Here is a 57,671-nt window from a genome sequence, read left to right on the forward strand (position 1 = left end):
AATAATAGATGCTTGAAAGAGATTTCAATGATCAACGACGTAAATCAATCATTGAAATGAACATACAAGGTTGGGAGGGGGTTTTAAAGGCTAACACCACGTCAAAGCAAACTTCAACTCATTGATTTCGCTTTAATACCCCACCCCGGCCCTCCCCTTCGCCGGGAAGGGCGCGGAACAAATCACGCTTCCGGCGCTATCTCCCCGCTCATCTGCGGAGGCTGCTTACGAAACGCATTGGTGATGAACGCCAGATATCCGAGGCCAATCGCGCCCCAGACTAAGCCCAGAGTCATCGAACTCGATTCCAGATTCAGCCACAACGCACCGACGGTCAGCGCACCAATCACCGGCAGGATCAGGTAGTTGATGTGATCTTTCAGCGTGCGGTTACGTTTTTCACGAATGTAGAACTGTGAAATCACCGACAGGTTCACGAAGGTGAACGCCACCAGCGCGCCGAAGTTAATCAGCGCCGTCGCGGTTACCAGATCAAAGGTCACCGCAGACATCGCCACCACACCGACCAGCAACACGTTGAAGGTCGGGGTACGCCATTTCGGATGCACATAACCGAACAGTTTTTCAGGGAATACGCCGTCGCGGCCCATCACGTACAGCAGACGGGAAACACCCGCATGTGCAGCCATGCCGGATGCCAGAACGGTTACACAGCTGAAGCACAGGATGACGGACTGGAAGAACTTACCGGCCACGTACAACATGATTTCAGGCTGAGAAGCGTCCGGATCTTTGAAACGCGAGATATCCGGGAAGTACAACTGCAGGAAGTAAGACACCACGACGAAGATGACGCCGCCAATCAGCGCGGTCAGGAAAATCGCTTTCGGGATAACTTTACCCGCATTTGGCGTTTCTTCTGACAACGAACTGATACCGTCGAAGCCCAGGAACGAGAAGCACAGAATGGTCGCCCCGGTGATCATCGGCACCACGTGCGCATTCTCACTGAAGAATGGCTTGGTGGTCGCCAGCGTGCCCATGCCCTCGCCCATGTAAACGCCACGGACTAACAGACCCAGGAACACCACCATGATCGCCACCTGCACGACAACAATAATGCTGTTCAGGTTAGCCACGATCTTGATGCCGCGCAGGTTGAAGGCGGTCATCATACCGACCAGCGCCACGACAAATATCCACGACGGCACGCCAGGGAAGATGGCTTCCAGATAGATTTTCGCCAGCAGGATGTTGATCATCGGCATGAACAGGTAGTCCAGCAGTGATGACCAGCCGACCATAAAGCCGACGTGCGGGCTGATGGCTTTTTGCGCGTAAGTATAAGCAGAACCGGCAGACGGGAAACGCTGCACCAGTTTGCCGTAGCTCACGGCGGTAAACAGAACGGCGATCAGCGCGAAGATGTACGCGGTTGCGACGTGACCATCGGTCAGGCCGGAGACAATGCCGAACGTATCGAAAATAGTCATCGGTTGCAGATAGGCAAGACCCATCATCACCACCTGAACCAGTGTCAGGGTTTTACGCAGTTGTACGCGCTGAGTGGCCGGAGCGGCAGATGCATTAGCAGACATGGTTCAGCCCTCCCTGAATTGCAGACACCGGGCGCTTAAACGCCTCTGAACGCAACGTACAGGGAAAACTTCGTGAGTTATTACCAGTAAACGGGGGATAGATCTTCACGTCGCTGAACGCGGAGGTGAAGGCTGTGCGAATTTGGCCGCAGCTGAAAGAAGCACCGGCGGGCACCGGTACAGGTTTGAAGTATTGCCCCATGTTACATTTCCTCATAGTGGCGACCGTTTTTGATTTGGGGTCGCACACGAACCTTGTTATCTATCCGGATCTGGGTCCGGCCTCTGTTAAATTAGTTTGGGTACTGCATATACAAAAAAAATAACCGGCGCCTTTAAGCGTCGGTTATCTGCAGTGCGGCGTATTTTGCACAAATCATGCATGAATGACAACATTCAGAGGCGTTGAGTTACAAATTCTTTTCCGGCATTGAACATGATGCGCGTATTCGTTAACCGTATTACGCGTTACGTAACATCCAGTCTATTTCTGTTTCCGTCACCCGTCGCTCGAACTGCAACAGTTCATCGGATTTACAGGTGTGATAAACCTGCGAGAAACGCTCGCCGAGGATTTTTTTCAGCGCAGGCTGGTCATCAAAATCATACAGCGCATCGCTCTGGCGGATTGGCAGCGGAATACCTTCCTGTTCCAGACCGTTACCGGTGACCGGTTCCGGCAACGGCAGGTCGTTATCCAGACCATACAACATGCCCGCCAGCACGGTGGCGACCACTAAATATGGGTTGGCATCGGCACCGGCCACGCGGTATTCCACACGGTGATCGGCAGTCCCGCCGCACGGCACACGCAGTGCAACGGTACGGTTATTGTGGCCCCACGACGCCTGCGTCGGCACATACATGCCCGGCTGGAAGCGGCGGAAGGCATTGACGTTTGGCGCCAGCACCGCCATCGAGGCAGGCATCAGCGCAATCATGCCGGCGAGAGAGCGTTTCATCAGCTCTGAATCTTCGCCATTGGCACCGGCAAACAGATTTTTGCCGTTGTCGTCGAGCACGCTGAGATGGATGTGCATCCCGCTGCCCGCGTATTCGTCGTAAGGTTTCGCCATAAAGGTGGCGTCCATCTCGTGATTTTCTGCCACCAGCCGCACCAGACGTTTGAGCATCAGGGCGTAATCGCAGGCACGCAGAATATTTTCACTGTGGTGCAGGTTAATTTCGAACTGGCCGGGCGAAGATTCCGCCACCGCGCCATCCGCCGGTAGCCCCTGAATGTGCGCCAGACGGTCAATGTCACTGAGCACATCGGCGAAATGATCGAGATTATCCACCGAGTAAACCTGAGTGTGCACGCTGCGTTCCTGGGTGCCCGGCGTACACGGCGGCTGGATATAGCCTTCCGCATCCCGCTGCCTGTCGAGCAGATAGAACTCCAGCTCTACCGCTACCACCGGGAATAAACCCCGCTGGCGCAATGTTTGCCAGATATGGTTCAGCACATTGCGTGGTTCAACGTTAAAGGGAGTGCCATCTTCGTCAAGCATGGTCAGTAACAACTGGCCGATGTGTTCGGGGTCGGCGGCAGAAGGCGTTAAGGTGCCGGGGACCGGTACGCAGGTGCGGTCGGGTTCGCCCAGTTCCTGGCCTAATCCGGCTTCTTCCACGACATTACCGAGAATGTCCATGGCGAAAACCGATGCCGGGAAATAACAGCCTTTTTCGAGTTTACGGAGTGCTGAGACGGGAATGCGTTTGCCGCGGAAGGAGCCATTGAGATCGGTGAGCAGGACGTCGACGTGAAGGGTTAGCGGGTGACGCTCCAGGTATTGAGACACTTCATCCTGGAACGCGCTACTTCGCTCTTCAGCGTGCTTAGCGAGGGGTTCGCTAATCTCTTTTTTGATTTCGTTCATCAGTTCAGTCGCTTGCATAGGTTATCCGCCATTTGCTGGTTTCCGGCATATCAGGCACCACCATGATGCCAGCCGGTCATGCTTTACCGGGTAATTACTCTGTTCAACGCAGTGCTCTCATGGTGATGGGATCCTCTCGCTTTATGCTCAAACTGCTTATGCCGAGCCGTTTATTGCTCAAAATAACGGCCATATCATTAACCCTAGCCTTAACATTAATTATTTGCAACACCCACATTCTCGCAACATATCCGTTTGAAAAGCGACCAGTGCGCTGCTAAATTGGTCAATGAAAGGTCAATATTCTGAGCAGTCACGTGCGGGGAGGCGCGGACTGTCAGTCAATTCATCTACTCAACGAGGCGGTATTATGGGCAATATATCTTCCACGGCATCCACGGGGAAAGAGACCCTTTACAGACCGGTCATTGGGGTAGTGATGTGTGAAAACACGGTTGATGAAAACCCTGCCCTCACGGTCCATGAAAAGTATCTGGACGCCATTTTTAACGCCGATGCCCTTCCCGTCTGTCTGCCGCACGAACTGGCAGCACGCGAAGGGGCGATAGACCAGATTCTGCGCGGTCTGGACGGCATCTTCCTCACCGGCAGTCCCAGCAATATTGAGCCACATCAGTACGGTGAAGAAGGTGTCGAGGCGCTGGCCGATCCCGGCCGCGACCGCCTGAGTTTGCAGCTTATCCGCGCGACGCTGGATAAGAAAATCCCGCTTTTCGCCGCCTGCCGTGGTTTGCAGGAGCTGGTGGTCGCCACCGGTGGCAGTTTGTACCGCAAAGTGCAGGAGGTGCCGGGCTATATGGATCACCGCGAAGACACCACCCTGCCGCATGACAATCAATATGACGTGGTGCATCCGGTGCATATCGAACCGGGCGGCTTACTTTCAGAATTATTACCCGATTATCAGCAGTTTCAGGTGAACTCCCTTCACGGTCAGGGAGCCAACCGTCTGGGGCCGGAACTGACCGTGGAAGCACGCGCACCGGACAATCTGGTGGAAGCCGTGAGTGTCCGCAATCATCCGTTTGCCCTTGGTGTGCAGTGGCATCCGGAATGGCACAGCCTGACAGACCCCGTGTCGCGTCAGCTGTTTAACGCTTTTATTGCTGCCTGTCGCAACGGCCATCAGGTCCGCAGCGCCGTAGAGGAATAAACGGATGAGCGAAGTCAGTCTGGCGCCTGGTCGCCGGCTTTCTGAAATTCGCCAGCAACTCGGGATGTCACAACGCAAAGCCGCCGAGTTGTCTGGCCTGACACATAGCGCCATCAGCACCATTGAACAGGATAAAGTCAGCCCCGCCGTCAGTACGCTACAAAAATTGTTGCGGGTGTACGGGCTGTCACTTTCGGAATTTTTCGCCGAAGAGAATAAGAGTAATGAGCCGCGGATCGTGATCAATGCGGCGGATTTGATTGAGATCGGCAGCCGTGGCGTGTCCATGCGGATGGTCCACAACGGCACGCCAAACCATACCGTCGCCATGCTGCTGGAAACGTATCAGCCCGGCAGCACCACCGGCGACAAAATCAAACATCAGGGCGAGGAAGTCGGCACCCTGTTAGAAGGAGAAATCATTTTAACCGTCAACGGTCAGAGTTACCCGCTGCGTGCGGGACAAAGCTATGCCATTAACACCGCGAACCCACACAGCTTCAGTAATATTTCGTCGCGGATTTGCAGGATTGTCAGCGCACATACCCCTAATACCTTCTAGTTGTCATCGGCTCCGGGCGTGGCAACGGGAACCCAAAGAAGGATGTCACCATGAGTGCTCAAACAGGAAGTCCCCGCGCTGCCGGTGTGCCGCACACCGACAGCTATTACGCCAGTTCCGTCAACGACCACGCGCCGTGGCCGGAGCTGACGGACAATATTGAGTGCGATGTCTGTATTGTCGGTGCCGGTTATACCGGCATCTCTTCTGCTTTATATCTCTGCGAAGCCGGGTATGACGTGGTGGTGCTCGAAGCCGCCCGCGTCGGCTGGGGCGCCAGCGGGCGCAACGGCGGACAAGTGGTCAATTCCTACAGCCGCGACATTGATGTGATTGAAGACCGCTACGGACGTCAGACCGCCGATATGCTCGGCAGCATGATGTTTGAAGGCGCGAACATTATCCGTCAGCGCATCGACCAGTACGCTATCGACTGCGATTACCGTCCCGGTTGCATCTTTGCCGCCCTCAGTGCGCGCCAGCTGGCGAAACTGCGGGATCAGCAAAAGCTGTGGAACCGGTACGGTCATACTGAACTGAAACTGCTGGATGAAAGCGCCATCCGCCGCGAAATCGCCACCGACCGTTATGTCGGCGGGCTGCTGGATAAAAACGGCGGTCACCTTCATCCGCTGAATCTGGTGCTGGGTGAGGCCGAAGCGGTACGCCGTCACGGCGGGCGGATTTATGAAGGCTCCGCCGCCACGCGCATCGAACACGGCGAACCGGCGCGGGTACATACCGCCAAAGGTCAGGTCAAAGCGAAGTATGTGATTCTGGCGGGTAACGCCTATCTGAGTCAGCAACTTGCGCCGCGCCTGACGCGCCTCAGCATGCCGTGTGGCTCGCAAATTGTCGCCACTGAACCGCTGTCGGATGACATGGCGCTCTCGCTGTTGCCGAACAATTACTGCGTCGAAGACTGCAATTACCTGCTCGATTATTTCCGTCTCACCGCCGATAACCGCATGTTGTATGGCGGCGGCGTGACGTACGGCGGCAAAAATCCGCCGAATATCGATTCGGTGATCCTGCCTAAACTCAACCGCACCTTCCCGCAGCTGAAAGGCGTGAAGATTGATTACCGCTGGGGCGGCAATTTCCTGCTGACGTTATCGCGCCTGCCGCAGTTTGGCCGGCTGGAAAATAACGTCTATTACATGCAGGGTGACAGCGGACACGGCGTGACGCTGACGCATCTGGCCGGCAAGCTGATCACTGAAATGCTGCGCGGCGACGCCGAACGTTTCGATGCCTTTGCCCGCCTGCCGCATATGCCGTTCTTCGGTGGCCGCAACTTCCAGGTGCCGTTTACCATGCTCGGCGCGGCGTATTATTCCCTGCGCGACCGGCTGGGCGTCTGAGGGTTGTTCCCCGCAGGTATGCTGCGGGGAACAACGATTTGTCAGGCTTTTCCCGCCACCGGAAATTCGCTGTCAGTGCCGACTTCGGGCAACTCATTCAGATCTGGCTCGATCCCTTGCGAAATGTAATCTTTTGCGGCAATCGACTGTTCATTGCCTGCCGCATCGCGGATCAGCACATGTTTGATCGCCCCGTCTTTCATCACCTCACGGTGTACACCGGTAAATTCACTCATTGTGGTTTCCTTTTTGATCAACTGCACAAAGACATTGTTCATCTCTAAGCATAGTTTTTAATTCTTAAGTGCAACTAATAAAAATCCTAAATGACCTCAACAACGCGCTCATTTTCCTGATAAATTAAAGGCATTGTCACTGATGACGACACCGCCCGCCCCCGCGCCATTCATGCTTTACAAGGAGAACACTCTTGGACGCCAGCACGATTAATACACTTTTCTTTATTGGCGCCCTGTTAGTTGCGGCGAGCATTTTGCTCAGTTCGTTCTCTTCTAAGCTTGGCATCCCTATTTTGGTCATTTTCCTGGCAATCGGCATGCTGGCCGGTGTCGACGGGATTGGCGGTATTGCATTCGATAATTACCCGGCCGCGTATCTGGTCAGTAACCTGGCGCTGGCGGTGATTTTGCTCGACGGCGGGATGCGGACCCGCGCTTCATCTTTCCGCGTTGCCCTGTGGCCTGCCCTGTCGCTGGCCACCGTCGGCGTGCTGATCACCGCCGGTCTGACCGGACTGGCCGCCGCATGGCTGTTTAATATCAACCTGATGCAGGGCTTACTGATTGGCGCAATTATCGGCTCGACCGATGCGGCGGCCGTCTTCTCCCTGATCGGCGGTAAGGGCCTGAACGAACGTGTCAGCGCCACGCTGGAAATTGAATCCGGCAGCAACGACCCGATGGCAGTGTTCCTGACCATCACCCTGATCGACATGATTTCCAAAGGCGAGCACGGCCTGAGCCTGATGTTTGTGGTGGATGTGGTCCGCCAGTTTGGTCTCGGCATTGTGTTTGGTGTCGGCGGCGGATGGCTGCTGCATAAACTTATCAACAAAATTACCCTGGCGGCCGGTCTATATCCGCTGCTGGCATTCAGCGGCGGTTTGCTGGTGTATGCGGCGACCATGTCACTGGAAGGCAGCGGCATTCTGGCGGTGTATCTGTGCGGTCTGATGCTCGGCAATATGCCGATCCGCAACCGCCACGGCATTTTGCAGACCTTCGACGGACTGGCGTGGCTGAGCCAGATCGGCATGTTCCTGGTGCTCGGTTTGCTGCTGACCCCCAGCGATCTGCTGCCGATTGCCATCGCGGCGCTGGCGCTGTCGTTGTGGATGATCCTGCTGGCGCGTCCGCTGTCGGTGTTCGTCAGCCTGATCCCGTTCAAAAACTTTACCCTGCGCGAGCGGTTCTTTATCTCGTGGGTCGGTCTGCGCGGCGCGGTGCCGATCATTCTGGCGGTGTTCCCGATGATGGCCGGTCTGCCTAACGCGACGCTGTATTTCAATGTCGCCTTCTTTATCGTGCTGGTTTCCCTGCTGCTTCAGGGCACGTCATTAGGCTTTGCGGCGAAAAAAGCCAAAGTGCTGGTGCCGCCGCAACCGACCCCCATTTCCCGCGTCGGGCTGGATATCGATGTGTACAACGACTGGGAACAGTTTGTGTATCAGCTGGGTTCCGACAAATGGTGCGTCGGTGCTGCACTGCGTGATCTGCAAATGCCGCAGGCAACACGCATCGCGGCGTTATTCCGGGGCAAAGAGATGCTGCATCCGACCGGCAGTACGCGGCTGAAGGAAGGCGATATTCTGTGTGTGATCGGCCAGGAAAAAGATTTACCGGAACTGGGCAAACTGTTCAGCGACAGCAATAAAGTGGTGCTGGATGACCGCTTCTTCGGTGACTTTATTTTGCAGGCCGATGCGCCGCTGGATGCGATTTCACAACTGTATGGTCTGAATCTGGAAGAGACGGTCGATCAGTCGCAAACCCTGGGGCATTTCGTGATCAAACTGCTCGGTGGCGAACCGGTTATCGGTGACCATATCGAATGGGACGGACTGACGTGGACAATTGCGGAAATGGACGGGAATCGGGTCAGTAAAGTCGGTGTGAGGATTGTGACGCAGAAGGCATAAAATTATAGCTCCCCACCCTTCGCAGGGGGAGGAGCTAAATCATTACGGTATTACTGACCGGCTTGCGGGTCTTTGTCGTAGTCTGAACAAGACTGATAGCCTTTATTCATGACATGACCGGTGTCGTTAAAGCTGACGAAGTAAGTCTGTGCTTTACCATCACGCGGCGCGACCGCATAAGTCTGACAAGTCCCTTTCGCATGAACCAGAGTCGCTTCCGTTGACGGCGGCCCTGCAATGGCACGAACCTGCGATTTCGTCATCCCGACTTTCACGTCGCTGACAACCGGCTCTTTCACGTAACTCGCTGCACGGTCGTAAGTCTGACACCCTGCCAGTACCGAAACTGCTGTAGCAACCACAAGTAACATTTTCTTATTCATAACTTCTCCTCCTGAGTATTTTTGTCTTGTTAAGCATAGAGGACATAAGGGATTTTGCCAGCCGATATGACTTCTATTTGTTGATTGCTACAGATTTTAAGTTTTTTCTGATAACCGGAAATGACCTCTTTAGCGCGGCCTGACGGACATTTTTTCTGTAAGTGAAAAGAGGATTTTCAGCGCTTTTTGATCTATACATGAAAGAGGTAAGCCATTGATTGCGCGACAAGGAGCCATTCCTGATGCATTTGGATCGACGCCGGTTCGTTACTTTGCTGGGTGTTTTTGCCCTGATGCCACTCCCCCGGAAAGGCTTCGCGACGCCCAGAGAGGTTGCTATGGATACAGTGTTGATTAACAAACCTGACGGCGGTGTGCCGAATAACACCCTGCCGGTACTGATTTATCACCGCGTCATTCCGCCTGATACCGCCGATAATGCCGGTTACCTCGAACACCTTTTCCGTTCAAACGGCTGGCCGCCACAGTGGCGCTATCCGGTGTATACCTTCACCCATTTCCACTCCAATACCCCGGAGGCGCTGGGCGTGTTTGCCGGTACGGCAAAACTGCAACTCGGCGGTGAACACGGCAAGATTATTGAGGTAAACGTCGGGGATGTATTGCTGCTGCCTGCCGGAATTGGCCATAAGCAGATTTCAGCGGATGAAGATTTTATGCTGGTCGGCGCGTATCCGCCGGGGATGAAAGCCGATTTATGCCACGACGAGCTGCCGCAACTGGCGGCACGGACCAAAGCGGTGAAGGACGTGCCGCTGCCTGCCACCGATCCGGTGACCGGACACAGTGAAGGCAGCATGCTGGTCTGGCATAAAAAGTAAAACCGGTCACAGCGGCAGCATCATCACCGTGACCTGCTCCCCAGCCAGCTCGCGTTGTTCAGCTTCCTGCCAGCCCAGACGGGCATACAATGCCTGCTGATCCGGCGTGTACAGCCACAGCGCGTCAATGCCTGCGGCGCGGGCTTTTTTCACACAGGCCCGCACCAGCGCGCTGCCGATGCCTTTTCCGCGCACAGGCGCACAGGTAAAGACTTCACCCAGCCAGTATTCCCGTTCCGCACGATCGGCCAGTTCATAACGGATCACACTGGCGGTGCCCGCAATCCCCTGTTCATCCGCCAGCGCCACCAGGGTGAACTCATGGTGACCGGCGCTGATACGCGTCTGTAAGCGCTGACTGATCCGCGCCGGTTCCGCCCAGTTTTCAAACGCCGACCATTCTTCATGAAGAAGTTGCGAAATTGCCGGGATATGTCCCGTATTTTCTGCCAGCGAACAAATTTCCAGCCCGTTGATGACCATTCAAAATCTTCCAGATGACTGAGGTGATGTCACAATTTGTCCGGCGGCAGCGTGCCTGTCAAGCCTCAGGCCGCTGTCAGGGCAAACCGCGCCACGGCTTTTTCCAGCCGCTGCGACTGATCCAGTAACTGCCGGGATGACGCCGCGGCATAATCGGCCAGTTTGCCATTTTGCAGGGTCACCTGGTTGAGCGCCGTGATGCGTTCGGAGACATCGTGAACACTTTGCCCCTGATACTGCGTCGCTTCTGAAATCTCCTTCACCAGCGCGCTGAGGCCGTTGAAAATATGAATGATCTCTTCCAGACTCTGGCTCAGCACATTGACCGATGCGGAGCCGCGACCGATTTGCTGCACCGATCCGTCAATCAGCTGATGGATACCGCGCGTCGAATGGCTGCTCTTTTGCGCCAGCAGTCCGATTTCTTTCGCCACCACCGCAAATCCGCGTCCGTGCTGCCCGGCATGTGCGGCTTCAATGGCCGCATTCAGCGCCAGAATGTTGGTCTGGAACGCCACGCTGTCGATCATCGAAACGATGCTGCTCATTTCTGACGACTGGCTGACGATCTCTTTCATCGCGGTGTCCACCTGCCCCATCACTTCACCGCCGCGTGTCGCCACGCCTTTCGCCTGCTCGGCCCGTTTGCTGGCCTGCTGCGCATGGAGGGCGTTTTCTTTCACCCGTTCATTAAGATGCGTGATGTGCTCGGTGGCGGCTTTCAGCTCTGTGCTCTGAATCGCCACCTGTGCCGATAATTGCTCATTACCTTTCGCCATCTGATCGATATTCAGCATGATGTGCGCAGACGCATCACGCACCTCACCGACCAGTTTTTGCAGCCCGCGCTGCATATTACGCAGGCTGACGCCCAGCTCGCGGACTTCGGTTACCCGCGCATTATCGTCTTCGACATCGCGCGATAAATCCCCGGCAGCCAGCACGCTGATGTGCCCGATCATGCGTTGCAACGGACGGATAATCCACGCAGACACCCCGCGCCAGACCAGCACCGCAATCACCGCCAGAATGACCAGCGCAGCCATAAACAGGGTTTTCGCCTGTGTCAGTGCATTCAACAGCCGGTCGCTCAGTGACACCGCCGTCCGTTCGTTAACAGCCAGATAAGCATAATATTTCTGACTGAAATCATCCTGAAACGCCTGGATCGGCACTTCAAAGAAAGCATCAATATTGTTGTTTTTTTGCAGACCATCCGCCTGTTCACGCAACCCGTCGCAGAACATCTGATAGCTGGCCTTCAGGTCTGTGGCGGCCTGATTGCCGTCTTTGGTCATCTTCTGAAACTGCGTGAAGGCTTTCTGCGATGCGGTCAGTGAGCCGAGCGATTCTTCCATCAGGCTGTTCCAGCTGCCGACCGAGCCGGTTTCTTTATCCTGCATGTAATAAATGCCAGCACGGTTGAGTTTGTCACTGGCCATCAGCAGTTCCATGCGGGCTTTATCCATCACGGCTTGTTGCTGACGCAAATTTTCGGTGGCGATCACGTTGTTTCGCGCATCCTGCAGGATGTTGGTGAGCACCACGGTGGAGAAAATCTGCAAAGCAGAAAATAGGGCGATAACACAAATTACCCCAAAAAGTATTCCCCGTGGACGTCTGAAGAAAGCAGATCGAAACAATCTGTTGAATGGCATCTTATCAGTAAGTGAAAGAGTGGTTAAATTCATGATTATTCTGCATTATTTAAACAAGAAGCAGAATTTTACTCGCGGGAAATGACAGAAATATTTCAATAAATTGTCCGACTTACGGTAATACCCTAAATAATTGAAGCTGCAGGAAGGCGGCAAGCGATGGGATCCCGATGAGCTTACATAAGTAAGTGATTCGGGTCCCTGAACGCAGCCAACGCACCTGCAGCTTTAAGTATGACGGGTATTATTTAGGGAAGATCCACACATGGTTTTCGGGAAGTGCCAGACGGCAGTGCTGCGGATCGCGCACATCGGTGCCATAGGCGCGAATGACAAAATCATCGCCAGCCGTGCGGAACAGATATTCCCAGCGGTCACCGAGATACATGCTGGTCAGCAACGGTAATTCCAGCTGATTCTCGCCCGGTCCGTCGGCCAGCACCACGCGTTCGACGCGGATCACCGCCGTGCCATCCTGACCGGCCTGCACGCCCTCTCCCGCCTGCCCCCACAGCACCCAGCCGCTGCCTTCGATGCGCGCTTTGCCGTCGCGCACTTCAGTGACTTTGCCGTGCAGACGGTTGTTGCTGCCCATGAATTCGGCGGTAAACAGCGTTTTCGGCGAACCGTACATTTCCTGCGGCGTGCCCTGCTGTTCGATTTTGCCGTTGTTGAGCAACAAAATACGGTCAGAAATCGCCATCGCTTCGTTCTGGTCGTGCGTCACCATCAGCGCCGACAGCCCGAGTTTGATGATCAGTTCGCGCAGGAACACCCGCGCTTCTTCACGCAGTTTGGCATCAAGGTTCGACAGCGGTTCATCGAGCAGGATCACCGGCGGGTTGTAAACCAGCGCACGGCCAATCGCCACGCGCTGCTGCTGTCCGCCGGAAAGCTGATGCGGATGGCGCTTGCCCAGATGCCCCAGCCCCAGCTGATTCAGCACGTCCTGCACACGTTGAGTGATTTCCCCGGCTGACACTTTGCGTAATTTCAGCGGATACGCCACGTTCTCAAACACGGTTTTGTGCGGCCACAGCGCGTAAGACTGAAAAACCAGCCCGAGATTGCGCTCTTCGGCCGGAATTTCGCTGCGCGGCGTGCCGTCGTAGACTTTGTTTTTGCCAATGACGATGGTGCCTTTCACCGGTTTTTCCAGCCCGGCCACTGCCCGCAGTAAGGTGGTTTTGCCGCTGCCGGAAGGCCCGAGCAATGACACCACTTCGCCGCGTTTCAGTTCCATGGAAACGCCCTTCAGCACCGGATTGTCGCCATAAGTTAAGTGCAGATTGTCGACCGATAATTCAATCATGTAATTTGACTCCGAAACGAAGGGCAATACCCAGACCTAACACCACCAGCAGGATGTTAATAAAGGAGAGCGCGGCAACGATATCAATGGCACCCGCCGCCCACAGGGAAACCAGCATCGAGCCGATGGTTTCCGTGCCCGGCGACAGCAGATAGACACCGGTGGAATATTCGCGCTCGAAAATCAGGAACATCAGCAGCCACGAGCCAATCAGGCCGTAACGCGACAGCGGAATGGTGACGTGACGGGTGATCTGCCCGCGCGTCGCACCGGTACTGCGCGCCGCCTCTTCCAGCTCCGGCCCGACCTGCAACAGCGTCGAGGAGATCAGCCGCAGGCCGTACGCCATCCACACCACGGTATACGCCAGCCAGACACTGAAAATCGTACTGCGCAGCGATCGTAGCCAGACCACCAGGTTATCGCGCAGCCACTGCGACCACGGCATACCGGAAAGCCAGCCGGATTTGAGCGCGTTATCCAGCCACATCGGCAGGAACAGAAACACCCACAGAAACGCCAGACCGGCCAGCAGCCCCGGCACCGCACGCGGCACCAGTACGCTGTAATCGAGGAAACGGGTCACGCCGTCCGGTTTACGGTGCATCGCGATGCCGATAAACAGATAACAGGCCACCGCCAGCGCACCGCCGATCACACCAATCGCCATGGAGTTGACGATAGCGCGCAGCAGGTTGGGCTGTTCCCAGATCGTGCGAAACGTATTGAGTGACAGTTCACCCCAGATGGACACGCCGACACCCCAGTTGGAGATAAACGCGCGCAGCATCACGCCAATCAGCGGAACGCCGATGGTCACCGTCAGCCAGAACGCCACCACGGCACCGGCTACCCAGCGCCATTTGCCAAGCGGCAAGGCTCGCGCCTGTGACGCCTTACCTTTCACCGTGACAAAACGGTTGGCCGTACGCATCAGGCGGCGCTGCAACATCACCAGCGGAATAGTGATACAAATCAGCACCACGGCCACCGCAGCCATCAGGTGATAAGACGGCGTGCCAAGTTTGTTGGTCAGCTGATACAGATAGGTCGCCAGCACCATGTTGCCTTCCGGGTCGCCGAGCACCAGCATCAGCCCGAACACTTCCAGCCCGAGGAAAAACAACAGAACCGTGGCGTAGAGAATCGACGGGCGCACCATCGGCAGACTGACGGCGGTCATCACCTGCAACGGCGAGGCACCGGCGGTACGCGCGGCTTCTTCGACATCCGACCCGACGCTGCGCAGCGCCGAGGAGATATACAGATACGCATGCGGAACGTGCGTCAGACCGGCAATCACCACGATGCTCGACATGTCGTAGATGTTCCACGGCACGAACCCAATGATCGACTGCGCCCACAGCGAGAAGAACCCGACCGGCCCAGCCGCCACCACATAACCAAAACCCAGCACCATCGGCGAGACGAAAATCGGCACCAGGATCAGCGGTTCAATCACGCGTCTGCCCGGTAAATCGGTACGCACCATCAGGAACGCCAGGATCCCGCCGAGCGGAATGGCGATCACCACTAGCCCGAAGGCCAGAATAAAGCCGCTTTTCAGCGCCTTGTAGAAATCCGGATCGGTAAAGATGAATCCAAAAGATTCGAGGCTCCATTCTTTCGACGGCGAAAAGAACGGCGCGGAGAGGAAACTTTGTATCACGATGAACGACAACGGGATGTAGATAACCAGCGCCGTTATCAACACCACAATGCCGCGCGGCAGGCTCTGCCACTTTCTGCGCAATGTGTTCATGTTACTTCCCTTCGGTTAGAAACAAGGAGAGCGAAATCAGGCAGGAAAAAGGAAGCGCGACGGAAAGTGACGCGCTTCGATATGCCACTACTTGGCAGCAGCGGTACGCCACTGTTTGATGTAGTCGAGGCGTTTTTTCTGTTGCAGGTATTCCAGCAGGGTTTCATCCACCGGGATGGGTTTGAGCGCATTGCCCAACATTTTGGTCATGCCGTCGATATCGTTTTTGCCTTCGATATCGTTACGGATGGACGGGATATCCGCCTGATTGGCCAGAATGCTCTGCCCTTTCTCAGACAGCACGTAGTCCAGCCACAGTTTGGCGGCGTTGCTGTTTTTCGATTCCTGACTGATGAAGGACACGCGGGAGAGCACCAGGGTGTAATCCTTCGGATAGGAGATACCGAGTGACGGATCCGTTTTGGCGCGGGCCTCGGCGTAAGAACCAAGGATGTTAAAGCCGATCAGGTTTTCGCCGGAAGAAACGCGTTCCATCATGGTGCCGGTGGAAGACTGCACCGCTAAACCGCCTTTGGCGACGTCAGCCAGCGTTTTGAAATAATTCGGATCGGCTTTGAAATCCTGCACCGACAGCATGAAGCCGAGGCCGGATTTTTCGATGTCGTAAGTCGTCACTTTTTTGTTGAATTTTTCGGTCTGGCTGGCAATCAGTTTCGCCAGTGCCGCGTGCGAGTCCGGCACATCACCGGCCGGGATCAGACGTTTGTTATAGATAAACACCACCGGCTCATAGGTCGTGCCGTAGGCTTTGTCTTTCCACACCGCCCATTTTGGTAACTGCGCCTGTTCCGGGGATTTGTATTCCTGCGCGTAGTCGGTCGCCAGTTTCAGCGCCGTGTCCATGGAGGAACTCCAGACCACGTCGCCACTGGTGCCGCCCGCCGCCTGTTCACTGATATAACGGTTGTACAGTTCGGTGCTGTTCATGTCGTTATATTCGACTTTGATACCCGGATACGTGGCCTCAAAGCCCTGAATCAGCGGGCCTGCGGCTTTGGTGTCGGTGGTGGAATAGACCACCACTTTGCCTTCTTTGGTCGCCGCATCGACGATTTTTTGATAACCGGCCGGGTAGCCCTGAGGTAATGCAGACATTGCAGAGGAAGACATCATTACAGCCGCAGCAATCAGAGAGAATCGTAAGTTGTTCTTCATTATTGTTAACCTCTAGTTACATTTGGGAAACTAAAAATCAACATAGCGCATAACATCGGGCAGGCAATGGGGTAATTTTTTTATCTTCCCGATTTGTGAGTCGGGGCGTTTTTTAGGCAATTAACACCATAAAAACCACGGCGGAAAACGCAAAACAGGCCGCCGGAATGACCTGTTTTGCGTCCGGTTCAAAGAGGATTATTTAAAATATCCGGCCGTATCTATATCAGTCAGTAAATCCGGATGCGCCGGTGTCCAGCCCAGAATATCGCGGGTGATCTGACTGGAGGTCGGATTATTCAGCGAAGCAAAATGCGTGAACCAGCCAAAGTGCGCCGTCAGATCTTGCCCGTTTTTACTGACCACCGGCAGGTTAAGGTGCTTGCCAATCAGCGTGGCAATGTCGCGAAATGGGACGCCTTCCTCTGAGTTCGCATGATAAATCGCATTCTGCGCGCCTTTCTCCAGCGCCAGCACAAACACCTTCGCCGCATCAAAACGGTGAACGGCAGGCCAGCGGTTTTCGCCTTCACCGGGATACGCTGATTCGCCTTTTTCCCGCGCCATCGCGATGATCATCGGCACAAAACCGTGGTCGCCCGCGCCGTGCACCGACGGCGGCAGCCGCACCAGTGATACCCGCACGCCCTGCTCCGCCAGCGCGGCAACCGCGAGATCAGAGGCCACACGGGGATTCTGTCCCTGCGGATCAGGTAAATCCTTTTCCGTCGCCAGACGTCCGGTGTTTACCAGCGCGGTGCCGGACGTCACGATCAGCGGTTTATCCGTGCCTTTCAGCGCCGCACCCAGTGCGCCAATTGCCCGCCGGTCTTTTTCACAATTCTCGAGAAATTTCGAAAAGTCATGGATAAACGCCGTGTGGATCACGCCGTCTGCCTGCGCCGCGCCGGACGTCAGACTGTCCGGATCTTCAATACTGCCGCGATGCACGTCAGCCCCCGCGTCAGTCAGCGCCTGCGCCGAAGCATCCGAACGGGCCAGCCCCAGCACCTGATGACCGGCACGCAGTAATTCCTGCACCACCGCAGAACCGACAAAACCCGTTGCTCCTGTCACGAATACACGCATCTTAAAATCCCCTGTGGTTGGCTGATAAAGGTGAATGGCTTACGCAGCACACTATAGGCACTGGAGAAAAGACGATCTATGCGCTAATGTCCGCATTATCTTTGCGATCGTCCGGAGTCATTAATGGATCCTCTTTCTGATGTGTTATCGCTGCTGAAGCCGCGCAGTTATATGTCCAAAGGTTTTGAAGCCGGAGGGGCGTGGTCGGTACAATTTCCCGACCATTATCAGTCGATTAAATGCAATGCGATCATTACCGGCGAATGCTGGCTGGCGGTAGACGATGTGCCCGGCGCGGTACATCTCAAAGCCGGTGATTGTTTTGTGTTGCCTGGCGGCCGCCCTTTTCGGCTCGCCAGCGATCTGAGTATTCCGCCCGTCGATGCTGGTCCGATTTTCCAGCAGGCGCTGGATGGCGGTACGGTGTCCTGCAACGGCGGCCGGGATTTCTTTCTGACCGGCAGCCGGTTTGCGGTCAGCGGCACTAACGCCGCCACATTGCTGGCGATGCTGCCGCCGGTGGTGCATATCTCGAAAGAATCCGACAAAGAGAGTTTGCGCTGGGCAGTTGAGCGGATGATGCAGGAATTACGTGATCAGCGGCCCGGCGGATTACTGATCGCACAGCACATGGCGCACATGATGCTAGTTCAGGCGCTGCGGATGCACGTCGATAACGCGCCGGAAGGGGAAAACAGTGGCTGGTTTGCCGCGCTGGCAGATAAGCAGTTATCGAAAGCACTGAATGCGATGCATGAAAATCCTGCGCAACGCTGGACGGTGCAGACGCTGGCGGAACGGGCGGGCATGTCGCGCTCCGTGTTCTCGCAGAAATTTAAGCAGGCCGTCGGCAGTGCGCCGCTGGAATACCTGACGCGCTGGCGGATGTTGCTGGCCGGAGACCGGCTGGCGAACAGTAAAGAACCGGTTTCAGCGGTAGCCCTGTCGCTCGGTTATGACTCTGAAAGTGCCTTCAGCACAGCGTTCAAACGCACACTGGGATGTTCGCCGAGACAGTACGGCCAGCAGGCCATACGCTGAATTCAGGCAGGGATGCCTGAATTTCAGACACAAAAAAAGCCGCTAATGGCTTAGCAGCTTTGATGTGTTGTTTATGGCGGAGGAGGAGAGATTCGAACTCTCGAATGGTTTCCCATCGCCGGTTTTCAAGACCGGTGCCTTCAGCCGCTCGGCCACCCCTCCGTAAACAACAAGCACTTTACGACGTCAGTCGTTCAGTACGGGGCGTAGTATACAAGACAGAAAAAAAGATGCAAACATTATTTTCGGTCTAGTTTGTTGATTTTATGAACATTTACATCGCCTTCACAATGTATGTTCATAAATGACAGACACAAAAAAAGCCGCTAATGACTTAGCAGCTTTCTTGTGTTGTTTATGGCGGAGGAGGAGAGATTCGAACTCTCGAATGGTTTCCCATCGCCGGTTTTCAAGACCGGTGCCTTCAGCCGCTCGGCCACCCCTCCGCAACGAAGCGAACTATAAACAGTGGCGATCCGCTTGTAAAGCCTGATTCTGTTCGTTTGCCTGAAAAAACGCCATTCCGTTCTCAAATGGCGATTTAAGCATCATAACGACGATTTTGACGTCGGGGAACCGCGCCCTGCCCGCCCTGAGCAGGTAAAGAAGGGTAAAACGTCTTTAATGACGCAACGCCACTCCTTACACTGCAATCTGTTTGTATTTTCACCGACTCCAACTTTTTGTTAAGAGTGAGAATTTTATTATGGATCGTATCGTTGCCTCTTCGTCATCACGCGCTGGCTCGTTGCTAAGCACGCACCGGGTGCTGCGTAATACTTATTTTCTGTTAGCACTGACCCTCGGCGTTTCCGCGATCACGGCGACGGCGAGCACGGTTCTGAGATTGCCCTCTCCCGGTTTCCTGCTGACTATCGTCGGTTTCTACGGGCTGATGTTCCTGACCTACCGCACGGCCAACAGCCCGGCGGGTATTTTATCGGCTTTCGCCCTGACCGGTTTTATGGGGTATACGCTGGGGCCATTGCTGAGTTCGCTGCTTTCAGTCGGTGCCGGTGACATTATTATGCTGGCGCTGGGCGGTACCGCGCTGGTGTTCTTCTGCTGTTCAGCCTATGTGCTGACCACGCGCAAAGACATGTCGTTCCTGTCCGGCATGATGATGGCAGGCTTTGTGGTGCTGCTGGTGGCGGTGATCGCCAACCTGTTCCTGCAAATCCCGGCGTTGTCACTGGCGATCAGCTGCCTGTTTATTCTGTTCTCCGCAGGTGCGATTCTGTGGGAAACCAGCAATATCATTCACGGCGGCGAAACCAACTATATTCGCGCGACCGTCAGCCTGTATGTCTCGCTGTACAACATCTTTGTCAGCCTGCTGAGCATTCTGGGGATGTCATCACGTAACTGATGAGCCTGATGTAAACCGAAGCCCCGCCCCTGTGCGGGGCTTTTTATTTTTACTGTCCGCTGTTTTTGCTAAACTGGCGGCTGCATTTTTACGGGTTTGAGGTTGTATGCTGGAGTTTGAAGGTCAGGTTATTGAAACCGACGCTCAGGGTTACCTGAAAAACAGTCAGGACTGGCAGGAAGGCATGGCGCCTCTGCTGGCCGCACAGGAAGACATCACGCTGACCGACGCGCACTGGGAAGTGGTGCGGTTCGTGCGCGGGTTTTATCTCGAATTCAATACTTCACCCGCCGTGCGTATGCTGGTGAAGGCGATGGCACAGAAATACGGCGAAGAGAAAGGCAACAGCCGCTATCTGTTCCGGCTGTTCCCGAAAGGCCCGGCCAAACAGGCGACCAAAATTGCCGGTCTGCCCAAGCCAGTGAAGTGCCTGTAAAAGACTTCAGTATTTGATTTTAAAATCGCTGTAATGACCGGGTGCGGTCGGTTCGCTGAGCACGCGATCCACCCGGGCATGTTTCGGCCCGCCCTGCTTCAGCCAGGCTAACAGCTGGTCGACTTTTTCCTGATCCCCGCACGCCACCACTTCGACGCTGCCATCCTCAAGATTTTTCGCATAACCGGTTAACCCCAATCCGGTTGCCTGATGTTGGGTCGCAAAACGAAAACCGACGCCCTGCACCATGCCGTACACATAGGCGGCTATACTGACTGTTGCCATAATATTCTCTCCGTTAGCGGTATGGTTCGTTGCAATTTCACCTGCATGACCGGACAATGTCGCTCTTTTTTGTCTCCGAACCGACAGAACCTAATTTTATGACTGCACGTTTAATTCTGGCCAAAGGCCGTGAAAAATCACTTCTTCGTCGCCACCCGTGGGTGTTTTCCGGTGCTGTTGCACGCATCGAAGGTAAAGCCCATTCCGGCGAGACTATAGATATTGTAGACAGTCAGGGAAAATGGCTGGCACGCGGTGCCTATTCGCCGTCCTCACAGATCCGTGCGCGCGTCTGGACATTTAAGCAGGATGAAGACATTGATATCGCTTTTTTCATCCGTCGTTTGCAACAGGCGCAGAGCTGGCGCGACTATATCGCTAAACGTGACGGACTGGACGGTTATCGCCTGATTGCCGGTGAATCTGACTGCCTGCCCGGTATTACCATCGATCGTTTCCAGAATTTTCTGGTGCTGCAATTGTTGTCAGCCGGTGCGGAATACCAGCGTGCTCCGCTGATCGCAGCGCTGCAACATTGTTATCCGGAGTGCGCCATCTGGGATCGCTCTGATGTGGCGGTGCGTAAAAAAGAAGGTCTGGAACTGACGCAAGGCCATGTGGTGGGTGACGAGCCTCCTGCCCTGTTGCCCATTCAGGAGCACGGGATGAGCCTGCTGGTTGATATCAAAGAAGGCCACAAAACCGGCTTCTATCTTGATCAGCGTGACAGCCGTCTTGCCGCACGCAATTATGCCGCAGGCCGTAATGTCCTCAACTGCTTCTCCTACACCGGTGCTTTTGCTGTATCGGCACTGATGGGCGGCTGTACAAAAGTGACCAACGTGGATACCTCGCAGGCCGCACTCGACGTGGCCCGCCAGAACGTTGAACTGAACAAACTGGACCTGTCAAAAGCGGAATTCGTGCGCGAAGACGTCTTCCAGTTGCTGCGTAAATACCGCACGGAAGGTCAGCAGTTCGACATGATTGTGATGGATCCGCCGAAATTCGTGGAGAACAAAAATCAGCTGGCAAGCGCCTGTCGAGGCTATAAAGATATCAATATGCTGGCGCTGCAACTGTTGCGTCCGGGCGGTATCCTGCTCAGCTTCTCCTGCTCCGGTCTGTTGCCGACCGATCTGTTCCAGAAAATTCTGGCCGATGCGGCGCTGGATGCGGGCCGTGAAATACAGTTCGTGGAGCAGTTCCGTCAGGCGGCTGACCATCCGGTGACCGGCGCCTATCCTGAAGGGTTGTATCTGAAAGGTTTTGCCTGCCTGGTCATGAACTGAAGGTAAGCACTGCGTGCTGTTACGACGGCACGCGGGCGAATTTTACGCAGATTACGTGGTCAGAACTTGAAATAGCACGTTTTATCTCCATATAGAGATAAGTGAATTATTTTGGGAGGTGACTATGATTGCCAGTAAATTCGGTATCGGCCAGCAGGTACGCCACAGAATGTTAGGTTATTTAGGCGTCGTGATTGATGTCGATGCAGAGTATTCGCTCGATAAGCCCGACGTTGATGATGTCGCTGCTGACGATTCCATGCGCACCGCGCCCTGGTACCATGTCGTGATGGAAGATGAGGAAGGCCAGCCGGTGCATACCTACCTGGCGGAAATTCAGATTGATCATGAAGCGGCGCGTTCACATCCGGAACAAACCTCTCTGGATGACTTAGCCGAATCGATCCGCAGCCAGTTACAGGCGCCGCGCCTGCGTAACTGAGCCATCTCGCTTAAACCTGTGGATATGAAAAACCGGCCTTTGCAGCCGGTTTTTTTTGTCACTTTTTCAGCTCACCGCAGGACCGTGATTATTTTTCCATGCCCAGCCGCGGGAGTTCAATTTTCGGGCAGCGATCCATCACCACTTTCAGACCGGCCTCTTTTGCCAGCACGGCTGCCTGCTCATTGATCACCCCAAGTTGCAGCCACAACACTTTCGCTTTAATCGCAATCGCCTCCTGCGCCACGCCATAAGCGGCATCCGCATTGCGGAATACATCCACCATATCAATTGGATGAGGGATTTCCGCCAGCGAACCGTAGGCTTTCTGCCCCAGAAGCTCCTGCCCTGCCAGTTTCGGGCTGACCGGGATCACGTCAAAGCCCTGAGACAGCAGATAGGCCATGACGCCGTAGCTCGGACGCCCCGGATTATCACTGGCACCGACCAGCGCGATGGTTTTTACTTCCTCAAGGATCTTGCGGATATCATTGTCTTGCACGGGATTATCTCCTTTGACCGGTATGGGTTAAGTGTAACGCAGCATGACCAATCCGACAGCCTGCGGCAGAAAAAGTCCCGCGTGAAATGCCATGGCGTGTGAAATTAAAACATTTTGTAAAACTTTGACACACAATCTGCATTGCGGAATAATAGCGAAGGAGCAATGGGGTATCCGGGGAGAGAAGAATGAAAGTCTGTCATGCGCTGGTCGCATTAGCGAGTCTCAGCCTGATGGTGTCAGCTTCGGCGACCTCACTCAAACTGTCCCCCGATGTAGATGTTCTGGTTATCGACGGCAAACAAATGTCTGGCGCAATCCTTAAAGGTGCGGACAGTCTTGAACTTGACGGCGGCCAGCATCAGATCCTGTTTCAGGTCAGCAAAACGATGCGGGCCAATCCACCGCAGCTTTACCACTCCCCTGCCCTTATCGTTACCTTCAATGCTAAAGGCAATCGCTCAGTGTCTTTCGTGCTGCCAAAACTGACCAGTGAAGATGAAACGGCGCAATTCAGTCAGCAGATGAACTATCAGCTGGTTGACGACCAGGGCAGACAAATGCCAACACAGCGCGATGTTCTGAATATGTACAATCCCGGCCATGCCGCTGACGCTGAAAAGTTAATGATGACCTACAATTTGTCGGGCGCGCGTGCGGCCGTGCCGTCGTTTGCCAGGGCCAGCACGGATAAAAAATCGGCTTTAGCCACTGACACGCCTTCACAAATTTCTATCGCGTATCTTCATCCGCTGTGGACGCGTCTGGCGGCGAATGCAGGCATTGAGCGTTTATTGCTCTGGTTAACGCTTCCGGATAAACAGGAACAGACCTCGTAATTTAATCTGCATCACGCATTCCCCTTCTTAACGCCGAATTATTGCCCCTGAGCTATGCAGTAAAACGGAGTTTCAGTATTCTGTGATCCACTCTTACTTTCGCGTTGAAGGGAATTAGATGGAATACACCACCCGCACGATCGCAAAACAAAAACACATAGCTCTGGTTGCGCATGACCACTGTAAAAACACCCTGATGAAATGGGTGGACAAAAACGTGGATGAACTGTCGAAGCATGTGCTTTACGCGACCGGCACTACGGGGAATCTGGTGCAGCGCAGCACCGGCATTAATGTCAAAAGCATGCTGAGCGGTCCGATGGGCGGCGACCAGCAGGTGGGCGCCATGATCGCAGAAGGCAAAATCGACATGCTGATTTTCCTTTGGGACCCGCTGAATGCCGTGCCGCATGATCCGGACGTGAAAGCCCTGCTGCGTCTGGCGACGGTCTGGAATATTCCGGTCGCGACCAATCTGGCTACGGCGGATTTCCTGATCCAGTCTCCGTTATTCCAGTCCGAAGTGGACATCACCATTCCTGATTATCAGCGCTATTTATGGGCACGTCTGAAAGAGTGATAGGTCAGTACATCGTCATAAAAAACCCGGCAAAAGCCGGGTTTGTCATTTCAGGGCTTGCGCTGTACCGGCACGCCGAGATCTTCAAGTTGTTCGACAAAAACCGAAGGGCGGGTTTTGTCCTGCAGCAGCCAGACCTGATGTTTTGCGCGGGTCATCGCCACATACAATAAGCGCCGTTCTTCGGCATCCATAAAGTTTTCAGGCTCCGGCAATAACACCTCTTCCAGCAACGATTCCCGCGCGGGTGCAGGGAAACCGTCATTGCCTTCATGCAAACCGGCAATAATCACGTATTCAGCCTGTTGCCCTTTACTGGCGTGAATGGTCATAAAATCCAGATTGAGTTTCGGCCAGCGCGTGGCCGCTTTTTCCAGAATCTGCGGACGAAGATGATGATAACGGGCCAGCACCAAAATATGCTCGTCGGCCGTGACATAGCCGCTGAGTTTATCCAGTAACTTTTCCAGCTGATCTTCTGGCAGGATCACCACATTTTTCTTGTTGCCTTTGGTCAGGCTGTTCAGCGGTTTCTTCAGCTGATAGGGGTTTTGCTGCACAAATTTATTGGCGATTTCGCCGATACGGTCATTAAAGCGATAAGTGGTATCCAGCGCACATTGCGCCCCTTCGCCAAAATTGTCGGCAAATGCGGTGGTCAGGGAAAGCTCTGCGCCACTGAAACGATAGATCGCCTGCCAGTCATCACCGACCGCAAACAGACTGCTATGTTTGTTGAGCTTACGTAACGCCGACAGCAGCAGCGCACGCTGGGGTGAGATATCCTGAAATTCATCCACCAGAATATGCTTCCACGGGCTGACAAACCGGCCTTTATCCAGAATATTGACCGCCTGATGGATCAGGCCGGAGAAATCTACAGCCCCTTCTTCTTTCAGCGCCGTTTTCCAGGCTTTAAGCAACGGTGCCATCAGCCGGATGCGTTTCGTGAACAGGTCTTTCACTTCTTCCGACGCGCTTTCAATCATTTCGGCCTGACTGCCGCCGTGCATGCGCATCAGGCTGAGCCAGCGTTCCAGCCGGCTGCCCAGACGCTCCGCCAGCGATTTATTTTTCCAGTAATCACCGTCAGGCACCGTCCATTCCAGTTCGTCTGTCATCCATTGCCGCCAGCCGCTGGCCTGCACTTTTTTCTCAGCACATTGCTGTTGCCATGTTTTGATCAGCAGGCTGCGGCGCGCCTTTGAATCGGTTTCCAGCTTGCTGATTTTAGGCACTTTCTTGCTGCCTTCCTGGATAATCTGCAATGCAAGGGCGTGAAACGTTTTCGCCTTGATCCCTTCTGTCTGCAAACGCTCTTTTATACGTCCGTTCATTTCATCGGCGGCCTGACGGCCAAAAGCCAGCAACAAAATCTGTTCCGGTAATGCTTCCTGACGGCGCAACAGCCAGCCTGCGCGGGCCACCAGCACCGATGTTTTGCCGCTGCCCGCCCCCGCCAGCACCAGTACCGCATCTTCGCCATTGACGACGGCGCGACACTGGCTGTCATTGAGGGGCGACACTTCCACCGTATCGAAAAAGTCACGATTATCGGCAATCACCCTTTCGGTCCACGCCAGATTGCGCTGATCAACGCTGCGTTTCCCCTGCTCGAGCCAGCGCAGGCAGGTCTGGTAATCTTCCCGACAATTATCAAATTCGCTGAGACGTTCAACAGGCACCGGGATGGCAGAAAAAGCGTCGGCGATGTCCTTCTGCACATCCGCCAGATCAGCGCGTTTGAACCATTTATCCTGCTGTTCAATCTGCGTGATTTTTTCGATTTGGCCGTGCAATACCCCGGCGCTGACCTCGCTCATCTCCAGACTCCAGGTCTGCCAGATGTTCAGGAGGTAATGGTAGAAACGCTGCGTTTCCTGCCATTCCGTGCCATGCAGGCGCACCACTTTTTGGTCAGGTAATTCAAACTCAAGTTCCCCCCAGACGATGCCCCGCTTACAGCGGATCTGGATGAGCTGATTAAAAGGGATCAGGTAGTGATGTTTGTCGCCGCTGACTTCCACGCCGGCATTGAGCAAACGCACCCGGTTATAAGGGTGTTGCGCCAGATGTTTCCCGAATGAGGTCGATTTCAATTCCATATCATCACACCGTTTTTTCTCTTTAATTCAGTCATTTGATTATTGACTGGCGCTTTATTCAATTGATTTTGTTAATTTTTTTAATCAACCAAATTCCATATACCGTCTCAGGTATCGTTTGGGGAAGAAGTTAACCCGGCTTTGCAGTGGCACGACAGGAATCGACAGCAGCATTCAGCTCTTTCTCGTAACCGATGCGCTGGTGACGTTCTGCGCGCAGAGCCTGCATCTGTTTGTCTATGGAAGAACCGATCGGTAACCGGTCAACTGCGAAGGCTGGCGCATTGATAACACCAGGATCACAGGGTACCTGAACCGGCACTTTCACTTCAACATAAACAGGGTCCGGAACAGTGACGCGACCTGCACAACCGACCAGACCGACCGGCACCAGCACTATCAGCCATTTCATTGCGCACGCTCCCGCGCCAGCTCGGTGTCAAATGCTGATGCAGCCGCAGCGCAAACGTCAGGACTGTCTACGCGTTCAGCCAGCACATCATTAGCTTTGCCGTAATTATCCTTTGCCGATGCCCCCTTCGCAGCCTTCTCCTTGTCCGCTCCCGCCTGCTGGAGCACGGCGATTACAGCGTTCTGCGAAATGATGGTGGAGTGAGCCTGATCTTCCAGGCTGCTGCACTTAGACAGCTTGTCGTTCAGGCTGTCGAAAGTGGGCTGGTAATGCCGCACTGCCAGCCATACTAATGAGATATGTGCGGATGGTGTAGGCAATGATGCCGATAATGAAGGTGTGATTCGGAAGTGGGAATAGTGCTGTTCCAGCAGTAACCGTTTCCCGGATGTAGGTTCTCCAACCTGCTGGTCGAGTTCAGAGCATTGCCTGCCCAGTTGTGTATCTTGCTCATGAGACAGCCCCTTTAAAGTAGGTTGCCAGGTTGCCCCATGACACACAATCATTCATATATGGTTAAAAACCCACCTTACAAATACTTACCAAAATCACCAAAATAGTGATAAAATAATCACAAATAACTTACCAAGTAAACAAAACGATTAAGTTTATGAATAACAAAATAACATCTATTCATTATCTTCGTGGGGTAGCTGCATTATTAGTGGTGTTCTTCCACTTTAGATTTTATCTTAATGATGCCTATTCTCAAAAAGATTTAGGCAGTATCCTATTTGGTGGCGGCGCCTTTGGTGTTGATCTTTTCTTTATGATAAGTGGATTCATAATTTCATTATCGACTGAAAGAAATACAAGTACATTTGTTTTTATTACGCGCAGATTTTTTAGGATTTACCCAGCATTTTTGGTGACTTTTTCTATAGGTGCACTATTTGTATTTAACTCATATTCTAATGAACAATTGCTTAGAGCTATGTTTTTTTTGCATAAGGATTACACCTTGGAATCACCTAGTTTTGGCTATAATATCCTTGGGCCAGCATGGACACTGACTTATGAAATATATTTTTATTTGACATTTGTAATTGCAATGCTTACATCACACAAATACAGAGTTATATTATCCTCAGGAATGATATTGGTACCGATAATTATCATTCAGTTATATTACACCGGGGGTTTAACAATATCTGGAAATGGCAGCCCTAAGATCCCATTTGAAACCGAACACTATGAATTAATAAGGTTTATAAGCTCACCAATCATGATAGAGTTCATTATTGGGATGTTGTTTTTCGAAGCCTATAAGCGTGTTAATTTAGGGTGTTTAAAAACTTACTCAAAGCACATTATATCATTATGCTTTGGTTTATTTTTATTTCTATACTTCTCCCCTTCCAGATATGGATTTGGTTTGCAAGGATTTGGAATATGGGCGCTCATACTCATCAGCGGTTCTTTGATTTACGAGAAAAACAATAAAATTAATTATAGTGCAACACTTTCATTCTTGGGTGACATATCATATTCATTATATATGTCGCATTATCTCGTGATAAACTCCCTTGACTTTTATCGATTTAGTTTCTGGACAAACTCAACAGGAATATCAAAATTCTTCCTGGCAACAACGATATGCATCTCCATTGCCTTTTTTATGTATTATTGGGTAGAAAAACCTTTTATTTATGTGGGGAAATTTATTGAGAGTACAATAAAAAAGCGAAATGGAAAAGCAATCCAATTGTGATTGTCCGGGGGGTAAACCCCGGCATACATGAATCTGTATTCCAAATTATCTAACAGTGTTACATGGTTGCCTATTGCCAAATCCCAGTGGTTATGAATCCCATCTAACGCCAGTGAACTTGTTGTTCATCCAGTTTCACGAACTACTGAACCGGCGCGATACGAAGATGAGACATTCCTATTCCATAATATCCCCCCTGCAATTCACATCCATACCTGCTTGAGTTGTTACGCTAGCATCAAAAAAATGAAACTCAATTAGCAATAGCCTTTACTCCTTGGCAATTATAAAATCTTATACTTTCCTGCACGAAAGCTAACGGTACTGCCCGGCGACACGGCAATATATAGACTATTCCGTCCTGAAAATTTATATAACGAGGCCTGCGGCTTAAGGTTTTTTATAATTTCGTGCCAGTAAGCATGCGAATTATCTGAATGACTACCGTCAGGAGTCACCAAAATGGTAATAATGTCGGTATAATAGCAATAAAGTTACTCTGAAAAACAAATACCTTTAAAAAGACCAACGGTAAAAAGATGTTCTCTGAAATCGTTTCCAAACGTTAAAAGAACAGAGGCGTCAGAACCATTGTGCACCTCTTGAAATTATAAATTGCTGTCAATAGTTAAAATGCCATCATTTACAATGGACATTTACATGCAAGTGCATTTAAGAGTTTACCTTTGATAAGCGCAGGCGATCCACGTTCCAAAACAAGGTAGAATAAGAGGTATGTTTCTTTGCAGGGAACATGAATTTTTTCAACTTTTTAAATTCTTTGGGAAGAGCTGACATGCGTACCGTACTCAACATTCTTAACTTTGTTCTGGGCGGATTTTTCACCACGCTCGCCTGGTTGTTCGCCACACTGGTCAGTATCGTACTGATTTTCACCCTGCCGCTGACCCGTTCGTGCTGGGAAATCACCCGTCTTTCGCTGATGCCCTTTGGCAACGAAGCGGTACACGTCGACGACCTGTACCCAGAAAAACGCAACGTGCTGCTGTCAGGCGGTGGTACTCTGTTGAATATCTTCTGGTTTATTTTCTTCGGCTGGTGGTTATGCTTGTCGCATATTGTCGCCGGTATCGCGCAATGTATCAGTATTATCGGCATCCCGGTGGGTATTGCGAATTTTAAAATCGCCGCCATTGCACTCTGGCCCGTGGGCCGCAGGGTGGTATCCGTCGAGCTGGCAAAACAAGTTCGTGAAGCCAATGCAAGCCGTCAGATAAAAAACGGACGCATTCGCTGATCGCGATTTTTCATCATTTTTGAATTTTAACGTGGGGTTTTTCCGTGCTTTCTATTGCACCGGGTTTAAGGCGTTATGCCTATAACAGCAATGTTCTTTATCACATCAGGATTTTCATTGCCCTGACAGGGGCCGCTGCCGTGCCCTGGTGGCTGGGCCAGATTACGCTGACCATTCCGCTGACACTCGGTGTCGTGGCGGCCGCACTGGCCGATCTCGATGATCGGCTCACCGGCCGCCTGCGTAATCTGGTGATTACCCTGGTGTGCTTTTTCATTGCCTCTGCGTCAATAGAATTGCTGTTCCCCTACCCGTGGTTATTTGCGCCGGGGTTGATGATTTCGACCTGCGGATTCATCCTGCTCGGCGCGCTCGGTCAGCGTTACGCCACGATTGCGTTCGGCGCGTTACTGATCGCCATTTATACGATGCTGGGCACCAGCATGTATCACATCTGGTATCAGCAGCCGCTGATCCTGCTGGCCGGTGCGATCTGGTATAACCTGCTGACGCTGGCGGGCCATATTATTTTCCCGATAAGACCGTTGCAGGATCAGATCTCCCGCTGTTTCACTCAGCTGGCGGCGTATCTGGAAGCCAAGGCCACGTTGTTTGATCCCGACCAGGAAGACAATAATCAGCAACTGGTTGATCTGGCGATGGCTAACGGTCAGCTGGTTTCTACGCTAAATCAGACGAAAAATACGCTGCAAACCCGGCTCAAAGGCGACCGGGGTCAGAAAGGCACCCGCCGGACACTGCATTATTATTTTGTGGTGCAGGACATTCATGAGCGCGCCAGTTCATCGCACGTGAAATACCTTAAACTGAGCGAACAATTCCATCACAGCGATATTCTGTTCCGCTTTCAACGCCTGATGAGCATGCAGGCCCGCGCCTGCTTACAGCTGTCGCAATGCATTCTCTACCGCCAGCCCTACACCCATAACAGCCAGTTTGAACGGGCATTTTCTCGCCTTGAAGAAGCGCTGAAACGGCTGGAATCTCAGAATGAACATCGGGAAATGTTGCAGGCCTTGCGGCATCTTTTGCGCAATCTGCATGCGATTGATGCCCAGCTGGCAAACATTGAATCTGAGCAGTCACTGCCGGAAAACCAGACGGGGAAAAGCCCGTTTGCCGAGGATCGTCTGACCGGTCTGGATGACATCTGGCTGCGCATATCCCGCCATTTCACCCCTCAGTCTGTGCTTTTTCGCCATGCGGTGCGCATGTCAGTGGTGCTGTTTATCGGCTATGTATTTATTCAGGTCAGTGGCTTAAATCATGGCTACTGGATTTTGCTCACCAGTCTTTTTGTCTGCCAGCCAAACTACAGCGCGACCCGCCGCAGACTGGCGCTGAGGATAATCGGGACGCTGGCCGGTATTGCGCTGGGCATTCCTATCTTGTATTTCGTGCCTTCCGTTGACGGACAAATGATCCTGATCGTTATCAGCGGATTATTGTTCTTTGCCTTCCGCACCGTGCAGTACGCGCAGGCAACCATGTTCATTACCCTGCTCGTTTTGCTGTGTTTCAATTTGCTGGGTGAAGGGTTTGAAGTCGCTATACCTCGTGTCATCGATACCCTGATTGGCTGTGGTATTGCCTGGGCTGCGGTGACCTATATCTGGCCTGACTGGAAATTCCGCCAGATAGATAAGGTGGTCAGCAAAACCTTTGATGCGAACTGCCGTTATCTCGATGCCATTCTGGTGCAGTACCATCAGGGCAAAGATAACAGCCTTGATTACCGGCTCGCCCGGCGCGATGCGCATAACTGTGATGCTGAACTGGCCTCCGTCGTTTCGAATATGAGTTCTGAGAAGAATAATGATCCGGCAACGCTTGAAGCCGCATTCCGGCTGCTGTGCCTGAATCACACCATGCTGAGTTACATTTCTGCGCTGGGTGCGCATCGTGAAAAGCTTAATGACGCTGAAACGCTGCAATTGCTTGATGACGCAGCCTGCTGTGTGGATGGCGCGTTACACCATCTTCCTTCAGAGGCTGAGCGCATCCATCACGCGCTGGAGCAACTCACTGCCCGCATCCAGATGCGGACGACGGACAGTGACAGTAAAGAGCAACTTGTCCTTCAGCAAATTGGCTTACTGGTGGCCCATTTACCTGAACTCACCAGTCTCAATACTAAAATCCTGCCTGCACAGAGCGCCCTCTGACGGCAGGCGTGTGTGACGCTCCTTAGTGGAGGATCGTCGATTGCTGCTCTTGCTGATGGTTAAACCAGTGAGTTAATGATTCTCTGGAAGCCATCGGCAAAGCGGCCTCGTGAAAGCCCAGAATCGCCCCCTCCAGTGCCATCAGTAGATTAATGCCCAAGTTCTTTTTTTTTATTGCGCACAATTTCAAATAAGTCTGGCAGGCACCGTGAAGACGAAGATCTCCGGAGTTCTCAATTCCCGCCTGCCAGAGCATTCTCTCAAGCGCCAGTGTGAGATTCGGTAAATCCTTCAACCTCCCCGCTTCATTGTTTTTTCTCACGGCGATGTCGCGTTGCATCCCCTGTAACGCCAGCCTGCCCAGCTTACATAACGCTTCAGGATCGCTCCATTGGGCCGGACTCACTTTAAAATAGCGTAACTGAACGTCCATGCCGCGCTTGCGGTAAATCAGTCTCTCCATCTTTTTACGGCGAAAATGGACTTCCGTTTCTTTATCGGCACGGAGATATAGTTCTCCGTCAGATACCAGGGCAAACATGACACGGTCGGCGGACAGACTGAAACCGCCAAATTGGGTGCGGGAACGAATGTTGCCCAATGGGGCAAACAGGGCCAGGCACTCACGTACTCTTTTTTTTGATTTGTTTATCATTGCGTTATCCTTTTCACATTAATTCCTGACGACCAATTTGAGTTACCAGAACAGCTAAATGCAAAATACGCAATGTCGCGAAGCGCAACAAACACAAAATGCAGTTGCAGTCCGTTGCCTTCAAAATTTGCGAGACGTCTTGGAAAAAATTGGGTTGATCTTTGCTCATCGCCAGAGTACTGTACATTCATACAGTAACTCACTGGGGTACATCACTATGCGAACTCAACATCATACAAATCATCATTTTAGTCAGCTTGCTTTGCCGGTTAATCGCGCACAGGTAAATACGTCTGCATCCTTGAATAATGGTCTGATCACTGAGTTCGTCTATAGTGCGAGCCAACCCGCCTTTGCGCAGTTACTCCTGCCTTTGCTCCAACATCTGGGTATGCAGTCCCGCTGGCTGTTATGGCTCACGCCTCAGCAAAAGCTCAGCCGTCATTGGTTATCAGAATCTGGATTGCCGGTCGATAAAATGGTTCAGGTGAATCAGATCACCGCGATGTCGACGGTGGATGCGATGGAGAAAGCATTGCAGACAGGAAACTACAGCGTGGTGCTCGGATGGCTACCCGATTTGAATGATGCGGAACGTGAAAGACTGCAAATTGCAGCACGTCAGGGGGGCGCTTATGGCTTCATCATGAAGCCAACAAACGATCAGAATTCAGCAGGTGGACATCACTCAACAGTAAAAATTCACTCTTCTGTATACCATTAGTTCAAAATAGGAACTTTCCTATGAAAATAATGGGGAAGTTAGTGATTTGTGCTGTCAAAGGTCGCCAGCCCAGTAAAAACGGGTATTCGGAATGTAGTTTGACGCCAGATTTTGTCAGTAAATAGTCAAAGCCGTTAAGAAATGTGTACGTTTTTCCCTTTTTTTCCACGGTGTTAACACATCAAGCTTGTAAGTTTCGCGCCACGTTGTAGACTTTACAACGCCAAGGTTGCTCAATAATGCCAACGTAAAGTGGCAAGTTCTGAAATGAAGCAATAATCTTGGCGTAAGGATTTTAACCAAGGGCTTAAAAAGCTTAAAGCTCAATTGCCTATTTGGATGATAACGAGGCGCAAAATGAAAAAGACAGCTATCGCATTAGCAGTGGCACTGGCAGGTTTCGCTACCGTAGCGCAAGCCGCCCCTAAAGATAACACCTGGTATACCGGTGGTAAATTGGGCTGGTCCCAATACCATGACACTGGTTTCGCAAATGCTTACGAAGGTATCGGCAACGGCCCTACCCACGAAAGCCAACTGGGTGCAGGTGCGTTCTTGGGTTACCAAGCGAACCAATACCTGGGCTTTGAAATGGGATATGACTGGCTTGGCCGTATGCCTTCTAAAGGCAGCGTAAACAACGGCGCGTTCAAAGCACAAGGCGTTCAGCTGGCTGCTAAACTGAGCTACCCACTGACTGACGATCTGGACCTGTACACCCGTCTGGGTGGTATGGTTTGGCGTGCAGATTCTAAAGGTAACTTCAACAATGGCGCAGATGGCCGCATCAGCGACCACGACACCGGTGTTTCTCCACTGGCAGCCGTTGGTGTTGAATACGCAGTGACCAAAAACTGGGCTACCCGTCTGGACTACCAGTGGGTTAACAACATTGGTGACGCAGCTACCGTTGGTGCACGTCCTGATAACGCAATGCTGTCTGTGGGTGTTTCTTACCGTTTCGGTCAAGATGAAGCAGCTGCACCAGTTGTTGCTCCAGCACCAGCTCCAGCTCCAGTTGTAGAAACTAAGAAATTCACTCTGAAATCTGACGTTCTCTTCAACTTCAACAAAGCGACTCTGAAACCAGAAGGCCAACAGGCTCTGGATCAGCTGTACAGCCAGTTGAGCTCAATCGATCCTAAAGACGGTTCTGTTATCGTTCTGGGTTACACCGACCGTATCGGTTCAGAACAATACAACCAGAAACTGTCTGAGCAACGTGCTCAGAGCGTAGTAGATTACCTGGTATCTAAAGGTATCCCTGCTAACAAGATCTCTGCACAAGGCCAGGGTAAATCTAACCCAGTTACCGGTTCTACCTGTGACTCCGTTAAAGGCCGTGCTGCTCTGATCGACTGCCTGGCACCAGACCGTCGTGTAGAAATCGAAGTTAAAGGCTACAAAGATACTGTTACTCAGCCACAGGCTTAATAACAGACTTTAGCTTTTGCTACAGATATCAAAAACCCCGCCTCGGCGGGGTTTTTTTATGGCTGCAATAACAGAACAAAGCGGTATTCTCTGCGGATCGGTAACGAAATTACCCGAGATCTTTCTTGCCAAGGATTTGCTGCAGATCCTCTTTTAATGAAGACATCTGATTAGCGTATTTTTCTTTACGCTCAGCATCCTCAAGCAACTGAATGATTGTGTCAGACAATGTTGCCCCACGCCTTTGCGCCAGACCGGCTAAACGCTGCCACACCAGAAACTCTAAATCGATGGATTTCTTACGGGTGTGCTGATGCTCAGCATTGAAGTGTCGTTTACGGCGGGCCCGTATGGTTTGTTTGAGGCGATTTTCCAGCGCCGGATTCATATCATTCGCGATCCAGTCCATCACTTTGACCGGTTCGTTTTCCAGTCTGAGAAGTTGATTCACGGATTCTTGTGCAGCGCTGTTTTCTAAATGGCGAGTGATCCGCTCACCTTCCCGGTGTTTTTTCACCAGATACTTCCATTTCCAACCGCTTTCCAGATTTTCCAGTTGCTGATATTTCATCGTGAACTCTTCGGTGACCCCGTAACTTTACTAAGCATAACAGCTTTAATTCAATTTTCACCCCAAATAAACCGGCTAATTCTGCCTGTTTTTTGCGCACCTGTTCAGCAATGTGCGCTAACCGCATTTCCTCTTTGACTCTCATTGTATGCAGCCGGATTTATTCTTGTATAATCGCTCTTTCCCTTTTTATAGAAAACAGCTAACACATTGACCAATAACCGACTTGACTGGCAGCTTTTACTGCCCGACTCCGCGCCTTACGAGGCAATTTTTGCAACGGCTGCCCAGTTAGCCCCTGTCGATTTCGCTGGAACTCAGCCTCGGCTGGAAAATGGTTTAACGCTGTTTTGTCATCCCCGCTCACGCCCGCGTTTTATGACGCTCAAGGCGCAGGAAAATCGTGAATATCTGTCACGTATCGCTCAGGTCGTCAGCGAACTGCTGCCCGAAACGGCTGAAATCACCGGCAACCGTTATCATATTGAAGGCAATAAGATCACGCTGCTGGCCGCTAAATCTGCGGAAGATGCCTTCGCGGCAAAATTCACCTGCCAGTACCGCGAGTGGATTGAGCCGGAGCAACTGTTTGGTTGCGTCAGGGTGTACAAAGACCAGATCCAGCTTGAGCCGGGTCTGATTCATCAGGTCAATGGCGGCGTTCTGGTGCTGTCAATTCGTACCCTTATTGCCCAGCCGCTGATGTGGTTGCGTCTTAAGCAGATGATCACCGAAGGCCAGTATCACTGGGTTTCTCCTGATGAAGCCAAACCTCTGCCGGTCACGGTTCCGCCAATGCCGCTGGATATTCGCCTGATTCTGGTCGGTGACCGCTTGTCACTGGGTGATCTGAGCGATATGGAACCGGAGCTGATGGAATCGGCCATTTATGGCGAATTCGAAGCCGACCTGCCGCTGACCGAAGAAAGCGACATGGAAACCTGGTGTGGTTATGTGAACACACTGGCCGACGAGCTTGAGATCCCCCGTCTGGCCGCCGATGCCTGGCCCGAATTTCATAAAATGGCGATACGCCACAGCACCGATCAGGGCAGCCTGACGCTGGATCCGGTCTGGCTGAGTGCACAGTTAAGTGAAGCCTCGCTCTATAATGAAGATGAGTTGCTCAGCGCGAAATCTCTTGAAGCTGCCTCTAATGCCCGTGCATGGCGTGAAAGCTATTTGCAGGAACGCATGCAGGATGAAATCGAACTGGGGCAAATCCGTATTGAGACGGAAGGCGAAGTGGTCGGACAGATTAACGGCCTGTCGGTGCTGGAATACCCTGGTCATCCGCGCGCACTGGGTGAACCTTCACGGATTAGTTGTGTCGTACACACCGGCGACGGTGAATTTACTGACGTTGAACGTAAAGCTGAATTAGGCGGTAATCTGCATGCCAAGGGCATGATGATTATGCAGGCTTTCCTGATTTCCGAGTTAGAACTCGACCAGCCTCTGCCCTTCTCCGCGTCGATTGTTTTTGAACAATCTTACGGTGAAGTGGACGGCGACAGCGCGTCCCTTGCTGAACTTTGTGCACTGATCAGTGCCTTGTCGATGCAGCCGATTAACCAGCAGATTGCGGTAACCGGTTCTGTCGATCAGTTTGGGAATGTGCAACCTATTGGTGGCGTAAATGAGAAAATCGAAGGTTTCTTCGAAGTTTGTCAGCGTCGCGGTTTGACCGGTAAACAAGGGGTCATTCTGCCAACCAGCAACGTGCGCAACCTGTGCCTGCATCCGCAAGTACTGGACGCCGTTCGCGAAGGCCAGTTTCACTTATGGGCAGTTGATAACGCAGCCGACGCGCTGCCTATCCTGACCGGACTGATTTACACAAACGAAGAAGAAGCTGAAGAAGAGCGTCCGAGCCTGCTGGGATTGATTCAGCAGCGCATAGCGTTGGTCACATCGCAAGGCAGCCCGCGTTATCCGTGGCCTCTTCGCTGGTTGAACTGGTTCAATCACAGCTGATCGGAGTTGTTCAGCTTACAGCTGTTCGCTAAACTTCGCCCTTCATTAAAATAAGGCTTACATAGAACATGGTAGATAAACGCGATTCCTATACGAAAGAAGACCTCGTAGCTTCTGGCCGCAGTGAACTGTTCGGTGCTGGTGGCCCTCCATTACCATCAGGCAACATGCTGATGATGGATCGCATCGTGAAGATGCAAGAAGATGGCGGCACCCATGGCAAAGGCTATGTTGAAGCTGAATTAGATATCAATCCTGATCTGTGGTTCTTCGGTTGCCACTTCATCGGCGATCCGGTTATGCCTGGCTGTCTGGGTCTGGACGCCATGTGGCAGTTAGTGGGCTTTTATCTGGGCTGGCTCGGTGGCGAAGGCAAAGGCCGCGCACTGGGTGTGGGTGAAGTGAAATTCACCGGTCAGGTTCTGCCAACCGCGAAGCTGGTCACCTACCGTCTGAACTTCAAACGCGTGATCAACCGTAAACTGATCATGGGCGTTGCTGATGGTGAAGTGCTGGTTGACGGCGTGGTGATTTACACCGCTACTGATCTGAAAGTGGGTCTGTTCAAAGACGCTGCGGCTTTCTGATAAAGCCCTGCACGACGTCTGAAAAAGGGTGAGCCTCCGGGTTCACCTTTTTTATGTCTGCGATACGGGCAATCTGCCCTGCAAACAAAAACCTCCGCGCGCAGCGGAGGTTGTTCCTTATTCTGACAGGGGAGCCGCTTAAGCGGTAACGGCCCTGTCCTCCATGGCTTGTCGCCAACCCCCGAGCCAATGTGATCGGGCATCTAATGATTGGTACGGACAAATCTCTTTTGAGCGTCCGCCAATACCTGCTTGGTATCCACGTGATTGTGCCCGTTCCAGGCGATCGCGTTTTTGTCTCTTCATGCCTTATATCCCTCATTATTCAGGTCAGGTGGAAAGAAAACAGTGGGCCGCTTCTGCGTCCACACCTAACAAATAGCTGCAATATGGGGAGAGGTCAATGCGCAAATTTCACGCCAATGTCACATTCGTGAGCTATATTATTAGATTGCGCGCAAGATAATCGCGCTGGCTAATGCCTCATCTGGCTGATCACCATAAAAAAATCCCGGCATCTGAAAGGTCAGAAACCGGGATTTTTTATGTATCACTTAAAAAATATTAAGCTTAAAAAATCGTCATCTTATCTGCGCGGCTATCTGGCCCGCTTCTTGCTGCCATCCGGTCGCCAGCGTCCTGACCAGTGCATCATAGCCATCTTCATTTTGTTTCAGATTCAGGGCGAAATCGCGCTGAATCATCTGGCCATTTCTTGTCAGGCTCCAGCTTCCGCTGACCACGACGATACCGTCGTAACGGCCATGGAAACCGGTGACATTCACGTTCAGCACATCCTGGTCGTCCGAACTGGAAGCCTGAGTTGACACCACTGAGCCCGGCAAATCACGACGCAAATACGTCACAAGCGCCTGGTGAAGTTGTTGATCCAGCGGGCTGGCCCAGAGGTTATTCTGGGTCAGCGTATACTGCACATCATTGGTCTGATACACCAACCCTGAGCCTGCCAGATAATCCGCAACACTGACCCGTTCAACCCACAGGTGGCGCTGTGTAGCGGCACCTGAGGACATCACACTGCCGGTTGACGCTGTGCTGCTCAGCACAGGCAACTGGTAGTAGGTTTTCTGGTCACTGCTGCTACAGGCAGTCAGGAATAATGCTAAGACGACAGGTATCCATTTCATCATTATTTGGCCTTCTTCGGCTGAGGATCATCTTGCCCAGGGGCGGCGAAAATCAGTGCATTACTTTTCTGGTTCAGCGTTTTCAGTACCGGTTGCAGTTCACGCAGGGTTTTATCCAGACTCTGCATGTCGCCAACCAGATTGCCATACGCCGGAGAACCAGGCTGGAAGCCTTTCAGGCTGCGGTTAAGCTGAATCAGCGTCTGCTGCATGTCTTGCGGCAAGTTCTTCATCTCTTTACTGCCCACAATCGCATTCAGTGATTCGATTGTTTTCTGCGTTGCCCGCATCGTTCTCTGACTTTCGGCCAGCGTACTGGTGGCTTCACGCATCATCGGTTCGATCGGCAGATTGTTGATTTTATCCAGCGTGGTCATCAGTTTCTGCTGAATTTGCGCGAAACCACCGCTCACGGTCGGCAGCAGTTTATGGCCGGAAATTTCCAGCGGACCTTTCCACGGCTTCTCGTTCGGATAGAAATCGAGGTCGATGTACATCGCGCCCGTTAACAAGTTCGCAGATTTCATCGACGCACGCAGACCATGCGCGATACCGTCACGGATATGATCTTCAATATTGAAATTACTGCCCAGCATTTGCGCAAAGCGATCGGGTTCAATACGGATCAGTATCGGAATGCGATAATCCTCAGACATCTGCTGTTTCAGCGCATTCAGCGGATAAGGCACTTCTGCGACAGTACCCAGACGAATGCCACGGAATTCAACAGGCGCGCCAGGTTGCAGACCGCGAATAGAATCCGAGAAGAACATCACGTAATCCATATGGCGGGTATACAGCGATTCCTGAATGCTTTTCTGATCGTCAAACAGCTTATAATCATCACCGTTTTTCGCTTCATTGCCTTGCGTCCAGCCATTCGGGATATCAAAGCTGACGCCACCGCTGAACAGCGTGGTCAGTGACCCCATTTCCACACGCATACCGGCGGCAGACATATCAAAGTTCACGCCACTGTCTTTCCAGAAACGCACATTGTCTGTGACCAGCGTGTCGTAAGGTGCACGGATAAAGAGCTGATATTTGATGTTACGGGCTTTCGGATCAAAGTGGCTGGTTTCCACAGTACCGACCTGGAAACCGCGAAACAGCACCGGATCGCCCGGACTCAGCTGTCCTGAACGCTCACTTTCCAGAATTACGCGGATACCTTTAGCATCAGGCGAAGCCAGCGGCGGGGAATCATCCAGTTTATATTCTGATTTTTCGCCGCCTTTGTTACCCGGCTGCAACTGAATATAAGCACCGGACAACAACGTGCCCAGACCGGAAATACCTTCACGTCCGATTTGCGGTTTCACCACCCAGAACACAGAATCGTCACGAAGCATTTTTTCCATGCCGGTATTGAGACGCGCCTTGATGATGACCTGTTGCAGGTCTTCACTCAGGGTCACACTCTCCACTTTACCCACGTCGACGTTACGGCTTTTGATGGTGGTTTTCCCGCCCTCAATGCCTTCCGCCGTGTTGGTGATCAGCGTGACTTCCGGTCCCTGATGGCTGTAATGATAAAACAGGATCCATGCACCAATCAGCGCCGTGACAATCGGCACGATCCACACCGGAGACCAGCGTTTAATTTTTTCGACTTTGGCAGTTCCGTCGTGCTCTGCCATGTTATTTCCCGCCATCTTGTGGCTCCTTTGCAGACTTCATTACAGCGCGATCCCAGATGAGCCTTGGGTCAAACGTCATTGCAGCGAACATTGTAAGAATAACAACACTGGCAAAAAGCAGCGCGCCAATGTCCGGATAAATACTCATCAGTTGTCCCATTCTTACCAGAGCCGAAAGCACCGCGATAACGAATACGTCAATCATTGACCAGCGGCCAACAAATTCCACGACTTCATAAATCACGTGCAATCTTTCCCTGTCGATTTCCTTATTACTGTTTGCATCCCAGCACAACCAGCCAATCGCAATCATTTTCAGCGTCGGTACCATGATACTGGCAATCAGAATCACCATAGCAACGGGATAAGAACCTTCACTCCACAGCAGTACCACGCCAGCCATAATGGTGGATGGCATCGGTGTGCCGAGCACCTGGGTTATCATGATCGGCAACAGATTGGCGGGGATATACAAAAAAATAGACGTAATGAGAAGTGCCATCGTCCATTGCAAACTGTTTTTGCGGCGCGCATGGCCGGATGTCTCACAACGCCCGCACTTTTTCTGATCGACCGGCAAAATAGCCATACAACAATGGCATGAACGTAATCCTTGTGACAGTCCGCTTTCGCCGACCCGAAGCGGTATTTCCAGCTTCGGTGCGGGAGCAACCTGCTGCCAGATCCAGTAACGGTCAGTACACTGAAAAGCCCTGAGCTGTAAAATACAAAACAGCACAAACGGATAGAAACTGGTGCCGACGCCAACATCACCATAAGCCATCAGCTTCACGAAGCTGACCAGAACACCCGCCAGGAAAATTTCGACCATGCACCAGGCCTTCAGGCGAAAATAGTTGCGGGCAATGCTGATCTGCCAGTGACTGGGGATTGACGTGCCCTGGCAAAGAATGATGATAAAAATCATGCCTAACGCAGGCATCAATTGAACCAGGATCATAAACAGCGACGCCATACTGGCGTAGTCGTCAGAAACTAAAACCTGGGGAATTTGAATCAGCGTGACTTCGCTACCAAGGCCGGCAACTTTCATGTTCACGAAGGGGAAAAGGTTAGACAACAGCAGCATGAATAATGCGCTGACAGCATAGGCAATCGGGCGGCGACGCGGCTCTTTCCAGCGCGACGTCAGCGTCGTATGGCAACGCGGGCATTTAGCTTTTTGCCCGACGGCAATCTCAGGGATTGCCACCAGCAAATCGCATTGGGGGCATAAAATGTGCGGATCGTGGACATGAGAACACACAAGCCAACTCCTCAATTGCGGAACATGCAATAGCATGTGCCGCAGGAACAATCCTTCATTCCGCGGCACATAACGGGGCAGTGTTAGCCGTTTTTCTGCGCTTCCAGCGCTTCCCAACGTTCAAACGCCTGCTCTAACTCCTGCTCTGCAGCAGCGAAAGCATTGAGCACTTGCTGAGTTTCTTCATGAGGAAGTGTGAAGAAGTTCGCATCGCTCATTTGCTGTTGCAGTGCACTGATTTTTTCTTCCAGCGCGCTGATTTGCGCAGGCAATTGTTCCAGTTCACGTTGTTGATTATAGCTGAGCTTATTCGCCGTGCGTTTTGCCGGTTCTGCCTTAGGTTGCGCAGCCGGTTTATTTTCGGTAACGACTGCCTGACGGATTGGCCTCTGGTTGCGGCGCTGATGCTGTGCGTCATGGTAACCACCGACGTAACTGTTGATGACGCCGTCGCCTTCATAAATCCAGCACTCGGTTGCGGAGTTATCAACAAATTCACGGTCATGGCTCACCAGCATCACGGTACCCTGATAGCTGTCGATCATCTCTTCCAGCAGTTCGAGGGTTTCCACATCCAGGTCGTTGGTCGGTTCATCGAGGATCAACAGGTTACTTGGACGCAGGAACAATTTAGCCAGCAACAGACGGTTACGCTCACCGCCAGACAATGCTTTCACCGGGGTCATTGCGCGTTTCGGGTGGAACAGGAAGTCCTGTAAATAGCCCAGCACGTGGCGCGCGCGGCCGTTAACCATCACTTCCTGCTTACCTTCTGCAAGGTTATCCATCACCGTACGTTCAGGATCCAGCTCAGCACGGTGCTGGTCGAAGTACGCCACTTCCAGCTTGGTGCCGCAGTGAACACGGCCACTGTCTGCCTTAATCTGACTTAACATCAGTTTTAGCAAGGTGGTTTTGCCACAACCGTTCGGACCGACCAGCGCGATTTTATCGCCGCGCATGACCTGAGCGGAGAAATGGCTGACCAGTTGTTTACCGGCCACCGAGTAGCTGACGTCTTCCATTTCGAAGACAATCTTGCCGGAACTCGCGGCTTCAACCACCTGCATTTTAGCCGTGCCCATCACTTCACGGCGATCTGAACGCTCTTTACGCAGGGCTTTCAGGGCGCGGACGCGGCCTTCGTTACGTGTACGGCGGGCTTTGATACCCTGACGGATCCACACTTCTTCCTGCGCCAGTTTTTTATCAAACTCGGCGTTCTGCAACTCTTCGACACGCAGCGCCTCTTCTTTCGCCAGCAGATACGCTTCGTAATTGCCCGGATAGGAGACCAGTTTGCCGCGATCGAGATCGACAATACGCGTCGCCATGTTGCGGATGAAAGAACGGTCATGGGAAATGAAGATAATGCTGCCCTGGAATTCTTTCAGGAATTCTTCCAGCCACGCGATACTCTCGATATCCAGGTGGTTGGTCGGTTCGTCGAGCAGCAGAATGTGCGGCGCGCTGACCAGCGCACGACCCAGTGCCGCTTTACGCAGCCAGCCGCCGGACAGGGATTTCAGCTCTGTATCCGCATCCAGACCCAGTTTCAGCAGCACTTCATTAATGCGGCTGTCGAGTTGCCACAAGCCCTGGTGATCAAGGATTTCCATCACCTGAGCCAGTTTGTTCATGTTCTTCTCGCTCGGGTCGCTTTCGACCAGATGCGAAATCGCGTGATACGCTTTCAGATGCTCGGCCTGTTCGAACACACCTTCCGAGACGAAATCAAACACCGTACCTTCAACATTGCGCGGCGGATCCTGTTGCAGACGCGCCACAATCAAATCCTGCTCATACACAATGCGCCCGTCATCGAGCGGCACTTCACGGTTGAGGATTTTCATCAGCGTCGATTTACCGGCGCCGTTACGGCCAACCAGACAGACGCGCTCATTCGGCTCGATGTGTAATTCGGTGTTATCCAACAGCGGCGAGTCACTGAATGACAGCCAGGCACCTGACATACTAATTAACGACATAAACTTTATTTTTCCTCGCCGGCATGGGACAGCAGCCAGCAGTTATGAATCTGACGATTACGGGCGAAATCCTGTGACAGGGTTTGGCTGGTGATTTCTTTCGCGCTCAGCCCCAGTTTACTCAGTCCGTCGAGATCCATCTGGAAACCGCGCTTGTTGTTGGAGAACATAATAGTGCCGTTGCGACGTAAAATGCGTTTCAGATCTTTCATCAGAGCCAGATGATCACGCTGTACGTCAAAACTTTCGGCCATACGTTTTGAGTTGGAGAACGTCGGTGGATCGATAAAGATCACATCGAATTGTTCATCGCACATGCCCAGATAAGACAGGCAATCCGCCTGGATCAGGCGATGCTGACGGCCGGTCAGGCCATTGGCACGCAGGTTTTTTTCCGCCCATTCCAGATAGGTACGGGACATATCGACGGTCGTCGTGCTGCGTGCGCCGCCCAGACCGGCGTGCACACTGGCAGTTCCGGTGTAGGCAAACAGGTTCAGGAAGTCTTTTCCTTTGCTCATTTCACCGAGCATTTTGCGCGCGATGCGGTGATCAAGGAACAAACCGGTGTCGAGATAATCCGTCAGGTTAACCCACAGTTTAGCGTTGAATTCTTCAACCAGCAGGAACTCGCCTTTCTGCGCCAGTTTCTCGTACTGGCTGGTGCCTTTCTGGCGCTCACGGGTTTTCAGGATCAGCTGGCTGGAGGAAATATCCAGCACAGACATCGTGGCGTTAATCACGTCGAACAGACGCTGACGGGCTTTTTGCGCATCAACGGTTTTTGGCGGCGCATATTCCTGCACCACCACTTTGCTGCCGTAACGGTCAACCGCCACGTTGTAATCCGGTAAATCAGCGTCATACAGGCGATAGCATTCGATGCCCTGCTGTTTGGCCCATTTCTCCAGTTTCTTAACATTTTTACGCAGACGGTTAGCGTAATCTTCCGCCATTTGCGTACCGGCAGCACCCGTCGGGTTTTCTGCCAGCTGATAGTTTTTCTGCACGCATTCCAGCGGGCCGTTCTTGGCTTTGAACTGACGCTCAGCGCGCAGTTGCAGGCAGCTCAGCAGTTCCGGTGACGCACTGAACAGTGACAACTGCCAGCCGCCAAATTTGGTCTTCATGATGCGGCCAAGCATATTGTGCAGCGCAATCAGGGCCGGTTCGCTTTCCAGACGCTCGCCGTATGGCGGGTTACTGATCACCGTACCCACCGGGCCTTCCGGCAGCGGATTGACCAGTTTACCGACTTCGGCGGCCTCGAAGCTTATCAGTTCAGCGACACCGGCACGACGGGCGTTAGCACGCGCCATTTCGATCACGCGACGATCGATATCGGAACCAAAGAAGCGGGAAGGGGTTTCCTGCACGGCACGGCGGGTGCGCACCTGGGCTTCGGCAGTCAGTTCGCGCCACAGTTCGGCGTCAAACTTGTTCCAGCCGGTGAAACCCCAGTGCTGACGATGCAGACCCGGTGCGCGATCGGCGGCGATCATCGCGGCTTCGATCAGCAGCGTACCGGAGCCACACATCGGATCGACCATCGGCGTACCGGCCTGCCAGCCGGAACGCATCACAATGGCAGCCGCCAGGTTTTCTTTCAGCGGAGCCTGACCGGTCAGGTCACGGTAGCCACGCTGATGCAGGCCTTCGCCGCTGAGATCCAGCGCGACGCTGGCGGTATCACGTTGCAGGAAGACGTTGACGCGGATGTCAGGCTGCTGTTTTGCCACGTTCGGGCGTTCGTCCATCTTGCGGGTAAAGCTGTCGACGATGGCGTCTTTTACTTTCAGCGCGCCGTACTGGCTGTTGCGGATCTCTTCATTCAGACCGCTGAAATGCACGGCAAAAGTTTTATCCACGCCGAAGACGGACGGCCAGTCGATCGCCATCACGCCAAGATAAAGATCCAGATCGCTGTGAACTTTAAATTCGTTCAGCGGCAACAGGATGCGCGAAGCCAGACGGCTCCACAGTAAGCTACGGTACAGCAGGCGATCGTCACCTTCAAAATGCACCCCTCCCTGCACAACTTTGCAGGCTTGCGTACCCAGCGTTTCCAGTTCGCTTTTTAACAGTTCTTCCAGTCCACGCGCCGTGCTGGCAAACAAAGAGTTCATATCGACATATCACCAAAAATAAAATTGTTGCGCATTATAGCTAATCCCCGCCGCTTGTCATAAAGTCTCTGGTTCTTCTTAAGACTTTACATTCTGAGAGGCAGTCTTCAGTGCCCATTCTTTCACGTTTATTCGTTCACCCGGTCAAATCCATGCGCGGCCTGCAAGTTTCGCACTCGCTGGTCACTGCCACCGGTCTGGCATTTGATCGCCAGTTCATGATCACCGATCCGCAAGGCATGTTCATTACAGCCCGCCAGTATCCGAATCTGGTCCTGTTCACGCCGGTTTTGCTGCCCGATGGACTGATGATTTGTGCGCCGGAAGGCGACAGCATCAGCGTCAAATTTCATGATTTCGCCGGCGATAACTCGCCGACGGAAGTCTGGGGCAATCAGTTTACCTCACTCATCGCGCCGGAACCCGTAAATCACTGGTTAAGTGGTTATTTAAAGCGGGATGTGCAACTGCGGTGGGTAGGCGATGAACCCACGCGCCGGGTGAAGAAGCATCCTGACGTGCCGTTGTCCTTTGCTGACGGTTTCCCGTATCTGCTGATCAATGAAGCCTCCATGCAGGATTTGCAACGCCGTTGCCCGGGCGGCGTGCGCATTGAACAGTTCCGGCCGAATATCGTGGTCAGCGGCGCAGAGGCTTATGCCGAAGACAGCTGGCAGACGATCCGCATCGGTGAGGTTATTTTCGATCTGGTGAAACCGTGCAGTCGCTGTATTTTTACCACGGTCAGCATTGAGAAAGGTCGCAAACACCCAAGTGGCGAACCGCTGAAAACCCTGCAAAGTTACCGCACTGCCAGCGACGGCGATGTCGATTTCGGTCAGAACATGATTGCCCGCAACAGCGGCGTGATCCGCGCAGGTGACAGCGTGCAGGTACTGGCGATCAAGCCGCCGCGTCCGTACGGCGCGGGCGAAGTCATTGAAAATGTCGACGCACCAAAGAACACCGCGCAAGACGTCAGCATTAATTATCAGGGCACACAGTTTACCGGCAACAATCAGCAAATTTTGCTTGAGCAGCTGGAATTGCAGGGATTACGTATCCCCTATTCCTGTCGTGCCGGGATTTGCGGAGCATGCAGAATGACGCTGAAAGAAGGGCAAGTGTCGCCGCTGAAAGAAAGTGCAGTGGGGAAAGACGGAACGATCTTGTCGTGCAGTTGCATACCGGCAACGGATATTGTGCTCGGCTAAAAATATTTCGCCATTACCCAAAATAGTTCGAGTCGCAGTAACGCGGCAAGTGAAGGGATCCCGATGAGCTTACACAGGTCAGTGATTCGGGTGACTGAGCGCAGCCAACGCATCTGCAACTTGAAATATGGAGGGTAATTTACACTGCCTGATCGTAGACATTATTATCAACGCGGAAGGCGGCAGGCATTAAACGATCATGCATCACTTTAATGGCATCGCCGAGCACCATACCGCGCCCTGCCACAGTCAGCCTTTCCTGCGCCAGCAGGCACAGACTGGCATTATCGCCCGATTCCACCACCAGCAACGTCGCCTGTTCACCGCTTTCCATGACCTGCACCTGAGCAAGCTGACCGTTGGCCGGCTGGAAAGGACGCATCTGCTGAGTGAAATGCCAGCTCTTTGGCATCAGCGGTTTTAAAAAGCGATAAGCGACTAATGCATTTAAAACTAATTCGGCGCGCTGTTCAGCCGCCAGACGAATAGATTTGCATTGCTCTTCAAAATCAAAATAGAGCGCCGCATCGTCGACACAAAATGACATATTTCCGAAAGCATCAGGTGTCAGCATTTTAGCCGGGAAACGGGAACGAAAAATCATGCCATTGGCGAGATCCAACATAAGCCGGTCATGCTCTGCATCAAAATACCAACGCCAATTATCATCTGGTTTGATTTTCATTTCGTCATCCTGTGTGCCCTTATGCCCTCTGTCTGACTTCATTACCTGCTATTCAGGCAAGAATAGATTTTTCAGCAATGAAACGATATCAGACAAATCCTGAGCCTGAATTACGGTCAGTGGACAAAATATAGACGAGCCGGGTTAATAAATAAACCCCTGACTCGTCTTCAGGATAAAAAATATTAGATATGGGTAACAATATCTTTGATCAGACCCGGTCCCTTGAAGATAAAGCCGGAATAGATTTGAATTAAGGACGCGCCTGCGGCCATTTTTTCACGGGCTGCGGTTAATGAATCAATCCCGCCGACACCAATAACAGGCAGACGACCCTGTAATTCATTCGACAGCATGCGGATAATTTCTGTGCTGCGCAGCTGCACCGGACGACCGCTCAGGCCACCAATTTGTTCGCAATAATTCAGCCCCTGGATCAGTTTACGATCGAGCGTGGTATTGGTCGCAATCACGCCATCCATATTATGACGCACTAAGCTGTCGGCTATTTGGATCAATTCCTCTTCAGAAAGATCCGGCGCGATCTTCACGGCGACCGGCACATATTTCTGATGACGTTGCTGAAGCTCAAGCTGCTTATTCTTAATGGCTGCAAGAAGATCATCCAGCGCCTCGCCGTATTGTAATGAGCGTAATCCCGGCGTGTTCGGTGATGAAATATTCACCGCAATATAACCTGCGTACGGATATACCTTTTCCATACAGGTCAGATAATCATCTTTGCCCTGCTCGACCGGCGTGTCTTTATTCTTGCCGATATTAATCCCCAGAATGCCGCCAAAATGGGATTTTTTGACATTATTCACCAGATTATCCACGCCATGGTTATTGAACCCCATGCGGTTAATCAGGCCTTCTGCCTCAACGATACGGAATAAACGCGGCTTATCATTCCCTGCCTGCGCACGCGGTGTGACCGTACCGACTTCGATAAATCCAAAGCCCATTGCCCCGAGAGCATCAATACATTCGCCGTCTTTATCCAGACCTGCGGCCAGTCCCAAAGGATTCTTAAAGGACAATCCCATACAGGTCACCGGTTTTGTCGGTACGGACTGACGGATCAGAAATTCGAAGGGGGTGCCGGAAATGCGGCTTAACTGACGGAAAGTTAACTCATGGGCGCGCTCTGGATCGAGCTGAAACAGTGCTTTCCTGACTAGAGGATACAACATGGAGACTCCTGGATTCCCGGTGGCTAGACGGGGCGGTATTATCGACTAAGCGTGGGATAATTGGAAACGATAACCGGCATATTGGCTGAATAAATGCGTCGCTGCGCAAACGATTACTTTTTGGTTACCTTTAATTCACTTTTCTCCCCCTTCCCGTTATAGCCGTCTGGCCCGCTAAACACGCGCTTTATCTGTTTTGAAACTTTCCATAGCCAAAATTGAGATTTCCGCTGCGCGGCTTCTGCCTGCTAGGTTTACTTCACTTCGTTAAGAAAAATGATAGTTCTATAACAGATTGTTATAAGGAATAAGCAAATGCGTGTAGTGACACTGGCAGGCAGCCCGCGACAACCTTCCCGATCCTCTTCCCTGCTGGCGCTGAGTCATCAGTGGCTGGCGAGCCGGGGCGTAGAAGTTTTTACCTACAATATTCAGGATTTTTCTGCTGATGACCTGCTGTTCGCCAATTTTGGCAGCCCGCAGTTAAAGCAGCTGAATGCCGAGCTGGCGAGTGCGGACGGGCTGATTGTCGCCACACCGGTATATAAAGCCTCTTTTTCCGGCGCACTGAAAACCCTGCTCGATTTACTGCCGGAACGCGCACTGGATCATAAGGTGGTGTTGCCGCTGGCCACCGCCGGATCGATCGGCCATATGCTGGCGGTGGATTACGCCCTAAAACCGGTCCTGGCCTCGCTGAAAGCGCAGGAAGTGTTACAGGGCGTTTTCGCCGATGACAGCCTGATCACCGATTACCAGACGTTCCCGGCAAAACTCGCGCCTGCCCTGGAAGAGCGCCTGACTGAATCTTTGGAAAACTTTTATCTGGCGCTGAGCCGCCGTCGCCCGGCACTGCCGTCTGTCGCTTCCCTTTCTGCGCAAGCCCTGCGCGTCTGACGTTAAAAGGAATTAATGATGCCTGCTTCTTTCTCTTTACTCCGCCGGATCCCGGTTGTTGCTGGCCTGCTGACCAGCCTGATCCTCAGTGGCACGGTCACCGCACAGGAAAAGGATCCTGCGCAGTTACGCATCGCGTATCAGAAAGGATCTGTCGGACTGGTACTGGCGAAATCACACCAGTTGCTGGAAAAACGCTTCCCGGACACCAAAATCAGCTGGGTCGAATTCCCGGCCGGACCCCAAATTCTTGAAGCGCTGAACGTCGGCAGCATTGATCTGGGCGGCACCGGCGATTTACCGCCATTGTTCGCGCAGGCCGCGGGCGCTGATTTGCTGTACATCGGCTCCGAGCCACCGAAACCAAAAGCAGAAGTGATTTTGGTCGACAGCAACAGCCCGATCAAAACGGTAGCAGATCTTAAGGGCCATAAAGTCGCTTTCCAGAAAGGCTCCAGCTCGCACAACTTATTGCTTCGTGCCCTGCAACAGGCGGGCCTGAAATTCAGCGACATTCAGCCGGTGTATCTGACGCCTGCCGATGCACGCGCCGCCTTCCAGCAGCATGACGTGGACGCCTGGGCCATCTGGGATCCGTACTATTCTGCCGCACAGGTTCAGGGGGACGTCCGGGTATTAACGGACGGTTCAACGCTGCATCAGACCGGCTCTTTCTACCTTGCGCCGAAGAAATATACCGAAGCAAATCCTCAGTTTATCAGTCAGGTTCTGGAAGTCTTGACGCAGGCGAATGCGCTGACCAAAACCGACCGTGAGCAAAGCATCAGACTGCTTTCCCAGTCGATGGGGCTGCCTGAAAAAGTCGTGGCGTCTTATCTGGACCATCTGCCGGACATGCCGATCACGCCGGTCAGCAGCGAAACGGAAAAGCGCCAGCAGCAAACCGCCGACCTGTTCTATCAGAACCATATTTTACCGAAGCCGGTTGAAATCAAAGACCGCATCTGGAAACCCACCGTACAAGCGAACTGAACACCCACTTAGCCGCCGCCGAGCGGTAACGAATCGCACACTTTGAGAGGAACAAAACAATGAGTCTGAACGTTTTCTGGTTTTTACCTACCCACGGCGATGGCCGCTATTTAGGCACTGACGAAGGCGCACGCGTGGTTGACCACGGCTATCTTCAACAGATCGCGCAGGCAGCGGACCGTTTAGGTTTCGGCGGCGTGCTGTTGCCGACCGGGCGTTCGTGCGAAGACTCATGGCTGGTGGCGGCGTCGCTGATTTCCGTCACCCAGCGGCTGAAGTTTCTGGTGGCACTGCGCCCGGGAATAATTTCTCCGACCCTGGCCGCACGTCAGGCGGCGACGCTTGACCGGTTGTCCGGTGGCCGCGCCCTGTTCAATCTGGTGACCGGCGGCGATCCGGCAGAACTGGCCGCAGAGGGTTTGCACCTCAATCACAAAGAACGTTACGAAGCCTCGGCAGAATTTACCCGCATCTGGCGTCGCGTGCTGGAAGGCGAAACGGTGGATTACGCAGGCAAACACATTCAGGTGAAAGGGGCGAGCCTGATGCACCCGCCGGTGCAGTACCCGCGCCCGCCGCTGTATTTTGGCGGATCCTCCGACGAAGCGCAGGATCTGGCCGCTGAGCAGGTTGAACTCTATCTGACCTGGGGCGAACCTCCGGCGTTAGTGAAAGAGAAACTTGAGCAAGTGCGTGCCAAAGCTGCCGCAAAAGGCCGCACAGTGCGTTTCGGTATTCGTCTGCACGTGATTGTGCGTGAAACCAATGAAGAAGCCTGGCGCGCCGCCGACAAACTGATCGCCAACGTGGATGAAGAAACTATCCAGAGGGCGCAGGCGGCGTTTGCCAAAACCGATTCCGTCGGCCAGCACCGCATGGCAGCGTTGCACGGCGGCGACCGTAACAAACTGGAAATCAGCCCGAACCTCTGGGCGGGGATCGGTCTGGTGCGTACCGGTGCCGGCACGGCGCTGGTGGGCGATGGTCCGACCGTGGCTGCGCGTATGCAGGAATATGCCGATCTGGGCATCGACACCTTTATTTTCTCCGGCTATCCGCATCTGGAAGAAGCGTACCGCGTCAGCGAACTGTTGTTCCCGCATCTGGATCTGGCAAAACCGGAAGACGACAACACGGTGAAAAAAGCGATTTTGCCACGCGGTGAACTGGTCGCGCATGATTTTGCGACTAAACGCGCCGCCAGTCAGCACTGAGGAGAGCAGAAATGACAACGACACAACGCTGGCTGAATCGTGCTGCGCCGTGGGTGGTGCCGGTGGTGTTAATCGGCGGCTGGCAACTGGCCGTCGAAGCAGGCTGGTTATCCAACCGCATTCTGCCTGCGCCAAGCGCGGTAGTCGAAGCGTTCTGGACACTGGCGAAAAGCGGCGACCTCTGGCAAAACCTGAAAATCAGCACCTTCCGCGCACTGATTGGTTTCGCGATTGGCGGCAGCCTCGGTTTACTGCTCGGCTTTATTACCGGGCTGTCACGCTGGGGCGAACGGTTGCTCGACAGCTCCCTGCAAATGCTGCGCAATATTCCACATCTGGCGCTGATCCCGCTTGTGATCCTGTGGTTCGGTATTGACGAATCCGCCAAGATTTTCCTTGTGGCGCTGGGGACGCTGTTCCCGATTTATCTCAATACCTATCACGGGATCCGCAATATCGACCATGGCCTGCTGGAGATGTCACGCAGTTATGGCTTGTCCGGCTTCCCGCTGTTTATTCAGGTGGTGCTGCCCGGCGCATTGCCGTCGATTATGGTCGGCGTGCGCTTTGCGCTTGGATTTATGTGGCTGACGCTGATCGTGGCCGAAACCATTTCTGCCAACTCCGGCATCGGTTATCTGGCAATGAACGCCCGCGAGTTTTTACAGACTGACGTGGTGGTGGTCGCTATCGTGCTGTACGCCATTCTGGGCAAACTCGCCGATGTCCTTGCCCGCCTGCTGGAAAGTGTCTGGCTGCGCTGGCACCCTGCTTATCAGAAAAAACAAGGAGACGCCGCATGAGCGCACCCGCACGTATCCCGCAAGGCACGCCGGTGACCTTGTCCGGTATCACCAAAAAATACGGCAACCGCGCCGTGCTGAATGATATCAATCTGCGCATTCCACCCGGTCAGTTTGTGGCGGTGGTCGGACGCAGCGGCTGTGGCAAAAGTACCCTGCTGCGTTTGCTGGCCGGTCTGGAAAAAACCACACAGGGCGAACTGCTCAGCGCCAGCGCACCCCTGAGTCAGGTGCGTGAAGATACGCGGCTGATGTTTCAGGATGACCGTCTGCTGCCGTGGAAAAAAGTAATTGATAACGTCGGCTTAGGCTTAAAAGGCAAATGGCGTGAAGCCGCGCTGGCCGCGCTGGAAGAAGTCGGGCTGGCGGATCGCGCCGACGACTGGCCGTCAGCCTTATCCGGCGGACAGAAACAACGGGTGGCGCTGGCGCGTGCACTGATCCACCGCCCCCGCCTGCTGCTGCTGGACGAACCTCTGGGCGCACTGGATGCCCTGACGCGTATCGAAATGCAGAGCCTGATCGAGCGTTTGTGGCAGCAACATGATTTTACCGTATTGCTGGTGACGCACGATGTCAGTGAGGCGGTAACGGTAGCTGACCGGGTGATCCTGATCGATCAGGGTCAGATTGGCATGGATTTAACGGTGGATTTGCCGCGCCCGCGTCGCAAAGGTTCGGCAAGACTGGCGGAACTGGAAGCGGAAGTGCTGGAACGGGTGCTGACGCCGCAAGCGTCACAGACCGGCGTGCAGGAAGCGAAACGCGCACAGCACTGATCAGAGGTTACCGGACAAAAAAAGGGCGATGTCTCCATCGCCCTTTTGCTTTTCTGCTATTTACGCTTACGCATCTAACGCTTTGCTGATCTTCTCGAACAAATCACCGGACAGATTTTCCAGCCCTTTCAGCTGTTCCAGCGCCTGACGCATCAGCGCCTGGCGGTTCTGGTCATAGCGTTTCAGGCGGATCAGCGGCTCGATCATACGCGCAGCTACCTGCGGGTTACGGGTGTTGAGATCAGTCAGCATTTCCGTCAGGAACTGATAACCGCTGCCATCTGCCGCGTGGAAAGCGGAAGGATTCGCCGACGCAAAGGCACCGATCAGCGAACGGACGCGGTTCGGGTTGCCCATGCTGAATGAACGGTGATTGAGCAGTGAACGGACTTTCTCAAGCACATCGGCTGCCGGGCTGGTCGCCTGCTGGATAAACCATTTATCCATGACCAGACCGTCGTGATGCCAGCGTTCATCGTAAGCCGCCATCAGCGATTCACGGCATGGCAATTGCGCCGAGACCGCAGCGGACATCGCCGCCAGAGAATCGGTCATGTTATCAGCCTGTTCGAACTGCGCTTTCACCAACTGGTCAGCCAGCGTGACATCGGCAAAGGCCAGATAATGCAGGCAGGTGTTACGCAGTGAACGTTTACCGATATCTTCGTGCACCACGCGATACGCTGGCAGACGGTTGGCGTTATACACCGCCAGGAACTCATCGGCCATTTCAGTCGCCAGACAACGGGTAATCGCGTCATGCACTGCACTGATTGCTTCCGGATCGATAATCTCGAACAGTTCAGCAATTTCATTATCAGACGGCAGGGTCAGGATCTGCGCCGCCAGTGCCGGATCGATATTCTCATCCAGCAATACCGCACGGAACGCATCCGCCACATGCAGCGGCAGGGAAAGCGGTTGTTTCTGCTGATGACGTGCCACGTTCAGCTTGATGTAAATCGCCAGCAGACTTTGCGCCGCATCCCAGCGGGCGAAATCGTTACGGGCGTATTTCATCAGGAAGGTCAGCTGATGATCGCCCCACTTGTAATCGAGTTTCACCGGCGCGGAGAATTCACGTAATAAAGAAGGCACCGGCGGGTATTCGACATCATCAAAGACGAACGTCTGTTCCGCTTCGGTCACGTTCAGAACATTGCTGACCGTCTGGCCGTTTTGTTTCAGCGCAATCACTTCGCCCTGCGGATCATAGAGTTCGATATCCAGCGGGATGTGCAGAGGCAGTTTCTCACTCTGATCTGGCGTTGCCGGTGTTTTCTGGCTGACCGTCAGGGTGTATTGCTGTTTTTCCACATCATAGTCATCACGCACGGTCAGTATTGGCGTACCGGACTGGCTGTACCAGCGGCGGAACAGAGACAGATCCACGTTGGACGCATCTTCCATCGCCTGCACGAAATCGTCACAGGTGGCGGCGCTGCCGTCATGACGCTCAAAGTACAGCTGCATCCCGGCCTGGAATTTCTCTTCGCCCAGCAATGTATGCAGCATACGGATAACTTCTGAACCCTTTTCATACACCGTCAGGGTGTAGAAGTTGTTCATCTCAATGACTTTTTCCGGACGGATCGGGTGCGCCATCGGGCTGGCATCTTCAGAGAACTGCGCGCCACGCATCACACGGACGTTATCGATACGGTTCACCGAACGCGATCCCAGATCAGAGCTGAATTCCTGGTCACGGAAAACGGTCAGCCCTTCTTTCAGGCTCAGCTGGAACCAGTCGCGGCAGGTCACACGGTTACCGGTCCAGTTATGGAAATATTCGTGGCCGATCACCGCTTCAATACCGAGGTAATCTTTGTCGGTGGCGGTTTCGGCTTTCGCCAGCACGTATTTGGAGTTAAAGACGTTGAGGCCTTTATTTTCCATCGCACCCATGTTGAAGAAATCAACGGCGACGATCATGAAGATGTCGAGATCGTATTCCAGGTTGAAACGGGTTTCGTCCCACTTCATGGATTGCTTCAGGGATTCCATCGCCCAGCCGGCGCGGTCCAGATTGCCGCGATCGACGAACAGTTCCAGCGCCACATCGTGGCCGGAGCGGGTTTTAAAGGAATCGCGCAGTACGTCGAAATCACCGGCGACCAGGGCAAACAGGTAGCAAGGTTTCGGGAACGGATCCTGCCATTTGATCCAGTGTTTGCCGCCTTCCAGCTCACCCTGATCAATGCGGTTACCGTTGGAGAGCAGGTACGGATAGCGGGCTTTATCGGCCACGATGCGGGTAGTGAAACGTGCGAGCACATCCGGACGATCGAGATAATAGGTAATGTGGCGGAAACCTTCGGCTTCACACTGCGTACATAAGGCTTCACCGGAAAGATACAGGCCTTCCAGCGCGGTATTTTTGGCCGGATGGATTTCGTTCACAATCGCCAGTTCAAAGGCTTCCGGCAGACCGGTAATTTCCAGCGCACCTTCTTTGACCTGATATTGCGGCCAGTCCTGACCGTTAATTTTGACGCTGATAAGCGTCAGATCTTCACCGTTGAGCACCAGCGGTGCGCCTTCTGCACCCTGTCGCTTGATCTGGCTGATGGCAGTCACAAGGGTCTTCTGTGCATCAAGCTCGAAATTAAGGTCAATATCCGTGATGGTGTAGTCCGGCGCACGATAATCATGGCGGAACTTGGCTTGTGGCAATTGAGTCATAAAAAACCTTTTGACGTTTTTGTTAATCGTAATGACGTATCTCTAAACTCTAACACAGGCATCAGGAAATCCCAGATTGTTGCCGGTTTGTGAGTGCATATGCGCACCTTTCAACCAAAACACAGAAATTTCTGCAAAACGGTGTTTTTGCCCGTTCAGCGCGCAATCAGATCCCCATCACATATTTGAGCGATAAAACTGTACTTTTCATCAGGCCGGTTTGCGCAGTTTTTTATGCTCTATTTTCTTCTTCATTACATAAATTCAATATTGAAATCCGATCAGGAGTCATTAGCATGATCATGAATACGACGAATCACTGAGGCTACCCCAAAATGAGTCACACCTGCGCCCCGGAACCGGGAATAACAGAACAAAAAACAATATATAACAATACATTATCCGCCCGCATTGATGCACTCCCGCCCTCTGCCGGACTCTGGCGATTCATCATTTTGCTCTCGCTCGGCGGCTTTTTCGAACTTTATGATCTTTTCCAGACGGGATACATAAGTTCAGGATTAATCGCAGAAAACATATTTCATGTCGGAAGCGCCGGTGTCTTCGGTATATCCGATCAGGCGGCGTTCGCTTCTTCCACATTTTTGGGTCTTTTTTTCGGGGCCAGCCTGCTGGCGCCCAACGCAGACCGCTTCGGAAGGCGCATGACATTTATGTTTGCCCTGGCGTGGTATGGCTGTTTTTCTCTGCTGATGGCATTTCAGAACAGCGCGGAAGGCATTATTTTGTGCCGTTTTCTGGTCGGGATTGGCCTCGGACTGGAACTGGTGACAATAGATACCTATCTGACCGAATGGGTACCGAGCCATCTGCGCAGTCGTGCGTTTGCCTTCGCCTTCTTTATACAGTTCCTTTCCGTGCCTGCGGTTGCGCTGATGTCATGGTGGCTGGTGCCGCAAACCTTCTTCGGTCTGACCGGGTGGCGTTATGTGGTGATTGCCGGGGCGCTGTGTTCGCTGATTATCTGGTTTGTACGCAAAAATTTACCTGAATCGGCCCGCTGGCTGGCACAGCAAGGGCGGCATGAAGACGCGCATCATGTGGTTACGGCGATGGAAAAACGCTGCGGCGTGACCCGCAGCCCGGCCTATGTTGCAGAAGAAAATACGGGGAATTTACCGCGCAAAGGCACATTCAGGGAGATCTGGTCACCTGAATATCGCCAGCGCACCCTGATGCTGACTGTGATGAACTTTTTCCAGGCCATTGG

Annotated in this window: 52 protein-coding genes and 2 tRNA genes (1 of these 54 running past the window's edge); 26 read left to right on the plus strand and 28 right to left on the minus strand. The window is 52.9% G+C overall.

The genetic code is table 11. From position 1 onward, the window contains the following. Window positions 1–182 precede the first annotated feature (182 nt). Together EDF78_RS20610 and EDF78_RS20620 are read right to left on the minus strand one after the other, a co-directional pair. Window positions 183–1,559: an APC family permease gene (locus EDF78_RS20610; RefSeq protein WP_095922549.1), complete on the minus strand. Its 1,377-nt coding sequence runs from the start codon at window positions 1,557–1,559 to the stop codon at window positions 183–185. Window positions 1,560–2,020: 461 nt separating this feature from the next. Beyond that, the gene (locus EDF78_RS20620; protein ID WP_119822945.1) at window positions 2,021–3,439 is read right to left on the minus strand and encodes a glutamine synthetase family protein; all 1,419 of its coding nucleotides are present in this window, start codon (window positions 3,437–3,439) and stop codon (window positions 2,021–2,023) included. Window positions 3,440–3,809: 370 nt separating this feature from the next. Between EDF78_RS20620 and puuD the strand changes: the two genes are divergently transcribed. The 3 genes from puuD to EDF78_RS20635 are packed head-to-tail and all read left to right on the plus strand — an operon-like array spanning window position 3,810 to window position 6,539. Further along, on the plus strand, window positions 3,810–4,613 hold the full coding sequence (gene puuD / locus EDF78_RS20625) for a gamma-glutamyl-gamma-aminobutyrate hydrolase (protein ID WP_095922551.1): 804 nt from the start codon (window positions 3,810–3,812) through the stop codon (window positions 4,611–4,613). Window positions 4,614–4,617: 4 nt separating this feature from the next. Continuing rightward, window positions 4,618–5,175 carry an HTH-type transcriptional regulator PuuR gene (puuR, locus tag EDF78_RS20630; RefSeq protein ID WP_095922552.1) on the plus strand — a complete coding sequence of 186 codons (558 nt, stop codon included), beginning with the start codon at window positions 4,618–4,620 and terminating at the stop codon, window positions 5,173–5,175. A 50-nt stretch (window positions 5,176–5,225) separates the two neighbouring features. Continuing rightward, window positions 5,226–6,539 (plus strand): FAD-binding oxidoreductase, encoded by a 1,314-nt coding sequence (locus EDF78_RS20635; protein ID WP_131693707.1) that lies wholly within the window; start codon window positions 5,226–5,228, stop codon window positions 6,537–6,539. Between the two features lie 41 nt (window positions 6,540–6,580). On the opposite strand, the gene EDF78_RS20640 is transcribed toward EDF78_RS20635, so the two are convergent. Then, on the minus strand, window positions 6,581–6,775 hold the full coding sequence (locus EDF78_RS20640; RefSeq protein WP_162928528.1) for a hypothetical protein: 195 nt from the start codon (window positions 6,773–6,775) through the stop codon (window positions 6,581–6,583). A 194-nt stretch (window positions 6,776–6,969) separates the two neighbouring features. Here EDF78_RS20640 and EDF78_RS20645 point away from each other — a divergent pair, with 194 nt between their 5' ends. Then, window positions 6,970–8,697 (plus strand): potassium/proton antiporter, encoded by a 1,728-nt coding sequence (locus EDF78_RS20645; RefSeq protein WP_119822246.1) that lies wholly within the window; start codon window positions 6,970–6,972, stop codon window positions 8,695–8,697. A 50-nt stretch (window positions 8,698–8,747) separates the two neighbouring features. Here EDF78_RS20645 and osmE read toward each other — a convergent pair whose 3' ends face one another. Beyond that, window positions 8,748–9,080 (minus strand): osmotically-inducible lipoprotein OsmE, encoded by a 333-nt coding sequence (gene osmE / locus EDF78_RS20650; RefSeq protein WP_095922556.1) that lies wholly within the window; start codon window positions 9,078–9,080, stop codon window positions 8,748–8,750. Between the two features lie 338 nt (window positions 9,081–9,418). Between osmE and EDF78_RS20655 the strand changes: the two genes are divergently transcribed. Continuing rightward, the gene (locus EDF78_RS20655) at window positions 9,419–9,922 is read left to right on the plus strand and encodes a cupin (RefSeq protein WP_229921061.1); all 504 of its coding nucleotides are present in this window, start codon (window positions 9,419–9,421) and stop codon (window positions 9,920–9,922) included. 6 nt (window positions 9,923–9,928) lie between these two features. On the opposite strand, the gene EDF78_RS20660 is transcribed toward EDF78_RS20655, so the two are convergent. From EDF78_RS20660 to EDF78_RS20685, 6 genes are all read right to left on the minus strand, one after another. Next, the gene (locus EDF78_RS20660) at window positions 9,929–10,405 is read right to left on the minus strand and encodes a GNAT family N-acetyltransferase (protein WP_095922558.1); all 477 of its coding nucleotides are present in this window, start codon (window positions 10,403–10,405) and stop codon (window positions 9,929–9,931) included. Between the two features lie 65 nt (window positions 10,406–10,470). Then, on the minus strand, window positions 10,471–12,096 hold the full coding sequence (locus EDF78_RS20665; protein ID WP_133823816.1) for a methyl-accepting chemotaxis protein: 1,626 nt from the start codon (window positions 12,094–12,096) through the stop codon (window positions 10,471–10,473). Between the two features lie 211 nt (window positions 12,097–12,307). Continuing rightward, a complete protein-coding gene (locus tag EDF78_RS20670; protein WP_095922560.1) occupies window positions 12,308–13,375 on the minus strand; it encodes an ABC transporter ATP-binding protein in 1,068 nt (355 codons plus the stop codon). After that, complete coding sequence (locus tag EDF78_RS20675) at window positions 13,368–15,137, minus strand: iron ABC transporter permease (protein ID WP_133823817.1); 1,770 nt, start codon at window positions 15,135–15,137, stop codon at window positions 13,368–13,370. The genes EDF78_RS20670 and EDF78_RS20675 overlap by 8 nt, the downstream gene beginning before the upstream one ends. Window positions 15,138–15,224: 87 nt before the next feature. After that, the gene (locus EDF78_RS20680) at window positions 15,225–16,313 is read right to left on the minus strand and encodes an ABC transporter substrate-binding protein (protein ID WP_095922562.1); all 1,089 of its coding nucleotides are present in this window, start codon (window positions 16,311–16,313) and stop codon (window positions 15,225–15,227) included. A gap of 198 nt (window positions 16,314–16,511) precedes the next feature. Beyond that, a complete protein-coding gene (locus EDF78_RS20685; protein ID WP_133823818.1) occupies window positions 16,512–17,402 on the minus strand; it encodes an SDR family oxidoreductase in 891 nt (296 codons plus the stop codon). Between the two features lie 123 nt (window positions 17,403–17,525). Here EDF78_RS20685 and EDF78_RS20690 point away from each other — a divergent pair, with 123 nt between their 5' ends. Beyond that, window positions 17,526–18,443, plus strand: a complete 918-nt coding sequence (locus EDF78_RS20690) for an AraC family transcriptional regulator (RefSeq protein WP_119822241.1) — start codon at window positions 17,526–17,528, stop codon at window positions 18,441–18,443. 74 nt (window positions 18,444–18,517) lie between these two features. On the opposite strand, the gene EDF78_RS20695 is transcribed toward EDF78_RS20690, so the two are convergent. Both EDF78_RS20695 and EDF78_RS20700 read right to left on the minus strand, forming a co-directional pair. After that, a tRNA-Ser gene (locus EDF78_RS20695) sits at window positions 18,518–18,605 on the minus strand. A 196-nt stretch (window positions 18,606–18,801) separates the two neighbouring features. After that, a tRNA-Ser gene (locus tag EDF78_RS20700) sits at window positions 18,802–18,889 on the minus strand. Between the two features lie 260 nt (window positions 18,890–19,149). On the opposite strand from EDF78_RS20700, the gene yccA reads away from it, so the two are divergent. Together yccA and tusE are read left to right on the plus strand one after the other, a co-directional pair. After that, window positions 19,150–19,812 (plus strand): FtsH protease modulator YccA, encoded by a 663-nt coding sequence (gene yccA, locus EDF78_RS20705; RefSeq protein WP_095922565.1) that lies wholly within the window; start codon window positions 19,150–19,152, stop codon window positions 19,810–19,812. A gap of 106 nt (window positions 19,813–19,918) precedes the next feature. Beyond that, on the plus strand, window positions 19,919–20,248 hold the full coding sequence (tusE, locus tag EDF78_RS20710; protein ID WP_095922566.1) for a sulfurtransferase TusE: 330 nt from the start codon (window positions 19,919–19,921) through the stop codon (window positions 20,246–20,248). 6 nt (window positions 20,249–20,254) lie between these two features. On the opposite strand, the gene yccX is transcribed toward tusE, so the two are convergent. After that, window positions 20,255–20,533, minus strand: a complete 279-nt coding sequence (gene yccX / locus EDF78_RS20715; RefSeq protein ID WP_095922567.1) for an acylphosphatase — start codon at window positions 20,531–20,533, stop codon at window positions 20,255–20,257. 98 nt (window positions 20,534–20,631) lie between these two features. Here yccX and rlmI point away from each other — a divergent pair, with 98 nt between their 5' ends. Further along, complete coding sequence (gene rlmI / locus EDF78_RS20720) at window positions 20,632–21,825, plus strand: 23S rRNA (cytosine(1962)-C(5))-methyltransferase RlmI (protein WP_095922568.1); 1,194 nt, start codon at window positions 20,632–20,634, stop codon at window positions 21,823–21,825. Between the two features lie 124 nt (window positions 21,826–21,949). Further along, entirely contained in the window at window positions 21,950–22,267 is a 318-nt protein-coding gene (gene hspQ / locus EDF78_RS20725; RefSeq protein WP_095922569.1) for a heat shock protein HspQ, read from the plus strand. Window positions 22,268–22,355: 88 nt separating this feature from the next. On the opposite strand, the gene EDF78_RS20730 is transcribed toward hspQ, so the two are convergent. Then, on the minus strand, window positions 22,356–22,769 hold the full coding sequence (locus EDF78_RS20730; RefSeq protein ID WP_119822240.1) for a CoA-binding protein: 414 nt from the start codon (window positions 22,767–22,769) through the stop codon (window positions 22,356–22,358). Between the two features lie 188 nt (window positions 22,770–22,957). On the opposite strand from EDF78_RS20730, the gene EDF78_RS20735 reads away from it, so the two are divergent. Continuing rightward, the gene (locus tag EDF78_RS20735; protein ID WP_119822239.1) at window positions 22,958–23,608 is read left to right on the plus strand and encodes a DUF2057 family protein; all 651 of its coding nucleotides are present in this window, start codon (window positions 22,958–22,960) and stop codon (window positions 23,606–23,608) included. A gap of 118 nt (window positions 23,609–23,726) precedes the next feature. Continuing rightward, window positions 23,727–24,188, plus strand: a complete 462-nt coding sequence (mgsA, locus tag EDF78_RS20740; RefSeq protein ID WP_095922572.1) for a methylglyoxal synthase — start codon at window positions 23,727–23,729, stop codon at window positions 24,186–24,188. A gap of 50 nt (window positions 24,189–24,238) precedes the next feature. On the opposite strand, the gene helD is transcribed toward mgsA, so the two are convergent. From helD to EDF78_RS20755, 3 genes are all read right to left on the minus strand, one after another. Next, window positions 24,239–26,293, minus strand: coding sequence for a DNA helicase IV (helD, locus tag EDF78_RS20745; protein ID WP_095922573.1), 2,055 nt, complete (start codon window positions 26,291–26,293; stop codon window positions 24,239–24,241). A gap of 130 nt (window positions 26,294–26,423) precedes the next feature. Next, complete coding sequence (locus EDF78_RS20750) at window positions 26,424–26,705, minus strand: hypothetical protein (protein ID WP_133823819.1); 282 nt, start codon at window positions 26,703–26,705, stop codon at window positions 26,424–26,426. Next, entirely contained in the window at window positions 26,702–27,025 is a 324-nt protein-coding gene (locus tag EDF78_RS20755; RefSeq protein WP_133823820.1) for a hypothetical protein, read from the minus strand. Before EDF78_RS20755 ends, EDF78_RS20750 begins: the two co-directional genes overlap by 4 nt. Before the next feature lie 290 nt (window positions 27,026–27,315). On the opposite strand from EDF78_RS20755, the gene EDF78_RS20760 reads away from it, so the two are divergent. The 3 genes from EDF78_RS20760 (at window position 27,316) to yccS (ending at window position 31,860) form a co-directional block, all read left to right on the plus strand. Next, window positions 27,316–28,416, plus strand: coding sequence for an acyltransferase (locus EDF78_RS20760; protein ID WP_133823821.1), 1,101 nt, complete (start codon window positions 27,316–27,318; stop codon window positions 28,414–28,416). Window positions 28,417–29,212: 796 nt separating this feature from the next. Beyond that, a complete protein-coding gene (locus EDF78_RS20765; RefSeq protein ID WP_131693714.1) occupies window positions 29,213–29,674 on the plus strand; it encodes a YccF domain-containing protein in 462 nt (153 codons plus the stop codon). A gap of 44 nt (window positions 29,675–29,718) precedes the next feature. Continuing rightward, window positions 29,719–31,860, plus strand: a complete 2,142-nt coding sequence (gene yccS, locus EDF78_RS20770) for a YccS family putative transporter (RefSeq protein WP_095922574.1) — start codon at window positions 29,719–29,721, stop codon at window positions 31,858–31,860. Window positions 31,861–31,882: 22 nt separating this feature from the next. Here yccS and EDF78_RS20775 read toward each other — a convergent pair whose 3' ends face one another. Continuing rightward, window positions 31,883–32,515, minus strand: a complete 633-nt coding sequence (locus tag EDF78_RS20775; protein WP_119822237.1) for a TfoX/Sxy family DNA transformation protein — start codon at window positions 32,513–32,515, stop codon at window positions 31,883–31,885. A 217-nt stretch (window positions 32,516–32,732) separates the two neighbouring features. Here EDF78_RS20775 and sulA point away from each other — a divergent pair, with 217 nt between their 5' ends. Next, entirely contained in the window at window positions 32,733–33,239 is a 507-nt protein-coding gene (gene sulA, locus EDF78_RS20780) for an SOS-induced cell division inhibitor SulA (RefSeq protein ID WP_119822941.1), read from the plus strand. A 357-nt stretch (window positions 33,240–33,596) separates the two neighbouring features. After that, window positions 33,597–34,673, plus strand: a complete 1,077-nt coding sequence (gene ompA, locus EDF78_RS20785; protein ID WP_095922576.1) for a porin OmpA — start codon at window positions 33,597–33,599, stop codon at window positions 34,671–34,673. A gap of 109 nt (window positions 34,674–34,782) precedes the next feature. Here ompA and matP read toward each other — a convergent pair whose 3' ends face one another. Next, window positions 34,783–35,244 (minus strand): macrodomain Ter protein MatP, encoded by a 462-nt coding sequence (gene matP / locus EDF78_RS20790; protein WP_095922577.1) that lies wholly within the window; start codon window positions 35,242–35,244, stop codon window positions 34,783–34,785. A gap of 210 nt (window positions 35,245–35,454) precedes the next feature. On the opposite strand from matP, the gene EDF78_RS20795 reads away from it, so the two are divergent. Both EDF78_RS20795 and fabA read left to right on the plus strand, forming a co-directional pair. Then, a complete protein-coding gene (locus EDF78_RS20795; RefSeq protein WP_133823822.1) occupies window positions 35,455–37,221 on the plus strand; it encodes a Lon protease family protein in 1,767 nt (588 codons plus the stop codon). 68 nt (window positions 37,222–37,289) lie between these two features. Next, the gene (gene fabA, locus EDF78_RS20800) at window positions 37,290–37,808 is read left to right on the plus strand and encodes a bifunctional 3-hydroxydecanoyl-ACP dehydratase/trans-2-decenoyl-ACP isomerase (protein WP_013574872.1); all 519 of its coding nucleotides are present in this window, start codon (window positions 37,290–37,292) and stop codon (window positions 37,806–37,808) included. A gap of 138 nt (window positions 37,809–37,946) precedes the next feature. Here fabA and rmf read toward each other — a convergent pair whose 3' ends face one another. The 6 genes from rmf to rlmKL form a co-directional block, all read right to left on the minus strand. After that, window positions 37,947–38,114: a ribosome modulation factor gene (gene rmf / locus EDF78_RS20805; protein WP_013574871.1), complete on the minus strand. Its 168-nt coding sequence runs from the start codon at window positions 38,112–38,114 to the stop codon at window positions 37,947–37,949. A gap of 275 nt (window positions 38,115–38,389) precedes the next feature. Further along, window positions 38,390–38,959 (minus strand): membrane integrity-associated transporter subunit PqiC, encoded by a 570-nt coding sequence (gene pqiC / locus EDF78_RS20815; RefSeq protein ID WP_133823823.1) that lies wholly within the window; start codon window positions 38,957–38,959, stop codon window positions 38,390–38,392. Next, complete coding sequence (gene pqiB / locus EDF78_RS20820) at window positions 38,959–40,596, minus strand: intermembrane transport protein PqiB (protein WP_166654482.1); 1,638 nt, start codon at window positions 40,594–40,596, stop codon at window positions 38,959–38,961. Before pqiB ends, pqiC begins: the two co-directional genes overlap by 1 nt. A 1-nt stretch (window position 40,597) precedes the next feature. Further along, window positions 40,598–41,863, minus strand: a complete 1,266-nt coding sequence (gene pqiA, locus EDF78_RS20825; RefSeq protein ID WP_133823854.1) for a membrane integrity-associated transporter subunit PqiA — start codon at window positions 41,861–41,863, stop codon at window positions 40,598–40,600. An 83-nt stretch (window positions 41,864–41,946) separates the two neighbouring features. After that, window positions 41,947–43,851, minus strand: a complete 1,905-nt coding sequence (locus EDF78_RS20830) for an ABC transporter ATP-binding protein (protein WP_133823825.1) — start codon at window positions 43,849–43,851, stop codon at window positions 41,947–41,949. Between the two features lie 5 nt (window positions 43,852–43,856). Continuing rightward, complete coding sequence (gene rlmKL / locus EDF78_RS20835) at window positions 43,857–45,977, minus strand: bifunctional 23S rRNA (guanine(2069)-N(7))-methyltransferase RlmK/23S rRNA (guanine(2445)-N(2))-methyltransferase RlmL (RefSeq protein WP_133823826.1); 2,121 nt, start codon at window positions 45,975–45,977, stop codon at window positions 43,857–43,859. A 110-nt stretch (window positions 45,978–46,087) separates the two neighbouring features. On the opposite strand from rlmKL, the gene EDF78_RS20840 reads away from it, so the two are divergent. Further along, window positions 46,088–47,191 (plus strand): YcbX family protein, encoded by a 1,104-nt coding sequence (locus tag EDF78_RS20840; protein ID WP_133823827.1) that lies wholly within the window; start codon window positions 46,088–46,090, stop codon window positions 47,189–47,191. A gap of 139 nt (window positions 47,192–47,330) precedes the next feature. Here EDF78_RS20840 and EDF78_RS20845 read toward each other — a convergent pair whose 3' ends face one another. Together EDF78_RS20845 and pyrD are read right to left on the minus strand one after the other, a co-directional pair. Further along, on the minus strand, window positions 47,331–47,876 hold the full coding sequence (locus tag EDF78_RS20845) for a cell division protein ZapC (RefSeq protein WP_095922585.1): 546 nt from the start codon (window positions 47,874–47,876) through the stop codon (window positions 47,331–47,333). A gap of 185 nt (window positions 47,877–48,061) precedes the next feature. Then, the gene (gene pyrD / locus EDF78_RS20850; protein WP_119822231.1) at window positions 48,062–49,072 is read right to left on the minus strand and encodes a quinone-dependent dihydroorotate dehydrogenase; all 1,011 of its coding nucleotides are present in this window, start codon (window positions 49,070–49,072) and stop codon (window positions 48,062–48,064) included. Window positions 49,073–49,387: 315 nt separating this feature from the next. Between pyrD and ssuE the strand changes: the two genes are divergently transcribed. From ssuE to ssuB, 5 genes are read left to right on the plus strand one after another with little or no spacing between them, the layout of a single operon-like run. Continuing rightward, window positions 49,388–49,969, plus strand: coding sequence for an NADPH-dependent FMN reductase (ssuE, locus tag EDF78_RS20855; RefSeq protein WP_095922587.1), 582 nt, complete (start codon window positions 49,388–49,390; stop codon window positions 49,967–49,969). An 18-nt stretch (window positions 49,970–49,987) separates the two neighbouring features. Beyond that, on the plus strand, window positions 49,988–50,962 hold the full coding sequence (locus EDF78_RS20860) for a sulfonate ABC transporter substrate-binding protein (RefSeq protein ID WP_133823855.1): 975 nt from the start codon (window positions 49,988–49,990) through the stop codon (window positions 50,960–50,962). Window positions 50,963–51,021: 59 nt separating this feature from the next. After that, window positions 51,022–52,176 (plus strand): FMNH2-dependent alkanesulfonate monooxygenase, encoded by a 1,155-nt coding sequence (gene ssuD, locus EDF78_RS20865; RefSeq protein ID WP_133823828.1) that lies wholly within the window; start codon window positions 51,022–51,024, stop codon window positions 52,174–52,176. An 11-nt stretch (window positions 52,177–52,187) separates the two neighbouring features. Continuing rightward, entirely contained in the window at window positions 52,188–52,979 is a 792-nt protein-coding gene (gene ssuC / locus EDF78_RS20870; protein WP_133823829.1) for an aliphatic sulfonate ABC transporter permease SsuC, read from the plus strand. After that, window positions 52,976–53,758, plus strand: a complete 783-nt coding sequence (ssuB, locus tag EDF78_RS20875; protein ID WP_095922591.1) for an aliphatic sulfonates ABC transporter ATP-binding protein — start codon at window positions 52,976–52,978, stop codon at window positions 53,756–53,758. Before ssuC ends, ssuB begins: the two co-directional genes overlap by 4 nt. Before the next feature lie 66 nt (window positions 53,759–53,824). Here the strand turns inward: ssuB and pepN are convergent, their stop codons facing one another. After that, window positions 53,825–56,440, minus strand: coding sequence for an aminopeptidase N (gene pepN / locus EDF78_RS20880; protein WP_133823830.1), 2,616 nt, complete (start codon window positions 56,438–56,440; stop codon window positions 53,825–53,827). A gap of 335 nt (window positions 56,441–56,775) precedes the next feature. Between pepN and EDF78_RS20885 the strand changes: the two genes are divergently transcribed. Next, window positions 56,776–57,671, plus strand: partial view of an MFS transporter gene (locus EDF78_RS20885; protein WP_095922593.1) — the 5' portion only. Its footprint extends 517 nt past the window's final position; only the first 896 of its 1,413 coding nucleotides appear in the window; it begins with the start codon at window positions 56,776–56,778; its stop codon lies beyond the right edge, outside the window.

It is taken from the genome of Rahnella sp. BIGb0236 (genome assembly GCF_004364755.1).
In the GTDB taxonomy this organism is placed as follows: Bacteria; Pseudomonadota; Gammaproteobacteria; order Enterobacterales; family Enterobacteriaceae; genus Rahnella; species Rahnella victoriana.

Excerpts from the sequence above, each read along its gene's own strand:
- EDF78_RS20610 (WP_095922549.1), bottom strand. The coding sequence starts at position 1,559 with ATGTCTGCTAATGCATCTGCCGCTCCGGCCACTCAGCGCGTACAACTG.
- EDF78_RS20620 (WP_119822945.1), bottom strand. The coding sequence starts at position 3,439 with ATGAACGAAATCAAAAAAGAGATTAGCGAACCCCTCGCTAAGCACGCT.
- puuD (WP_095922551.1), top strand. The coding sequence starts at position 3,810 with ATGGGCAATATATCTTCCACGGCATCCACGGGGAAAGAGACCCTTTAC.
- puuR (WP_095922552.1), top strand. The coding sequence starts at position 4,618 with ATGAGCGAAGTCAGTCTGGCGCCTGGTCGCCGGCTTTCTGAAATTCGC.
- EDF78_RS20635 (WP_131693707.1), top strand. The coding sequence starts at position 5,226 with ATGAGTGCTCAAACAGGAAGTCCCCGCGCTGCCGGTGTGCCGCACACC.
- EDF78_RS20640 (WP_162928528.1), bottom strand. The coding sequence starts at position 6,775 with ATGAGTGAATTTACCGGTGTACACCGTGAGGTGATGAAAGACGGGGCG.
- osmE (WP_095922556.1), bottom strand. The coding sequence starts at position 9,080 with ATGAATAAGAAAATGTTACTTGTGGTTGCTACAGCAGTTTCGGTACTG.
- EDF78_RS20655 (WP_229921061.1), top strand. The coding sequence starts at position 9,419 with ATGGATACAGTGTTGATTAACAAACCTGACGGCGGTGTGCCGAATAAC.
- EDF78_RS20660 (WP_095922558.1), bottom strand. The coding sequence starts at position 10,405 with ATGGTCATCAACGGGCTGGAAATTTGTTCGCTGGCAGAAAATACGGGA.
- EDF78_RS20665 (WP_133823816.1), bottom strand. The coding sequence starts at position 12,096 with ATGAATTTAACCACTCTTTCACTTACTGATAAGATGCCATTCAACAGA.
- EDF78_RS20670 (WP_095922560.1), bottom strand. The coding sequence starts at position 13,375 with ATGATTGAATTATCGGTCGACAATCTGCACTTAACTTATGGCGACAAT.
- EDF78_RS20675 (WP_133823817.1), bottom strand. The coding sequence starts at position 15,137 with ATGAACACATTGCGCAGAAAGTGGCAGAGCCTGCCGCGCGGCATTGTG.
- EDF78_RS20680 (WP_095922562.1), bottom strand. The coding sequence starts at position 16,313 with ATGAAGAACAACTTACGATTCTCTCTGATTGCTGCGGCTGTAATGATG.
- EDF78_RS20685 (WP_133823818.1), bottom strand. The coding sequence starts at position 17,402 with ATGCGTGTATTCGTGACAGGAGCAACGGGTTTTGTCGGTTCTGCGGTG.
- EDF78_RS20690 (WP_119822241.1), top strand. The coding sequence starts at position 17,526 with ATGGATCCTCTTTCTGATGTGTTATCGCTGCTGAAGCCGCGCAGTTAT.
- yccA (WP_095922565.1), top strand. The coding sequence starts at position 19,150 with ATGGATCGTATCGTTGCCTCTTCGTCATCACGCGCTGGCTCGTTGCTA.
- tusE (WP_095922566.1), top strand. The coding sequence starts at position 19,919 with ATGCTGGAGTTTGAAGGTCAGGTTATTGAAACCGACGCTCAGGGTTAC.
- yccX (WP_095922567.1), bottom strand. The coding sequence starts at position 20,533 with ATGGCAACAGTCAGTATAGCCGCCTATGTGTACGGCATGGTGCAGGGC.
- rlmI (WP_095922568.1), top strand. The coding sequence starts at position 20,632 with ATGACTGCACGTTTAATTCTGGCCAAAGGCCGTGAAAAATCACTTCTT.
- hspQ (WP_095922569.1), top strand. The coding sequence starts at position 21,950 with ATGATTGCCAGTAAATTCGGTATCGGCCAGCAGGTACGCCACAGAATG.
- EDF78_RS20735 (WP_119822239.1), top strand. The coding sequence starts at position 22,958 with ATGAAAGTCTGTCATGCGCTGGTCGCATTAGCGAGTCTCAGCCTGATG.
- mgsA (WP_095922572.1), top strand. The coding sequence starts at position 23,727 with ATGGAATACACCACCCGCACGATCGCAAAACAAAAACACATAGCTCTG.
- helD (WP_095922573.1), bottom strand. The coding sequence starts at position 26,293 with ATGGAATTGAAATCGACCTCATTCGGGAAACATCTGGCGCAACACCCT.
- EDF78_RS20750 (WP_133823819.1), bottom strand. The coding sequence starts at position 26,705 with ATGAAATGGCTGATAGTGCTGGTGCCGGTCGGTCTGGTCGGTTGTGCA.
- EDF78_RS20760 (WP_133823821.1), top strand. The coding sequence starts at position 27,316 with ATGAATAACAAAATAACATCTATTCATTATCTTCGTGGGGTAGCTGCA.
- EDF78_RS20765 (WP_131693714.1), top strand. The coding sequence starts at position 29,213 with ATGCGTACCGTACTCAACATTCTTAACTTTGTTCTGGGCGGATTTTTC.
- EDF78_RS20775 (WP_119822237.1), bottom strand. The coding sequence starts at position 32,515 with ATGATAAACAAATCAAAAAAAAGAGTACGTGAGTGCCTGGCCCTGTTT.
- sulA (WP_119822941.1), top strand. The coding sequence starts at position 32,733 with ATGCGAACTCAACATCATACAAATCATCATTTTAGTCAGCTTGCTTTG.
- ompA (WP_095922576.1), top strand. The coding sequence starts at position 33,597 with ATGAAAAAGACAGCTATCGCATTAGCAGTGGCACTGGCAGGTTTCGCT.
- matP (WP_095922577.1), bottom strand. The coding sequence starts at position 35,244 with ATGAAATATCAGCAACTGGAAAATCTGGAAAGCGGTTGGAAATGGAAG.
- fabA (WP_013574872.1), top strand. The coding sequence starts at position 37,290 with ATGGTAGATAAACGCGATTCCTATACGAAAGAAGACCTCGTAGCTTCT.
- rmf (WP_013574871.1), bottom strand. The coding sequence starts at position 38,114 with ATGAAGAGACAAAAACGCGATCGCCTGGAACGGGCACAATCACGTGGA.
- pqiC (WP_133823823.1), bottom strand. The coding sequence starts at position 38,959 with ATGATGAAATGGATACCTGTCGTCTTAGCATTATTCCTGACTGCCTGT.
- pqiB (WP_166654482.1), bottom strand. The coding sequence starts at position 40,596 with ATGGCAGAGCACGACGGAACTGCCAAAGTCGAAAAAATTAAACGCTGG.
- EDF78_RS20830 (WP_133823825.1), bottom strand. The coding sequence starts at position 43,851 with ATGTCGTTAATTAGTATGTCAGGTGCCTGGCTGTCATTCAGTGACTCG.
- rlmKL (WP_133823826.1), bottom strand. The coding sequence starts at position 45,977 with ATGAACTCTTTGTTTGCCAGCACGGCGCGTGGACTGGAAGAACTGTTA.
- EDF78_RS20845 (WP_095922585.1), bottom strand. The coding sequence starts at position 47,876 with ATGAAAATCAAACCAGATGATAATTGGCGTTGGTATTTTGATGCAGAG.
- pyrD (WP_119822231.1), bottom strand. The coding sequence starts at position 49,072 with ATGTTGTATCCTCTAGTCAGGAAAGCACTGTTTCAGCTCGATCCAGAG.
- ssuE (WP_095922587.1), top strand. The coding sequence starts at position 49,388 with ATGCGTGTAGTGACACTGGCAGGCAGCCCGCGACAACCTTCCCGATCC.
- EDF78_RS20860 (WP_133823855.1), top strand. The coding sequence starts at position 49,988 with ATGCCTGCTTCTTTCTCTTTACTCCGCCGGATCCCGGTTGTTGCTGGC.
- ssuD (WP_133823828.1), top strand. The coding sequence starts at position 51,022 with ATGAGTCTGAACGTTTTCTGGTTTTTACCTACCCACGGCGATGGCCGC.
- ssuC (WP_133823829.1), top strand. The coding sequence starts at position 52,188 with ATGACAACGACACAACGCTGGCTGAATCGTGCTGCGCCGTGGGTGGTG.
- ssuB (WP_095922591.1), top strand. The coding sequence starts at position 52,976 with ATGAGCGCACCCGCACGTATCCCGCAAGGCACGCCGGTGACCTTGTCC.
- pepN (WP_133823830.1), bottom strand. The coding sequence starts at position 56,440 with ATGACTCAATTGCCACAAGCCAAGTTCCGCCATGATTATCGTGCGCCG.